Genomic DNA, 57,671 nt, shown 5'->3' with positions numbered 1-57,671 from the left:
TTCAATAATAACATACCTACCGATGGTCTTATCTTCTTTACTCCTGTCAAAGGATCTGTCAAAAAATCATACAATCCGTCCGAAGGGCATTTCGGAATAGACATACAGGCAGCAAAAAACGCACCTGTATCGGCAATTCTCGACGGCACTGTCATATTTGCGGCATTTACTGCCGAATGCGGGTACGTTATTGAAGTTCAGCACAGCAATAATTTTATATCCATGTATTTATATAATGCCGGATTGCTGAAAAAAGTAGGAGACAGGGTAAATGGAGGAGAAAAAATAGCCTTGGCAGGTTATACTCCATATCCCCAGGCAAATCCTGACGATGTAGAGATACAACTCTGGCATTTGGGAAAATCATTAGATCCGAAAGATTACATTTCCTTCTGAAGCAAGGGGACAAAACACCCGTAAATACGAGGTATAAACGTTTTATTTTGTAACTTTACAGCGTTTTACAAAAAAGAAAACAGAAGCGAATCACATAATGAAGAAACAACTTGCTATACTTGGTTCTACCGGATCGATAGGGACTCAAACCCTTGAGGTCGTGGCCGAACATCCCGATCTATTTGATATATATGCTCTTACGGCTAATAATAATATAGACTTACTAATTTCTCAGGCGAGACAATTCCTTCCGGAAGCAGTCGTCATTGCCAACGAAACACATTATGAACGGTTAAAAGACGCGTTGGCCGATCTGCCCATTAAAGTATATACCGGAAAAGATGCTATTAATCAAATTGTAGAATCGTCCATTATAGATATAGTAATTACCGCCATGGTAGGTTATTCGGGGCTACAACCTACAATACGTGCCATAAAAGCACATAAAACTATAGCTTTAGCCAACAAAGAAACACTGGTCGTGGCTGGCGACCTGATAAGACAAATGGCGATAGAAAACAAAGCCCCCATTATACCCGTAGATTCGGAGCATTCGGCTATATTCCAATGTCTGGTGGGAGAATTTAACAATCCTATCGACAAAATCATTCTTACCGCATCCGGAGGTCCTTTCAGAACATTTACTCCTGAACAACTGGCGCACGTAACCAAACAAGACGCATTGAAACATCCGAAATGGAACATGGGGCATAAGATCACGATAGATTCAGCCACGCTCATGAACAAGGGCTTTGAAATGATAGAGGCCAAATGGTTGTTTGACGTCCCCCCCGAACAAATACAAATAGCCGTCCACCCTCAGTCTATTATTCACTCTATGGTACAATTTAAGGACGGTACCATAAAAGCCCAACTGGGAACTCAAAGCATGAAACTCCCCATACAGTATGCACTGTCATTTCCCGAAAGGCTCCCAAACACCTGCCAGAAACTTAAACTGGAAGACTATTGCAATCTTACATTCGAACATCCCGATACGGAACGGTTCCCCCTACTTCGGCATGCATTCGAAGCCGCCAATACAGGAGGGAATATGCCCTGCATACTCAACGCAGCTAACGAAATAGCTGTCGCCGCATTTCTGCAGGACAGAATTAAATATTTACAGATCAATAAAATAGTAGAAAAGTGTCTGGAACATATCGCTTTTGTTCAGAAACCGACTTATGAAGATTATGTGCAAACAAACGAGGAAACACGTTGTTATGCCAATGAACTTATTACAAATTTATAACACGATTATAACAATTACAACATGGAGACTTTTTTAATTAAGGCATTACAGCTCATTCTTAGTTTATCGATTTTGGTAATAGTACATGAGTTCGGCCACTTTATATTTGCCCGGATATTCAAAGTTAGAGTTGAAAAATTCTATCTTTTTTTCGATCCCTGGTTTTCCCTATTCAAATTCAAACCTAAAAACAGTGATACCGAATACGGAATTGGGTGGTTGCCTGTAGGAGGTTATGTAAAAATATCCGGTATGATAGACGAATCTATGGATAAAGAACAGTTAAAGCAACCCGCAAAACCATGGGAATTTCGTTCTAAACCAGCCTGGCAACGTCTTCTTATCATGACGGCAGGCGTAATATTCAACTTCATACTGGCTATTATCATTTACGCCATGATTGCTTATACCTGGGGAACGACTTACCTGCCCTTCAGTGAAGCAAAAGCAGGAATGGAATATTGCGAAGCTGCCAAAGAAATAGGATTTGAGAACGGTGATATCCCGTTGTATGCTGATGATATGAAACTGGAATATATGTCGGGAGATGCGGTTCAAGCCATGATAGAAGCCAAAAAAGTAAAAGTGCTGAGAAACGGAACAGACACCGTTATCATAAATATTCCGGATAAATTCATGCTCAAAGTCATTGATGAAGAAGCAAAATTTGCAACCTACCGGCAGCCCAATGTCATAGATTCTGTCATTCCTACCATGGGGGCGGGAATAGCAGGACTGATAAAAGGAGATAGTATTATCGCAGTGAACGGAATATCAGCTCCTTCATATTCTGAATTTTCCAATATTATTCTTAAGAATCCAAACAAGAGCATGGATATTGTTTTTTTAAGAAACGGCAAAACTGATACTCTGGCTATAAAAACAGATAACGAGGGACGTATCGGTGTTTATTTCACCCCCATAACTCAAATATACAGTTTAACGACAGAACATTATAACTTTCTGGAATCTATTCCCAAGGGAATAGAAATAGGTGTCACCAAGCTAAAAAATTATATCAGCAGTATGAAATATGTGTTCACGAAAGAAGGAGCCCAGCAACTAGGTGGCTTCGGCACAATAGGAAGCATATTTCCCGCTACCTGGGACTGGGAATCATTCTGGAGCATGACAGCATTCCTTTCTGTTATTCTGGCTTTCATGAATATACTGCCTATACCGGCTCTTGACGGAGGACATGTATTGTTCCTGCTATATGAGGTCATAACCCGCAGACAACCCAATGAGAAAGTAATGGAATATGCCCAGATCGGAGGAATGATATTTCTTTTCGCTCTTCTAATATTCGCCAACGGCAACGATATATTCCGGTTTTTCTTTAAATAAAACGCTAATCCATTAACAATGAAATATATCAAAATAACCCTTAAACCGGGAAAAGAAGAATCGTTCAAAAGATTTCATCCCTGGGTATTTTCAGGAGCTATTGACCGTTTTGAACGCCAGCCCGAGGAAGGCGATGTTGTCGAGATCATAGACTGGAAAGGAAATTTTGTAGGAACAGGCCACTACCAGATAGGAAGTATTGCTGTCCGTATCCTTTCATTCATGAAAGAAAATATAGACCTGGAATTCTACAAAAAGAGACTGAATGTTGCTTACCGGATGCGCCGGAGCATAGGACTTATAAACGGTGATTATAACAATACATATCGTCTCGTACATGGCGAAGGAGATAATCTTTCCGGACTAATAATCGACATATACGATAAAACAGCCGTCGTTCAGGCACATTCCCCCGGAATGCATTATGCACGCCACACTTTGGCACAGGCCTTAAAAGAAGTCATGGGTGACGCATTGCAAAGTATTTATTATAAATCGGAAACAACGTTGCCTTACAAAGCAGAGTTAGATCCCGAAAACGAATATCTTTTCGGAGAGAATGCCGGCAACATCGCAACTGAATACGGACTCAAATTTCATGTGGACTGGTTACGCGGACAAAAAACAGGTTTCTTTGTCGATCAACGGGAAAACCGCTCCTTACTGGAAAAATATTCAAAAGACCGCTCTGTCCTGAACATGTTCTGTTACACGGGAGGTTTCTCCTTTTATGCCATGAGAGGAGGTGCAAAGCTGGTACACTCTGTAGATAGTTCCGCTAAAGCAATAGATCTCACTTGTGAGAATGTCGAGTTAAATTTCCCGGGGGATAACCGCCACCAGGCATTTGCCGAAGATGCGTTCAAATACCTGGATACGATGGGAGACCAGTATGATTTGATCATACTTGACCCGCCCGCGTTCGCAAAACATAAAAAAGTACTGAATAATGCACTCCAGGGATACAGGAAACTCAATGCAAAGGCTTTCGAAAAAATTAAACCGGGAGGAATTTTGTTTACATTTTCCTGTTCCCAGGTAGTCAGCAAAGAGAATTTCAGGCTGGCTGTGTTCAGTGCCGCTGCACAATCGGGACGAAGCGTCCGCATCTTACATCAGCTTACTCAACCGGCAGACCATCCGGTAAATATATACCATCCCGAAGGTGAATACCTGAAAGGACTGGTATTATATGTCGAATAAAAAGAACTTAAACACAAAAACAACGTTATATGAAAAAAATCGCATGTACAATGATGGCTATAGCTACATTACTTTCGTGCTCTACTCAAAAAGCCGAAACGGACAAAGACGATTTCAATTATTCAGTTGAAAGATTCGCCGATCTGGAAGTACTCCGTTATAAAGTACCCGGATTCGAAGACCTGTCCCTTAAACAAAAAGAACTTGTCTATTATCTCACGGAAGCAGCTCTAAACGGACGTGATATTCTTTTCGACCAGCAAGGTAAACTGAATCTCGCTATCCGACGTACCTTAGAATCGGTATATCAGAATTACACCGGAGATAAAAACGACCCGGAATTTAAAGCTTTGGAAGTTTATTTAAAACAAGTATGGTTCTCCAACGGTATACACCACCACTATTCTACCGATAAATTTACTCCCGGTTTTTCTGAAAGTTTCTTTACCGAAGCTGTAAAATCGGTAGACCCGTCAACCTTGCCTGTAAAAGAAGGACAAAGTGTTGATAATTTATTATCGGATATCGTTCCCGTCATATTCAATCCGGAACTGCTGAAAAAACGGGTAAATCAGACAGAAGGCGAAGACCTTATACTTACTTCGGCCGGTAACTATTACGACGGAGTAACCCAAGTCGAAGTAGAAAATTTCTATAACAAAATGAAAGATCCGAACGATACGATGCCTATATCTTACGGACTTAACAGCCGTCTGGTTAAAAAAGACGGCAAAATTATAGAAGAAACTTACAAAATAGGCGGACTTTATACACAAGCTCTTGAAAAAATAGTTTACTGGCTGGAAAAAGCAGCCACGGTTGCAGAGAACGACCAGCAAAAAGCCGTTATTGAAAAACTGATAGAATATTATAAAAGCGGAAACCTAAGGCAATTTGACGAATATGCAATCTTGTGGGTTAAGGACCTGAACTCGGATATCGACTTTGTAAACGGATTTACCGAAAGCTACGGCGATCCCCTCGGAATGAAAGCCAGTTGGGAGTCCATCGTTAATTTCAAAAACAAAGAAGCATCGGAACGTACCCATGTCATCAGCCAGAATGCTCAATGGTTTGAAGATCATTCCCCTGTAGATAAACGGTTCAAAAAAGAGGAAGTAAAAGGTGTTTCGGCAAAAGTAATAACAGCTGCAATACTAGCCGGGGACTGTTATCCGGCAACCCCTATAGGCATCAACCTTCCTAATTCCAATTGGATTCGTCACATGCACGGTTCAAAATCGGTCACTATTGAAAATATAACAGAAGCTTACGACATGGCTGCTCACGGGAACGGATTCGCCGAAGAATTTGTATATGACGATGCTACAAGAGAACTGATGGATAAATACGGTTTTCAGGCCGACAATCTGCATACAGACTTACATGAATGCCTGGGACATGGTTCCGGAAAACTTCTCCCCGGAGTAGATCCTGACGCACTTAAAGCTTACGGATCCACATTAGAAGAAACACGCGCCGACCTCTTTGCCCTTTATTATATGGCCGATCCTAAAATAACCGAACTAGGATTGCTTCCTACTCCGGATGCTTACAAAGCAGAATATTATAAGTATATGATGAACGGCCTTATGACACAGCTCACCCGCATTATTCCTGGCAATAATATCGAAGAATCTCATATGCGTAACCGCCAGCTTATCGCCCGTTGGGTATATGAAAAAGGTCTTGACGATAACGTAATCGAATTTGTAAAACGAGACGGAAAGACTTTTGTCGTTATTAACGATTATGAAAAAATGCGTAATCTGCTGGGAGAATTGCTGGCCGAAGTACAACGAATCAAATCGGAAGGAGATTTGGAAGCAGGTCGGAAACTGGTAGAAAATTACGGAGTTAAAGTAGACCCGGCCCTTCATAAAGAAATTTTGGAGCGCTACGCAAAATTGAATATAGCCCCTTACAAAGGATTTGTAAATCCGGTATATACTCCTGTATATGACAAAAACGGAGATATTACCGATGTCACTGTTTCTTATGACGAAGGTTATGCTGAACAAATGCTTCGCTATTCCAAAGATTATTCTCCCCTGCCTACATATAATGAATAAACGGCCATCTTTAAAATTAATACAGAACCGCCCTGTCACCGACAAGGCGGTTTCTTTTTGTCATAATTGGAATTTATTATTACTTTGCATACGGCTTACTTAAACGACATGATCATGGACAATGAGATAAAAGAGATAAAACGGCGTTTCAGGCTTTCGATGAACGGTATAGTATCTGCTAGCATGCGGGAAAAGGGAATGAACTATAAAATAAATTTCGGCCTTACACAACCTCTCATCAAAGAAATAGCATCATCATACTCGCCAAATGAAGAACTGGCTGAAAAATTATGGGAAGATAAAGCAGTAAGAGAATCCATGATGCTGGCACCCTATCTTTATCCGGCAGAAAAATTTGATAAAGAGCATGCCTACAGGTGGATAAACGATATTCCTTATACCGAAATAGCAGACAGCTGTTGCAAAAATCTTTTCCAAAATCTGCCATTCGCAAAAGAGCTGGCACTCGAATGTATCCAGAATAAAGGCAATATGGCTATTTATACAGGCTATCGGTTAATTATATCTTTAATGATAAAAACAAATCATTTTTCTTCTACAGAAAACGAAGTGATAATAGCAAAAGGGCTTAAACAATGTATTTCCGGGAACCACATGACAGCCTTTATCTCATTGTCTTGTCTCAAACGGGGAATGAAAATAAAAAACTTCGCAGACAAACTGATTCCTGTCATATCAGAATGGGACAAAAATGGTAATACGAAACAAAAAAAGATTGCTGAAGACCTGTACTTAGAATATGAAATATGCAAAGAATATTTTCCGGAATAGATCATATCTTTTAATTATAAACAATTCAGAACCGTCACCACCATATAAATACGGTTATTATTATCATCAATATTATAATACTTTCAATAATATTGTTGAGTGACTTATTTTTTCTTCATAGAATGCAGACCTATCAAGATATATATTTAACAACAACACGTTTTTTACCAGAAATCCAATCTTCGTTTAAAATAAAAAGGATATTGCTTTCTTTTTTATGTTGTTCTTACCATAAAAAATACATAACTTTGTCGTCATACGATTACAGCTATGCCGGAAGACAAAACAAAAGAGTTGGTTAAACAAAAATTTACCCAATACCTGGAAGTCAAGAAGCTTCGGAAAACACCGGAACGTTTTGCCGTGTTGGAAAAAATTTACTCTATGAATGTACACTTTGATGTCTGTTCTTTGTACGAAATCATGACACAATGTGAATACAGAGTGAGCAAAGCCACCATCTACAATACTATAGGCCTGTTGGTAGACGCAGGGTTAGTCAGACAGCATCAGTTCGGTAATAATCCGTTACAGTACGAAAAAGCGTTCAACACAGCTAATCACCACCATCTTATATGCACTCAATGCGGTAGAATCAGAGAAGTAAAAGATCTGGATTTACTGAGTATCCTTAATAATAAAAAATTCAATAATTTCGTCACCTCATATTATTCCCTGTATGTCTATGGAATATGCAGCCGGTGTATGAAAGCCGAAAAGAAAAAGAATATACATAATCAAAAATAATATTTACAATCAAATAAGAATTCATTAAAAACAATTATGAAAGTTGACGTTCTTTTAGGATTACAATGGGGCGACGAAGGAAAAGGAAAAGTCGTAGATGTATTGACCCCCGGTTATGACGTTATAACACGTTTTCAGGGAGGTCCCAATGCCGGTCACACACTGGAATTCAACGGTGAGAAGTATGTATTACGGTCTATCCCGTCGGGCATATTCCAAGGTGGTAAAATCAATGTGATCGGTAACGGAGTCGTTCTGGACCCCATTTTATTCAAAGAAGAGGCTGAAAGTCTTGCTGCCAGCGGACATGATTTAACCAAGCACCTGTACATTTCCAAAAAGGCGCACTTAATACTCCCTACCCATCGTATACTGGACGCTGCATATGAAGCAGCCAAAGGCGACGCAAAAATAGGTACGACAGGTAAAGGTATCGGTCCTACTTATACCGATAAAGTGAGTCGTAACGGTGTAAGAATCGGAGATATATTTCTTGATTTCCAGGCAATATATAATAAAGCGAAAGAAAAGCATGAGAACATATTACATTCGCTTAACTACTCTTATGACCTGTCTGAACTTGAAACAAAATGGTTTGAAGCCATTGAATATCTGAAACGTTTTAACATCATAGACAGCGAACATGTCATCAATCGTTATTTGAAAGAAGGTAAAAGCATTTTGGCAGAAGGCGCACAAGGAACGATGCTGGATGTAGATTTTGGCTCCTATCCTTTCGTAACCTCTTCCAATACCGTTTGTGCCGGAGCTTGTACCGGATTGGGAATTGCCCCGAATAAAATAGGAGACGTATACGGAATTTTTAAAGCTTATTGTACACGAGTGGGCAGCGGACCTTTTCCCACCGAATTACATGACGAAACCGGAAAAAAGATACGGGCAATCGGGCATGAATACGGTGCTGTTACCGGACGCGAACGCCGCTGTGGATGGATAGATCTCGTTGCATTAAAATATGCCATTATGGTAGACGGAGTAACCCAGCTCATCATGATGAAAAGTGATGTTCTGGATGACTTCGAAACCATTAAGGCATGTGTCGCTTATAACATTAAAGGACAAGAAGTAACGGAATTCCCCTATTCTATCGAAGACAATAAAATAGAGCCTGTTTATGTGGAATTACCCGGCTGGAAAACAGATATGACAAAAATGAAAAGTGAAGATGAATTCCCCGAAGAATTCAATGCATATCTGTCTTTTCTGGAAAACGAACTTGAAGTTCCCATCAAAATCGTATCGGTAGGTCCTGACCGGGAACAAACGATCATCAGATATACCAAAGAATAACATAATCTCACATATCTATTCTATATGGCAAGGATCAAACCTTTTAAAGGGCTAAGACCCCCTAAAAACCTGGTAGAACAAGTAGCATCCAGACCTTATGACGTACTTAATTCCGAAGAAGCCCGGAAAGAGGCAGAAGGAAACGAAAAATCTTTGTATCACATCATTAAACCCGAAATAGATTTCGAAGCGGGAACCGACGAACATGATGAAAGGGTATATACGAAAGCCGTTGAGAACTTCAACAAATTCCAAAAGAACGGATGGCTGGTTCAGGATTCCGAAGAAAGATACTATATATATGCTCAGACTATGAACGGACATACCCAATACGGATTGGTGGTATGTACACACATGGAAGATTATCTGAACGGCATTATAAAAAAGCATGAACTCACCCGAAGAGACAAAGAAGAAGACCGGATGAAACATGTACGCATAAATAATGCCAATATAGAACCTGTATTTTTTGCTTATCCCGACCAGCCGGAATTAAATGAAATCATCAGCCGCATTACAACCCGGAAAGCTGAATATGACTTTATATCCCCCGACGGTTTTGGACACCATTTCTGGATTATTGAAGATAAAGAAACCATCGACCGGATAACTTCCATATTTGAAACTATCCCGGCACTATATATTGCAGATGGACACCATCGTACAGCAGCAGCTGCACTCGTAGGTGCTGAAAAATCCAAACAAAATCCGGATCATCGCGGAGACGAAGAATATAATTATTTCCTCGCAGTCTGTTTCCCCGAATCTCAACTGAATATTATCGATTATAACCGTGTCGTAAAAGACCTGAACGGGTTAACTCCGGATGATTTTATAAAAAAACTATCGTCTCATTTTATTGTTGAAAAAAAAGGAAACAATATTTACAGACCGGACCGGTTGCATAATTTTGCTTTATATATAGATGGAAACTGGTATTCCCTGACCGCTAAACCGGATACATACGATGACAATGACCCGATAGATATTCTGGATGTAACCATATCTTCCAATTTTATTTTAAGGGACATATTAGGTATAAAAGACCTTAGAAGCGATAAACGTATAGATTTTGTGGGTGGAATACGAGGTTTGGAAGAATTACAAAAAAGAGTGGACAGCGGAGAAATGAAAATGGCTCTCGCCCTTTACCCTGTATCCATGAAACAATTAATGGATATTGCAGACACAGGAAATATCATGCCACCCAAAACCACATGGTTCGAACCTAAACTAAGATCAGGGCTTGTTATACATAAACTAATATAACAATCACATCATAAAATATATAGAAAATCTAATGTTATTATAACAAACCGGCAGTTTCTCATTAAAATATATAAGAGAAACTGCTTAAATATTTTTACTCACCCATGCAGCATTTGCACTTTCTGTCGCATCTTATATATAACTGCGGGTTGAGGGAGTTGAAGAGAGAATGACCGAAAAAGAACTGATAAAAGCCTGCAAGAACAATGATGCCAAAGCACAAAGGATTCTGTATGAAACCTATGCGCGCAAAATGATGGGTATCTGTCTGCGCTATGCCAATAACAAAGAAATGGCTCAGGATATGGTACAAGACGGCTTCATAAAGGTTTTTACGGCAATAGGTTCTTTTAATCATGAAGGTTCTTTTGAAGGATGGATGAAACGTATCTTTATAAATACAGCTCTGGAAGAACTTAGAAAAAATGATATTCTGAAAGAATGTATCGATATCGACACTCCGGATTTACTGAAAGAACCCGACTATTCGGCTATCGAACAAATATCCGCGGAAGAACTGTTGGAAATAATTGCAGAACTTCCTCCCGGCTTCCGAACCGTATTTAACATGTTTGCGATTGAAGGCTATTCACATAAAGAGATCGCAGATGCTTTGGGTATTAACGAAAGTACGTCACGATCTCAATATACACGGGCAAAAAAACTGATACAAAAAAAATTAAATGAACTGTAAGAAAAGAACGACTCCCGATGGACGATAAAAGATTTGAACATCTTATTCAATCGAAATTAGCAGATTATGAGGCTAATGTTCCTGTAAATTTATGGGAATCTATCGAGAATGAATTACCACGTAAAAAGGTAGTTCCATTTCGTCGTATCTTATGGACATCGGCAGCCGCCATTATAGCAGGAATCGTAGGTATTAGTATTTTTACATGGGCTCCGGATTCGGTACCTCCACAAACAATAAAGCCGGTAGTATCTCTCTCTTCACCACAAGATAAGCCAACCCAGTTGGAAATACCGGAAAAAACAAGTCCCTCAAAAGTTTCGGGAACAGGACCTATATATAAAACAATCGCTTTACAAACAAAAGAAATTGTTCAAACCGAAAAAGTCAGTGATGCAAAAAAAAGTACTATATCGGTCAAAGAAAATTCTGTTGCTATAATAAAAACGGAGAATAAAGAAACCACTACAGAAGAAAAAATAAACCATAACGACAAACATACTTCCATAACGGACAAAGAATATGAACAGAAACTACAGGATTTTGAGAATGCCGGAAAAGTTTTGCCTGAAATAGAAACACAGAATAAAAAATCTTCATCAGGATTTACACTGAACCTGCTCGCTTCCAATACTATACCGGGAAATTCTGTCAATCACAACAATGGAAATTTTAAAAATATTCCTACATTAAGCAGTGCTCCTGTTTTAAAGTATACTCACAGAATGCCTATATCAGCAGGAATCACAGTTGAAAAAACCTTTGCTAAAAACTGGGGAATAGAAACAGGATTAGTATACAGTTACCTTCATTCCGATTATAAAACGGAAGACATGAGTTTGAAAGGAAAGCAGGAATTACATTATTTGGGTATTCCTGTCAACATCAACTACCGCTTTGCTCGCGTCGGTATTGTAACTTTTTACGCTTCGGCCGGAGGAAAAGCAGACTTTAATATAAGAGGTTCGCATAAAGATCTGAGTAGAAGTGAACAGTTCGAAGGAGAAGACTTCGAAAAATTCACAGATAATAAAACACAACTCTCCGTTCACTTTAAGTTGGGAGCATCTCTCACTTTTTACAAGATGTTCGCCGTTTATGCGGAACCCACAATGGGATATTATTTTGACAACGGTAGCGAGATCAAAAATATCTGGAAAGAAAAACCGCTTAATTTCGGAATTAATGTAGGTCTGAGAAGTAGTTTCTAATAATAGCGATGGCTCCTCTCCCTCCTACTAAAAACACCAAAACCAAATAATAGAATCAATATAGATGAAAGTAAAAAAGATGAAGAAAGTAATTTTATTATGCAGTATTATTATCTCCTCCGTTCTATTAACCGGCTGTATTGACGGCGGAAATAGTATGGCAGGATTAAGTTTAGGCAGTGTACAACGTACCGCAAACGGCATCCCCTATATACAATTGGATAATATGGATATAAAAATAAGCAGTAATGCATTTCAGCAATCCAATTTAAGTGGAGTAGATCGCGTAATTACCAGTTTTTCTGTCGATTATGACAAACAACCCAGCGGAAATAACTCTTATTTAGAAGCAACACTCGACTATGCTGCATTTGATAAATCCTACGTAAGGGATTTTTTCATGACAGAATATACCAGTGATACTATTCCGAACGCTGCATTAGTACAGCCATATATAACATACAGAAAAGATGATAATTTATTAAATCTATCATATGCCAAATATGAGGTAGAAAACGGAATAAAAGGTTCTGTTCAACTTTTCCGGAGCGGTAATTACGATACCGAACTTAATTCCGATACATTAGTACTGGTTTATGATAAAGGAGATGTTACTCCGGAAACAGAAAAAAAAGGGACAACAGTATCGGAATACATTTCATTCATATTACCGGAATATCCGACGAACAAAGAAGTCAATATAACATTGATTTTCAAAGCCAAATCTTTTAACGGATCAACGTCAACAAGCATAAGTAAAATTGATTTTCTCGGTAAACAAGAAACTTATATAAAGATTCCGTATTACAGACCCGAAAGTAATTAAAAAACTTATAACAATATTTCCGGCTTTTATTTTTTGATGTATATATTCGAGGGTTGTATCGTTTCTGCCGGTACAACCCTTTCTTTTTTTAATATGTTTTTTTTATAAACTACTTTGTATTTACACAAATTTAACTATGTAATAGTTCTTTTTTGCATATATTTGTGAGCGAAACAAGAGGGGTGCCAAATTTGAATATGGCTGAGATTATACCCTATGAACCTGAGACGGATAATACCGGCGTAGGAACATTGTTCATAGAATCTGTCAATTATTAAGCTATATTCAGCCTTCTGCTCCCTTCTATATAACCGATAGAAGAAATGAATACATATTTCAAATGCCTGACTATAGCTGGTTCTGACAGTGGAGGCGGAGCCGGAATTCAAGCCGATATAAAAACGATATCAGCTATTGGTATCTTTGCAACATCGGCGATAACAGCGATAACAGCTCAAAATACATTGGGAGTGACCGGTATACAACCGATTGCTTCTCATATCGTAAAAAAACAGATCGAAGCTGTTCTGGATGATATAGGAACCGATTCCATAAAAATAGGTATGTTGTATTCAGGAGAAATAGCCAGAACCGTTTGGGAAACTCTTTCTCGATACAAAATAAGACATATCGTTCTGGACCCGGTCATGATCTCAACATCGGGACATAAGTTAGTAGAAGACGAAGCTATAGAGATTATCAAGTCTGTATTAATGAAAGATGCGTCTCTTCTCACACCGAATCTGGACGAAGCAAGTTTATTAAGCGAAATTGACATAAACAATATTTCCGATCTATATCGCGCTGGAGAAATATTATTAAAAAAGGGTTGCAGGAATGTACTAATGAAAGGCGGCCATTTAAAAGGAACTGTAGTCACGGATATATTATTCTCTGTAGACCAACCTCCTATTGAATTGTCGGCCCATAAAGTGGAAACAAGCAACACGCATGGAACGGGTTGCACTCTTTCTTCCGCTATCGCATCATATTTGGCTTTAGGAAAAGCGATGCCGGAAGCTGTAACTTGCGCAAAGGATTTCATTAATCAGGCGATCATATCGGGAGCCGATGTAAAAATCGGTGCTGGTCACGGACCCTTAAATCATTTTTATGCACCTAATAAATTAAAAAAATATATTACCTAAAACTTGAAATTAATTTCTCATCATGAAAGTATTTTTGAATCATCAAGAAATCTGCGTCGGAAGCAGAGTAACATTAAGAGATCTCCTATTAGGGCAAAGCATATCATCCGAAGGTACAGCGGTAGCCGTCAATAACAGGGTCATACCGAAAGACGAATGGATGGATACATTCTTGAAAGACGGAGACAAAGTAACCGTCATTCAGGCAACCTGCGGAGGTTGATGCTATATAATAATCAATGAAAATTATAGGAATTACCACTGAATATATTTTCAACAACGAACAAAAGCTCATCACAGCTCTTTTAGAGGAAGGGCTGGATGTGCTCCATTTACGTAAACCTCATCATACAGAAGAAGAAACCGAAAAACTTCTGTTACGGATTCCGGATAAATGGTATGGGAATATTGTTATTCACGACCATTTCTCTTTGGCATCCAAATACTCCCTGAAAGGAATTCACCTCAATACACGACATAAAATCCCCCCTGCAGGTTTTTCTGGTAGTATAAGCCAATCCTGTCATACTTTAACCGAATTAAACCTATTTTCCAAAAGGGATTATCTGTTTCTTAGTCCCATTTACAATAGCATATCCAAACAAGGATATATATCTGCTTTTTCACCTTCTGTACTTAAACAAGCGTCTGCCGAAGGCATAATCGATCATCGCATCTATGCTTTGGGCGGAATAACTCCCGAACATATCCCCGAATTAAAAAGCTATGGTTTCGGAGGTGCCGCCTTTTTAGGCTATCTGTGGAACTTTAAAACGGTAGAAGGTGTTAAAATACAATTAAAACATATTCAAGAACAATTAAAATAAAAATATCATGTTACAGTTCATTACCCATCAAAACAACCAATATAGTACCATCGAAGGAGCAAAAGAAGCTCTGGAAGGAGGATGTAAATGGATACAGCTACGCATGAAAGACTCAACTATCGATGAGGTGAAAGCAACAGCTCTGGAATTAAAAGAGATATGCAAGAAATATGAAGCGCTTCTTATATTAGACGATCACGTCGAACTGACTGCAGAGCTGGAAATAGACGGAGTACATCTGGGTAAATACGACATGCCGCCTGCAGATGCCAGAAAAAAAATAGGCGAACAATACATTATAGGAGGAACCGCCAACACATTTGAAGATATTCAGCAACTGGTAGCACAAGATGTAGATTACATAGGGCTGGGGCCCTTCCGGTTTACCGAAACTAAAAAGAAACTAAGTCCTGTTTTAGGGCTGGAAGGCTACAAAAAAATCATGGAAGAATGTCGCAAACATGACATTAAAGTACCGGTAGTGGCTATAGGAGGAATTACAACGGAAGATATTTCCGATATCATGCAAACAGGTGTTTCCGGTATAGCCTTATCCGGTGCTATACTCAACTCCTCCTCACCCAAAACCGAAACAAGTAAAATTATTAATTTATTAAATAAAAACAGAAAATGAAAAAACTGATCATCGGCGGAAGAGAATTCTCCTCCAGACTTTTTATCGGAACCGGTAAGTTCAGTTCCAACCATACGATGGCCGAAGCTATAAAAGCATCCGGAACCGAAATGGTTACCGTAGCTATGAAACGTATCGACATGGACAATGCGAATGACGATATGTTGGTACACATCGACCGCAATACGATACAGTTGCTGCCAAACACATCTGGTGTACGGAACGCTAAAGAAGCGGTACTGGCAGCACAGCTTTCCAGGGAAGCTTTCGGTACAAATTTTATTAAACTGGAAATCCACCCCGACCCTAAATATCTTCTGCCCGATCCCATAGAAACTCTTAAAGCAACAGAAGAATTATCTAAAATGGGATTCATTGTACTCCCTTATATTCAGGCCGATCCCGTCTTATGTAAACGTCTGGAAGAAGCCGGAGCTTCAACTGTAATGCCTTTGGGTGCACCTATCGGTACAAATAAAGGACTTCGTACCAGAGACCTGTTGGAAATCATTATAGAGCAAAGCACGGTTCCCGTTGTGGTAGACGCAGGAATAGGGGCTCCATCCCACGCCTCGGAAGCAATGGAGCTCGGAGCCGATGCGGTACTTGTGAATACCGCTATTGCAGTAGCCGGGAATCCGGTAGCAATGGCCGAAGCTTTTAAATTAGCGACAATAGCCGGAAGAACAGCATACGAAGCCGGATTGGGCCGACAGGCTAAACATGCAGAAGCAAGCAGCCCTCTAACTTCTTTTTTGGACTAAATAATCAATAACACACATGAAAGTTAATAAAATAATCAAAGACTCTTATCCCGGCTCAGAAAAAATATATATCAAAGGAAAGCTGTTCCCTATAAAAGTAGGTATGAGAAAAATAAACCTTACCGACACAGTAAATATAGAGAACGGAGAACGAATTTTTATCCCGAATGCTCCGGTTTACGTATATGACACAAGCGGACCTTTTACCGATCCCGATATAGATGTAGATATTAATGAAGGATTACCACGCTTGCGTGAACCGTGGATCAAAGAACGGAATGATGTGGAACAATTAAACGATATCACTTCGGAGTATGGGAAAAACCGCAAAAAAGATCCGAAACTCTCCTCCATCCGTTTCAAAAATACGCATCTTCCATACAGAGCCAAAGCAGGTAAGGAAATCACACAAATGTATTACGCACGCCAGGGAATAATCACTCCGGAAATGGAATATATAGCCATCCGGGAAAATCTTCAGAATGAAGAATTAGGAATAAAAACCCATATAACCCCCGAATTCGTACGTCAGGAAGTAGCTGAAGGACGGGCCATTATTCCGGCAAATATCAATCATCCGGAAGCAGAACCTATGATCATAGGCCGCAATTTTCTGGTGAAATTAAATACGAATATCGGTAACTCTGCCCTTTCGTCAGGTATAGAAGAAGAAGTCGATAAAGCCGTATGGAGCTGCCACTGGGGGGGAGATACACTTATGGATCTGTCCACCGGAGACAATATACACGAAACAAGAGAGTGGATTATACGCAATTGCCCTGTACCTATGGGAACAGTTCCTATCTACCAGGCCCTGGAAAAAGTAAAAGGACGTGTAGAAGATCTTACCTGGGAAATATATAAAGATACACTCATCGAACAATGCGAGCAGGGAGTAGATTATTTCACCATACACGCCGGTGTACTCAAGGCTCATGCAGAACTCGTAAAAGAACGCCTTACCGGTATTGTTTCCCGGGGAGGTTCCATCATGACGAAATGGTGTATCATCCATAATGAAGAGAGTTTTCTATACACCCATTTTGATGACATTTGTGAAATATTAAAACAATATGATGTAGCCATATCTCTGGGAGACGGGATGCGCCCCGGCTCCATATATGACGCAAATGACCGGGCTCAATTTCTGGAACTGGACGTACTGGGAGAACTTACGCTCAAAGCCTGGAAACATAACGTACAAGTCATTATAGAAGGTCCGGGACATATTCCTATGCAAAAAATCAAAGAAAACATGGACAGGCAATTATCCAGTTGCCACGAAGCACCGTTCTATACACTCGGTCCTCTCACCACCGATATTGCACCGGGATATGACCATATCACTTCGGCTATCGGTGCTGCACAAATTGCATGGTACGGCACAGCTATGATATGTTATGTCACGCCTAAAGAACACTTGGGACTTCCTAACAGGGAAGACGTACGAAACGGCGTTATCGCGTATAAAATAGCAGCTCATGCGGCCGACTTGGCCAAAGGTCATCCGGGAGCTGAAATCCGAGACAATGCCATGGGAAAAGCGCGCTATGAATTCCGCTGGAAAGACCAATTCAATCTCTCTCTCGATCCCGAAAGAGCATTAGAATATTACAAAGAAGGTTCCGAAGCAGATGGTAATTATTGTACAATGTGCGGCCCTAACTTTTGTGCCATGCGACTCTCTCAAGACGTCACTAAATGTATCAAATAATTTAATGAGAACAAGATGAATTTTTCGGAAGAATTAGAAAAATATTCCTGGGAAGATACTACCCGGGAAATCCAAAGAAAGACCAGGGCCGATGTAGAAACGGCTCTGGGAAAAGAATACCTCCAAATAGACGACTTCATGGCGCTTATCTCACCGGCTGCGGCTCCTTATCTGGAAGAGATGGCACAACTTAGCAGAAAATATACACAAGAAAGATTTGGAAAGACCATACAAATGTATGTCCCTCTGTATATCACGAATTCTTGTATGAACCATTGCATTTATTGCGGATTCCAGCATAATAACCCCATTGCCCGGGTAATACTTAACGATGAGGAAATAATAAACGAATGCAAGGCTATACGGGCTCTGGGGCCATTCGAAAACCTGCTTATCGTCACCGGAGAAAATCCTCGCGACGCAGGTGTCGATTACATTGAAAATGCACTTAAATTAGCTCGTCCTTATTTTGCGAATCTCACCATAGAAGTCATGCCTCTTAAAAGTGAAGATTATTTCCGGCTTACCCAATCGGGTCTTAACGGAGTTGTATGTTTCCAGGAAACATACAACAAAGCAAAATATAAAACCTATCATCCTAAAGGTATGAAATCCATATTCGACTGGCGTGTGAACGGATTTGACCGGATGGGGCAAGCCGGAGTACACAAAATAGGAATGGGAGTACTCATCGGACTGGAAGACTGGCGGACCGATGTCACCATGATGGCATTACACCTACAATACTTACGTAAGCACTACTGGAAAACCAAATACAGTGTAAATTTCCCACGCATGCGACCGTCCGAAGGACACTTCCAGCCGAATGTGATCATGAGCGACCGGGAACTGGCACAACTTACATTTGCATTCCGTATATTCGACCATGACGTTGACATTTCGTTCTCCACCCGGGAAAACGCAAGGTTCCGCAATAACATTGCCACATTGGGTGCAACATCCATGAGCGCCGGATCTAAAACAGAGCCGGGAGGATATTACACATATCCCCAGGCATTGGAACAATTCAGCGTGAACGACGACCGTACTCCGGCACAGGTTGAAAAAGATATTCACGATATCGGTTATGAAGTAGTATGGAAAGACTGGGATCGTATCTTTGACTAAATTTCATATGATGGAACGTTATAGTAGGCAAACCATGTTACCGGAAATAGGCGTTGAGGGACAGAAAAAACTCCTCAATGCTTCCGTTCTCATCGTAGGAGTTGGCGGACTAGGCTCTGCTATTTCCCTTTATCTTACAGCAGCAGGAATAGGAAGAATCGGCCTTATCGATGCCGATGTAGTTTCCGAAACCAATCTGCAACGCCAGGTATTATATACCGAAAACGAAATAGGTTTATCCAAAGTAGAACAAGCTTGCAAACGTTTAAAAGCTCTTTCAGGACAAACACATTTCGATTGTTATCCCGAATTCCTGACAAATAACAATGCAGAAGATATATTATCCCGGTATGATGTCATTGTGGACGGTTGTGATAATTTTTTCACGCGCTACCTCATAAATGATACCTGTATAAAGCTAAGCAAACCGTATGTATACGGTACTATTGGCGAATTTTTCGGCCAGGTTTCCGTTTTCAATTATGAAGGTGGAAAAAATTACCGGGACTTATTCCCGGACGAAAAAGAATTGGTATCCCGTCCCCGGAAAACGGCTGGAGTAATGGGGGTAGTGCCTGGTTTTATAGGATGCCTGGAAGCTTCGGAGACTATCAAAATCATTACAGGATGCGGAAATGTGCTCCGGAACAAATTGTTTTCCATAAATATGCTAACGATGAACACCGACCTGTTGGAGTTCTAAAAAAATAACTGACAATAAATAATATACATTCTTCCAAAAACCGGACATAGCAGCACTTCGTTACAGATATGATTTTTGAAGGCCAGGATGAAAGAAAATATCGCAAAAGAAGTATTCCGGTAAAATAAACTCCACAAAAACAAATCAGGAAAAAAATCTTTTCCTGATTTGTTTTCAATATCCACATTTTATATAAATACTTGCACTACAAATCGAGTAAACCTTCCGGAATTCTCATATTTAATATCTTTTTCTCTTCGTCTATTCCTGTTACAAATTCATCTATGGCAGGTATCAGCAACTCTTTTCCTTCACGCTCCAGAACAAAAAGCACGTTTGCCGTATCGTCATTAACCCATATGATCTTTCCCAACATTCCATACATTTCATCCACAACCGTAAAACCGATAAAATAATCACCAGGAGCTTCATCTGTATCACTATCTATATAATAAGATTTAGGAAAATAAACATCGGTATTCGTAAAAGGACGTGCGTCTTCTTCCGTATCTATATCCTCCAATTTCATTAAAGCTGAATTTTCTCCCCGAAAACGGTATTCTTCTATAAAAAAAGGTACAAATATGCCGTCAATCTCACATATCACATAAGGGCAACCAGAACGGTCGAACACATCATCGGTAAAAGAAAATGAAAGCTCACCCTGTATACCATGAGGTTTATTGAATTTTCCTATCTTTATAATATCTTCTCTCTTAATCATAAAATAAAATCCAGGTTTACAAACGTGTAATTCGTGCTCCTATCGCATTTAAGCGTTTATCTATATCCTGATATCCCCGGTCGATCTGATCTATATTATGAATACGGCTGGTCCCGTCGGCCGACATAGCAGCAATAAGCATGGCAATACCCGCACGAATATCGGGCGATACCATATTGGCAGCCCGTAACGTATGAGCCTTCCCCTGCCCTATAACGGCTGCCCGGTGCGGATCACATAAGATAATCTGAGCTCCCATATCTATAAGTTTATCTACAAAGAACAAACGGCTCTCAAACATTTTCTGATGTATAAGTACACTCCCCTTCGCCTGTGTAGCAACTACCAGAAATACACTTAACAAATCAGGGGTCAAACCAGGCCATGGGGCATCGGAAAAAGTCATAATCGAGCCGTCAATAAACGTTTCGATCTCATAAGTATCGTGACAGGGAATATGAATATCATCGTTCACTTGTTCCACAGTAATTCCTAAACGCCGGAAACTATCGGGAATAATTCCCAAGTCATCATAAGAAACATTCTTGAGCATAATGTCGGAACCTGTCATAGCTGCCATCCCGATAAAACTCCCGACCTCGATCATATCCGGCAATACCGTATGTTTGCAGCCGTTCAGCGTATTCACTCCTTCTATAGTCAGCAGATTGGAACCGATTCCTGAAATTTTGGCTCCCATCTTGTTCAGCATTTTACAAAGTTGTTGTAAATAAGGTTCGCAGGCCGCATTATATATTGTAGTCACTCCTTCGGCCAATACAGCAGCCATTACAATATTCGCTGTCCCAGTCACCGATGCCTCATCCAGCAGCATGTATGCTCCCGTTAATTTATCGGCTTTTATCTCATACAATTCCTGCTTAGGACAATAAGAAAAATCCGCTCCTAACTTTTGGATCCCCAGAAAATGAGTGTCTAGCCTGCGACGTCCGATCTTATCTCCTCCCGGTTTCGGCAATATGGCATAGCCATACCGGGCAACCAAAGGTCCTATTATCATGACCGAACCTCTCAATGACATGCTTTTCCTTAGGAATTCCTCACTTTTAAGATAATCGATATTTACCTGTGAGGCTTTAAAACTATAGGAATTCATACCCAGTTTTTTCACGATAACTCCCATATCTCGCAAAAGCTGAATCAAATTGTTCACATCAAGAATATCGGGAACATTATGTACTTTTACCTCTTCATCGGTAAGCAGTGTAGCGCAGAGAATTTGCAGTGCCTCGTTTTTCGCACCTTGCGGAGTCAGTTCACCATGGAGACGGTGTCCACCTTCAATGATAAATGATGCCATAGCGTTTGTATTTGGTTAATGTGATGGAAAGGTACGAAAAAAGCGGTTACTTAACCGCTTTTTTCGTATTATTTTTTTTCTTGACCTGCATAACCTCTTTCACTTCGCGCAGCTTATAAGTTTCAGGATTCAGATTGATTTTCCCACGCGTATATTCTCGCAGGTCCTTTAATATTTTCTCATCCTCCACTCCTTCCTTGTTCCAGGCGAGATACAACTTTTTCATATGATTAGCCAGCAAAGATATGAGATAATCCCTCTCAGGACCTTCCGGCATATCCTCTGCGACTTTTATCATCGATTCGATTGTTTTCCCATAGTGGCGGTAATGTATGGGAGTCAAAGCATATTCTACCTTATCGGGTAAAGTATGCAGATTCTCTTTTCGGATTATTTCATAAGGATAATCAATATCCAGTTTGAAATCCGCCATAATGGCCAAATGATCCCAAAGTTTATGTTTAAAATCATCCACATCGCGCAAATGCGGAAACAAATTTCCCATTATATTTATAATCGTATTGGCACAGCGTGTGCGTTCTTTACGGTCTTCAATAGTAAGGCAATGGTCAACCATCTGTTGCACATTGCGGCCATATTCCGGAAGAACCAGTTTCTTTTGCTGTGAATTATACTCTATCATTTTATTATTCGTTTGAAATTAAAAAACTTTATTTTTAGGTTTTGTTGCTACAAAATCTTTTAAATAGAAAGGCTCGAAATAAGCAACATCCGCAAAATCTCCTTCCTTATATGCTTTATCGGCCAAAGCCTGCATATCCATCGCCAGAGGATGCACATGTGCCAGAAAACGCGCATTTGGGTGCTGTATCAAACTTTTACATTTTTCTGCACCGTTACCAAAAAACAAGACCTGATGGCTCTCCAACAGATCATCAAAAGTATTTTCTTCCACCACCTGGGCGGTTATAGGTCGTATTTCATTAAAAGCAGTATCATAAACAGCCGTATATACTTCCATACGCCGCGCATCTATCATAGGACAATATAACACGTCTTCATCATAAAAGTTTCTGAATAAGACTCCACAAGCCATTATTTTTAAAGTATCTAAAGCTATCAGCGGAATATCCAGTCCGAAGCAAAGTCCTTTCGCCTCAGAGACTCCTATGCGCAATCCGGTATACGAACCTGGTCCCGCGCTAACAGCAACCGCATCTAATTTCATTCCTTTTTCACGGACAAAATCTACAGCTTTCTGTACAAAAAACCCCAAGACAGAAGCATGAGAAGGTCCTTCGTAATTTTCAAAATGACACTTCATTTCTGTATCACCGCTAAGTGCGACAGAACACACTGAGGTGGAAGTTTCTATATGTAATATATTGGGCATACCGATAAAAATATAAGGAAATACAATATTACAGGCTAATTGTGAGACAAAAGTAGCTGTTTTTTTTCAATAATCTTACCGAAAACAAAGGAATTAAGATTAAATTTGCAAAAACATTCGTACAATGATACAATCAATGACCGGCTTTGGTAAAGCGGTAGCCGAATTGCCAAACAAAAAAATCACCATAGAGATAAAGTCGTTAAACAGTAAACAGCTGGATTTATCTACACGTATTCCTTCTTTATATCGTGAAAAGGAGATGGAAATACGTTCCGAAATAGCCAAAAGACTGGAAAGGGGAAAAGTCGATTTTTCCATCTACATAGAAAATATAGGCAAGGATATGAGTACCCAGCTCAATATACCAGTGATAGAATCTTATTATGAACAAATCAACGATGCTTGCCTGAAATTGAATACGGCTCCTCCTGCGGATTGGTTCTCAATACTTTTAAAACTTCCCGACTCCATGAAAACTGTCAGTCAGGAATTAGACGAAACCGAAACAAAAGCGTTAATGGAAGCGGTTAATAAAGCCATATCCCAGCTCGAAGAATTCAGAACACAGGAAGGATGTATGCTGCAAAAAATATTCGAACAAAAAATAGGCAACATCTCAAAACTTTTAAAAGATATCGAACTTTACGAAAAAGACAGAGTTGAAAAAATTAAAAACCGTATCGCCGAAGCCTTGACAAAAATCGAAAATTTCGATTATGATAAAAACCGGTTTGAACAGGAAATGATCTTCTATATTGAAAAACTCGATATAAACGAAGAAAAACACCGTTTGGACAACCATTTGAGATATTTCATCGAAACTCTCGAAAAAGGACAAGGACAAGGCAAAAAATTAGGTTTTATCAGTCAGGAAATGGGAAGGGAGATCAATACAATGGGGTCGAAATCGAACCATGCAGAAATGCAGAAAATTGTAGTACGTATGAAAGACGAACTGGAACAAATAAAAGAACAGGTTCTTAACGTTATGTGATATATTTATGGGAAAGAGGGGCAAACTTATTATTTTTTCAGCACCGTCCGGTTCAGGAAAATCCACTATCGTCAATCATCTCCTGTCCAAAGAGTTGAATCTGGAATTTTCCATTTCCGCCACATCACGTCCGCCACGCGGCAAAGAAAAAAATGGCGTGGAATACTATTTTATTACACCCGACGAATTCAGGGAAAAAATAAATAAAGATGAATTTTTAGAGTATGAAGAAGTATACGAAGGCAGATATTACGGAACTTTGAAAAGTGAAGTAGAACGTATCTTAAACAAAGGACATAACGTCATCTTTGACGTAGATGTAGTAGGAGGAATAAATATAAAGAAATATTACGGAGATAAAGCAAAATCTATCTTTATACAACCGCCCAGTATAGAATGTTTAAGAGACAGGCTCATACAAAGAGGGACCGACTCTTCGGAAGTAATAGATTGTCGGGTGGCAAAAGCCGAATATGAATTGTCCTTTGCACCCCAATTTGATGAGATTATCATCAATGACAATCTCATGGAGGCAAAAGAAAAAGTATATAACAGCGTTGTCCGTTTTATTGAAGAAAACTAAAAAATGAAAACAGGCATATTTTCAGGTTCATTTAATCCTATCCATACAGGACACTTGATACTGGCCAGTTATCTGTACCAGTATGAAGGATATGAGGAAATATGGCTTACTGTCTCTCCGCACAATCCCTTACGGGAACGATTTTCCCGGGAAAAAGATATTCACCGGATAAATATGGTAAAATTAGCAATTGAAGGAATTCCGGGCTTACAGTGCTGTGATATCGAATTTTCATTACCGCAACCGTCTTATTCTATACATACACTGGATACGCTCAAAGCTCTTTATCCCGATCGGGAGTTTACACTGATAATAGGAGCAGATAACTGGCTTATCTTTGACAAATGGAAAGAGTATAAGAGAATTATTAATGAAAACAAGATTTGTATTTATCCCCGGAGAGGTTGTAACATCGATGAAACGGCCCTTCCTTCGAATGTTTACCTGTCAAAAGCACCAATAATAGAAATATCTTCTACTTTCATCCGGGACGGGATATCAAAAGGTCTAAATATGAACTTTTTCCTGACTCAACCGGTATATGATTATATAAGATCACACCAGTTATATACCGAACTAAAATAAAATGATTATGGACCAGAAAGTATTTTCAAAAAATAATATAGAATTCGTTACCGTAGGAGTTGAATACTGCTCTTTTATAGAACGGGTTACAGAATTAAACAAAAGAGAATTTACTGATACGATCATAAAAATACTGCCTTTACTATATTTAAAGGCGACCCTACTCGACGCTGAAGAACCGGAAATAGATATACATCCCGAACAATTCGTAACCGAAGAAGTGTATGAATATGTACGAAATAACATAGAAGGCCTGCTTGGAAACGATGATACTTATCTCGAAGTTTTTCAGGCAGACATGCAATATAGTGAAACACCAATAGTCGCCAGTATATCGGAAGGACTTGCCGATATCTACCAAGATATAAAGGACTGCATTTCAGTATATCGGTTAGGAAATGAAATGACCATGCAGGAAGCTATATTCCGTTGCAGGGAAAATTTTGCAACCTACTGGGGACAGCAATTAACCAATGTATTACGTGCTCTTCACGCAATAAAATATATGCTCCCGGAAGAAGAAGAGCATTTTTGCGAATGTGACCATGAGCATAAACATGGAGAACAATGCGAATGCGGCCATTCTCATCAACCAGAGATTTTTACACAGAGGCAAGAGAAATGGGAAGATGAACTCAATGGAGATGAATAAGAAATAAGTGAAATGAATAATAAGACTGTTATAACAATAAAAAAGGAAGAAATAACACCACTACCTAAAGAATTATTTGAGGGAAAAATCGTCATCGTCCAAAATGATACCGATGCCCAGAATGCGATCAGAATCCTGGAACAAAATAAAATTGTAGGATTCGATACCGAAACGAAGCCATCTTTCAAGAAAGGTAAATCCAATCAGGTGTCATTGATACAATTAGCAACAGATGATATTTGCTTTTTGTTCAGGATCAATATAATGGGATTCACAGATACGATCAAAAATTTCCTGAATAATTCATCGGTAATAAAAGTAGGCTTATCCATCCATGACGATTTCAGTATGTTACATAAAGTCGGGAATTTTGAACCCGATCAATTCGTCGATTTGCAGAAATATGTAAAACGATTCAACATACAGGATATAAGTCTGCAAAAAGTTTATGCGATCCTTTTCGGAAAAAAGATATCCAAATCCCAGCGTCTTTCTAATTGGGAAGCAGAAACACTTTCCGAAAGACAATTAAAATATGCGGCTACAGATGCCTGGGCCTGTATACGCATATATAAAGCTCTTTCATCAGGGAATTACCGTTTTACTGTGGAACCGCGTATCATAGAAAATTAAAGAAACAATAAATAACGAACTAAAACATAAAGGAATGAAAAAGTCAACGATTCTGACCGTTATCCTGCTTATCTACCTGGCAGTAATGGCATATCTGGGCCTTCCTATGTTCTATGAGGGCAAATACCTGGAATATTTCGGAATTATCATTATAACTCTTATCATTATTTTCGCTTTAAGATGGGTTCTCCGCAAAAAGGAAGCCATGCGCGTAGACCGGCGTAAACGCCAGGATGCCTCGGACCGGAGAAATTTCAGAGATGACCAGATTCTATAACCTCAAATAATAAATCATTATGAAAAAGTTTTTTACCCTGGCTATATGCTTTTTTTGCGGCATCCTTCTCTCTCAGGCACAAATTAGTCGAGGAACCACATACATCAACCCTCAAATCAGCGGATTCAACATTAGCGGTACAGATAACAATAAATCTAAGAAAGATAAATTCAATTTTGCACTGGATATTAAAGGCGGTAATTTTATATCGGATAATTTGGCCGTAATCGTAGGTTTGGGAATGGATCTCGAATCTCAGGAAAAATACAGGAACAGTAAAATAGATGTCTCCGCCGGTTTCCGTTATTACACTCTTACCACTCTTTTTATCGGGGCAGAGACGGGATATGAACACGGTTGGCAAAGGGAATTTGATTCGTCAAAAACACATCACAACAATTATTGGTATATCAGTGCCGAATTAGGATATGCATTTTTTCTCAAAAAAAATATATCCCTGGACCCTGCTCTCTACTGGAAATATAGCTTTACCGACCGCTTTAATCAATATGGTCTCAAAATAGGTCTGTCTCTCTATTTCTAAAACTGGAAATAGATAAAAGGCTGTACATCTTCACTCCTAAATTGTATGACAAGTTGTACGACTATTATAAACATGCACAATTTAAACAACCAGGAGGAATGGGAAAAACGGGCCGAAAGGGTTTCATACACATGAGAAGGAATAAAATGTACCGCAAAAACAAGCGTCATCATAATACACCATACACTGCGAACCTGAATAAATGGTATAATATGCACCGGGTTGAAATCGGTAAAGACATGAGTTATCAATTTCCATGAATCTTCGAAAGACGCTGCTCTGAAAAAGACCCAAAGAAACGATACGTACGAAAAGGTAAGAAACCACGAAATGAAAGTAATAAACTTGGTATCGGGCAACTTATCCAACCAGGGTTTTGCTGCCTTATGAATCATTAATCCAACCCCATGCATTCCTCCCCAGAATACAAATTTCCAGGCAGCACCGTGCCAGAGACCACCGATAAGCATTGTCAGGAAATTATTCAGGTATGTACGGAAAGTTCCTTTTCGATTCCCGCCCAAGGGTATATACACATAATCCCGTAACCAGGATGAAAGAGAAATATGCCAGCGTCTCCAGAAATCAGTAAGGTTGCGGGACTGATATGGATAATTAAAATTCTTCCCCAGATCGAACCCCATCATAATCGTAATGCCTATAGCCATATCGGAATATCCTGAAAAATCACAATATATCTGCATCGTATATCCCCATATTCCCATTAAATTTTCAAAACCCGAATAAGCCGTAGGAGAATTGAATATAAGATCGTTATATTGGGCAATATAATCGGCAACAACGGCTTTCTTTATAATACCTAAAAGTACCAGCCACAATCCCGTGTATATAGCAGAAGACGATACTCTATGTTCCCGTCCGATCTGGGGAAGAAAATAATCGGCCCGCACAATGGGACCAGCTACCAGTTGCGGGAAAAAAGAAAGATAGAACAAATATTCCAGCCAAGTGCGCGTAGGAGCCACACGGCCTTTATATACATCAATTATATAACTGACCGACTGAAACGTATAAAAAGAAATACCTACCGGAAGAACGATATCCAAAGGCTGGAAATTTTGCTGGACAATAGCGTTCCAGTTTATCAAAAAAAAATTGGCATATTTAAAATATCCCAGAATTCCGAGACTCAAACACAAGGACAGAAAAACCCATATCTTTTTCACTCTCTTTTTTTCTGTCCGTGTAATACGTTTGGAAATAAGCCAATCGGCGAAAGACGTTGCCGCCAGCATCAAAAAAAATAACCCGCTCGATTTATAGTAAAAAAACAAACTGAATACGATGACAAAAACAATCATCTGCCACTTCCGCTTATACAAAAGAGAATATAATAACAAAAATACGATGAAGAACAACCAGAATGTCCCACTGGTGAATATCATAGGTTCATCAGGACGAAACTGAAACAAGGTACTCAGGTTATATAATATATCGTGGAATATCTCTCGCATAGATTCTAAAGAGGAGGAGCCAGTACATCGGTAGATGCTTTGAAAAACTGGGTCTTAACAGGTTTATTCATTAAAATAGGATACCGGGCATGTCTCATAGTCCAAGAAGCCACACTATCGAGCCATAATGCAGCCGACCGGCGCGTAGGATGAGCCCCGTCTGCCGCTCTGTCAAATGTCATATCTTGTGAAAGAAAAAAAGCACCGGGTTTTGTCATATTACCGACCATCTCATTGATTCCCGTATCGGGCTTCCAGTTAGGAGGGCCTATCCACACATAAGGAAGTTCACCTATCTGAGCAAGAATATGAGAGACATACTTCTTTCTTCTCTCTTTTATATTCCTGACAAACAACTCATTTGCACCTAAACATATATATACATAAGTAGGCTTATACTTACGAATATAGAAAGAAAGCGTATCGCACTCACCCCATGTTTTTGTTGAAGAACTATACCACAAGACATTATGCAAGGAGTGACCGTTCTCACGTGCATAAGCACCCATTCTGGGAGCTAAGCCTTCCAGCATGGAATCTCCTATAAATAATATACGTTGTGAAGCTGTATCTATCGCATGTTTCGGAAATTTATTCTCATTCTCGATTATATCCTTAATCGTATCTCTACGAGGAAATTGTGTAATAGCCTCTTTTTTTTTCAATAAAAAATCGCTTATTGCAGATTTTCGTATCGTAACACCTCCCCAAATAACCTCTTCCTCCTTCAAAGAAAGCAAAGTGAATGAACAGAGAGACACGGCTAAAAGCAATATAAGGCCTATATACGGATTTTTTCTCATGAATTAAATTTAAGACTGCCGGCAAAGTTAAAAAAAATTATTATATTTCTTTCATACCAAAGTCGGTGAACATTCGCTTTTATATAAAACTTAATGAGGACATATATGTTTTTATACGTCCTCATTTTACACTATTATAAATTCTGTCATTTGCTGATATTGGGTTTTTCCAGATTATATCCGTACCTACGGTTCGCTACTTTAAGCAAATAGGCTACGATTAACGAAAGAACCGCAAAGCCAGTAAAAACAACCATAGGTAAGGTATAATCATATATATTGGCATTACCACTGGTACCTACCACACAATATTTATCCAAGATCAAGCCGATAAGATTAGGAACACCCCACAAACCTATATTCTGAATAAAAAAGATAAGAGCATAAGCCGTACCTAACTGGCGCGCAGGAAATATCTTGGCGACACTAGGCCACATAGCCGAAGGAACCAGAGAAAATGCAATACCCAAAACGATCATCAGAGTGATAGCGATTAACCAATTATTTAAGAAAGGTATAGCATATATTAAATGAACCAAAATGAGCATGAAAGACCCCAGCATCATAATAGAAGCTGCTTTCCCTCTACGGTCTACAACACTACCGAATAAAGGGGTAAGCACCAATGCACCTAATGCAGGCAAACCCACTATGGTTCCGGCAATATCATCACTTATACCGTATTTATTAACCATAAGTTCCGACGCGAATTTCTGAAATGGAAATACACAAGAATAAAACAATACGCACAACAGTGCTATCAGCCAGAAACCAGGATTAATCAAAATATCTTTTACATCCCTAAAAGAAAATTTGCTTTCCTCTTCCTCCTCGATAAATTTATCTTGTTTATCCAGTTTCTTGTCCATTACCGAATAAGCAAAGAAAGCAAACATTCCTATGACAAGCAATATAAATCCTACTATCACAGGCATAGAAAGAGAGGTATTCTTGGCTATGGGTATTGCGACTGAGTAGGCAGCCTGAGAACCGATACGGGCCAAAGCTACCTGGATTCCCATTGCAGTCCCCATTTCTTTTCCCCTGAACCATTTAGCAATGATTTTCGTCACAGTTATACCTGCCACCTCTGCTCCGACGCCAAAGATAGAATAACCGGCCGAAGCAAAAAACACGCCGGCTTTATGGCCCATTATCATAGTGGTATCGGCAGCCTTTACGGTAATACCATAATATTCCAAAGCGACACCTACGACCATAAGTATGGTCGCCAGTTTTCCGGTAAGCCTTATTCCGAAACGGTCGAGCATCAAGCCGCCCCAGATAAGCATTAATAAAAATACATTCAGAAAACTATAGGCTCCGGTAAAATATCCAAAATCACTACTGTTCCATGACAGATTCGATTCCAGCATCGTTTTTAAAGGAGCCATAATATCATTAACGAAATAGGCGGCCATCATAGTAAATGCCACGATCCCTAAAGCAGACCAACGCATAACCGCCGAATCTCTCAAATTTACTTCTTGTTTTGTCATATCTGTTTTTTTAATATATTAATTCTACATATTTCCGCAAATAGGCTTATTATACAAAAAGCCATCTAATACTTATCATTAAGATAAAAATTGCCACAAAAATAAACATTTATATAATACTTTGTAAAGCATAAAGCTTTAAAAATGAAAACCAGCCCTTATATTTGCATAAAATAATAAAGACGTCTGATTCATTTTATGAACAGACGTCTTCCATTACTATACATTTTCAATCCTTTCTTTCCAATAACACGACATTCTCCACATGCTGGGTATGAGGGAACATATCTACAGGCTGTACCCGGACAACTCTATACTTTTCATCCAATAAGGATAAATCTCGTGCCTGGGTCGCCGGATTACAACTAACATATACGATACGTTCGGGACAAGCAAATAAAATAGACTTAACAACATCATCATGCATTCCGGCCCTGGGAGGATCGGTTATAATTACATCGGGACGTCCGTGCTCTTCTATAAAATCCAGCGTGAGAATATCCTTCATATCCCCTGCATAAAAAAGAGTATTACTTATGTGATTCAGATCGGAATTCACTTTAGCATCTTCAATAGCTTCAGGCACATATTCAATGCCTATTACCCGGCGACAACAGGATGCTACGAAATTAGCGATAGTACCTGTTCCGGTATATAAGTCGTATACCAGCTCATTTCCCGTGAGACGAGCAAAATCACGAACTATCTTATACAATTCATATGCCTGTTCCGAGTTGGTCTGATAAAAAGATTTAGGTCCGACTTTGAACCGTAAACCTTCCATCTCTTCTATAATATGATCCCGTCCTTTGAAAACAAATACCTCCTGATCGGTTATCGTATCATTTGCTTTCCGGTTCACTATATATAACAACGAAGTGATCTCTGGAAATTTACCCGCAATATGCTGCATCAATGCTTTTATCTTTTCAGTATCATTCTCATAAAACACGACAATAAGCATTATCTCGCCCGTGGATGCAGTACGTATGATAATATTACGCATAAGCCCCGATTGCTCCCGAAGATCAAAAAACGGGTAATTATGTTCCAATGCAAATTCCCGGATAGAAAGCCGAATACGATTAGAAATATCGTCTTGTAACCAGCATTTTTTTATATCCAGTACTTTATCAAACATATTCGGTATATGAAATCCCAAGGCATTGCGGTTGTCAAATGTTTCTCCCGACTGCATTTCTTCAAAAGTAAGCCAGGATTTATTCGAGAAAGTAAATTCCAGCTTATTCCGGTAAAATTGTTGTTTTGCAGAACCCTTTATCGGTGATATTTCCGGTAGTTCCACTTTTCCTATACGGCTAAGGTTGTCTATCACCTGTTGTTGCTTGAACTGTAACTGGTTTTCATAAGGCAAATGTTGCCACTTGCAACCGCCACATATACCAAAATGACGGCAAAACGGTTCGGTACGTTGTGGCGAATATGAGTGGAACTTTACCACCCGTCCCTCGGCATACTTATGTTTTTTACGATACAATTGTATATCTACAATATCACCGGGAGCAACGAAGGGAACAAATACTACCAGATCGTTTACACGGGCAATAGCTTTTCCTTCTGCAGCCACACCGACAATTTCAACCTGCTCCAAGACAGGAAGCTCTTTCTTCTTTCTTGCCAAAATAGTAATTTTAAAACAAAAACAAAATCGTTCAAAGTTACGAATATTTTCTGATAGTATTTATAAGAAACAAACAAAAAGTAACAAAAGGAAAATTTTAGTGAAAATAAATTTTGACATTTACATATAACTTATATTTTTGCACGAAGTTTGGGTGATTACCTTAACAATAATACTATGCGAATTACAATAATAGATTAATGTATCACCCTTTCGAACAAATAAAATATCACTAATTAATTATTTATATGAAAAGAGTTTATACATTTGGCAATGGCCAGGCTGAAGGCCGTGCTGACATGAAGAACCTTCTAGGAGGTAAAGGAGCCAATCTGGCTGAAATGAACTTGATTGGAGTTCCCGTTCCTCCAGGGTTTACTATCACAACGGAAGTTTGTACCGAATATAATAAAGAAGGAAAAGACGCCGTAGTAAAATTACTGGAAGAAGATGTAAAAAAAGCTATTCAACATATCGAGAACCTTATGGGTACCAAATTCGGTGATGCAAGTAATCCGCTGTTGGTATCGGTTCGTTCCGGCGCACGTGTTTCTATGCCCGGTATGATGGATACGGTACTTAACCTGGGACTTACCGATGCCGCTGTAGAAGGTATAGCTAAAAAATCAGGTAACCCGCGTTTCGCATGGGACTCTTACCGCCGTTTCGTACAAATGTACGGTGATGTGGTTTTAGGAATGAAACCTCACAGCAAAGAAGATATCGATCCGTTCGAGGAAGTAATGGAGAAAGTAAAAGAAGAAAAAGGTGTAAAACTCGATACGGAGCTTGAAGTAGAAGACTTAAAGAAACTGGTTTCTCTATTCAAGGCTGCAGTAAAAGAACGTACAGGAAAAGATTTCCCCGAATCCCCCTGGGAACAACTCTGGGGTGCCGTTTGTGCTGTATTTGACAGCTGGATGAACGAGCGTGCCATACTTTACCGCCGCATGAACCAGATACCCGAAGAATGGGGAACTGCTGTGAACGTACAGGCAATGGTATTCGGAAATATGGGCGAAACATCAGCTACCGGAGTAGCATTTACCAGAGACGCCGCTACGGGAGAAGATATCTTCAACGGAGAATATCTTATTAACGCACAAGGCGAAGACGTTGTAGCCGGTATTCGTACTCCCCAGCAAATCACAATCGAAGGTTCACGCCGGTGGGCTGCATTACAAGGTATCAGTGAAGAACAACGTGCTTCTAAATATCCTTCACTGGAAGAGGCCATGCCGGTATGTGCAAAAGACCTTATCGAAACCCAGCAAAAACTGGAAGATTATTTTAAAGATATGCAAGACCTTGAATTTACTATCCAGGATGGTAAATTATGGTTACTGCAAACCCGTAATGGAAAACGCACCGGTGCCGCTATGGTAAAAATCGCCATGGATATGCTGCGCGAAGGTATTATTGACGAGAAAACAGCCTTAAAAAGAATGGAGCCTCAGAAACTGGACGAACTGCTTCACCCGGTATTTGATAAAACTGCATTAAAAAGAGCTAAAGTCGTTGCCAAAGGTTTACCTGCTTCTCCGGGAGCCGCCACAGGACAAATTGTTTTCTTTGCCGATGACGCAGAAGAATGGGCAGAAAAACGCAAGAAAGTAATCATGGTGCGTATCGAAACTTCTCCCGAAGACCTGAGAGGTATGAGCGTTGCACAAGGTATCCTTACAGCTCGCGGAGGTATGACCTCTCACGCTGCCGTTGTTGCCCGTGGGATGGGTAAATGTTGTGTTTCCGGTGCCGGAGAAATTAAAGTAAATTATAAAGACCGCACCGTTGAAATGGGCGGAACTTTATATAAAGAAGGAGACTGGATTTCATTGAACGGTTCTACGGGCGACGTATATGATGGACAAGTGCCGACGGTAGATGCCGACATGAGCGGAGATTTTGCGGCCATTATGAACCTGTCTGAAAAATTCACCAAAGTAGACGTACGTACCAATGCCGATACTCCCCGTGATGCTACTGTTGCCCGCAAATTCGGTGCTAAAGGTATCGGACTTTGCCGTACAGAACATATGTTCTTCGAAGGTGACCGTATCAAAGCTATGCGTGAAATGATCCTTTCAAAAGATGAAGACGGACGTCGTCAGGCTCTTGCCAAATTGTTACCGATGCAACGCGGAGACTTCGAAGGCATTTTTGAAGCCATGGACGGTTTCGGTGTCACAATTCGTTTGCTCGATCCTCCTTTGCATGAATTCGTACCTCATCAGTTAGCTACTCAAAAAGAACTGGCTGAAGAGATGGGAATGACAATCGAAGAAGTAAAACTGGCATGCGACGCTCTGGAAGAATTTAACCCCATGCTGGGTCACCGTGGTTGCCGCTTAGGTTGTACTTATCCTGAAATAACCGAAATGCAGGCACGTGCTATCATTGAAGCAGCTTTGAATATGAAAGCAAAAGGCATCAATGTTTATCCCGAAATCATGGTTCCATTGGTAGGTGTCGTAGAAGAATTGAAGATGCAGGCTGAGATTATCAATAAAACAGCCGCTGAAGTATTCGCAGAAAGAGGAGACAGTATTGCCTACAAAATAGGTACTATGATAGAAGTACCCCGGGCCGCTGTAACGGCCGACCAAATTGCAGAAGTTGCGGATTTCTTCTCATTCGGAACAAACGACCTTACACAAATGACATTCGGATATTCTCGTGACGATGCCGGAAAATTCTTAAAAATATACAAAGAAAAAGGTATCCTCAAAACCGATCCGTTCGAAGTTCTCGATCAGCAAGGTGTAGGCCAGCTGGTACGCATGGGCGTTGAAAAAGGGCGTTCTACCAAACCGGAACTTAAAGTGGGTATCTGCGGAGAGCATGGAGGCGAACCTTCTTCGGTTAAATTCTGTGCGTCTCTTGGAATGAACTATGTTTCATGCAGTCCTTATCGTGTGCCCATTGCACGTGTAGCGGCGGCACAAGCTGCAGTTGAGGAATAAGCATAAACAACTTATAATAATTACTTAGGCGATAAGTCCTCTATTACAGAGGATTATCGCCTAAACTATTTTAAGAAGGCACGTCTATTCTGCACAAAAATCGGGCATAACAAACACAAATGTTGTACAAATGTTAGGCAGTAAAAAAATAGATGTTATACACGTAAAACAACAGAGCTACAGAAAAGGAAAAAAATATTATATAAACAATAAAAATTTAGTTCTGTATGGCAGCACTTAAAGGATGTATGCGAAAACCGCGTAAGGACGGATTCTACCAAATATATATCCGGGTAACGCATAACACGAAGCCTGGTTATATCAAGACAAAAAAGGTTGTGACGGGGAAAATGTGCGACAAAAACGGCGACATCACCGATCCCTATGTGAATAAGTATTGTACCAGATGAACTCTCCACTACACGCAGATAATTAACCAATTGGAGTGCGCCAAGTGGACTGTCAAGCCAATTATCGAGTATACTACCACTGAGAAAAATGATGGTTGCTTCAGCGACTACGCACGGTTGCACATCGACCGCATGATTGATTAACGGGTTATATATTTCTCGTACACGCTTATCCGGTCTTTCGGATCCAGTGCTTTCATATCTTCTTCCCACGGCTTACTAATGTAATATCCGGGCACATTTATTCATCAGATAAAAAACTATTTTTATTATAAAGCTTTTTCGATTTTGGCTATCTTTGCACCATAATCAGCCGACCGGGATCTCTATCTGCAGGTCTGATCACAAGCTTAGAAAAAAGCCAGGTAAAAAAGAATTGTTAATTTTAGAATATACTTTATAGATGGATACTCATTCCGAGTTAAAGGCCTTATCTAAATTTTTAGGTGAATATGCTACTTGTCTGATGGCAGCGGGGGTACATACGTCACGCATTGCCCGTAATACATCACGTATTGCAGAATCATTCAACTTCGATGCGCACATGACTTTATTCCAAAAAACGGTCATTATGACATTGCGCGACAAAAATAACTCGCATGTATATAGTACAGTAAATAAAATAAGTCACGGAGCAATTAATTTCGAGTTTAATTCGGAATTGAGCGCATTAAGCTGGGACGCTTACGATAATCATTTATCCATAGAAGAACTCTGGAAACGCTATCACTCCATTACAAGCCGGCCACGAATGAACCAATGGATCGTTCTCATACTGGTGGCTTTTGCCAACATGTCGTTTTGCCGCTTATTTACGGGAGATATACAGGCCATGATATGCGTATTCATCGCCACACTGATTGGTTTCCGGGTAAGGCAGGTTATGATGAAAAAAGGAATAAACCATTATTTCGTATTTATTGTTTCTTCTTTTGTCGCTTCAACCACCGCCTCATTTACCCTTCTGTTTAATTGGGGGAATACTCCCGAAATAGCTATCGGAACCAGTGTATTGTACCTCATACCCGGAGTTCCGCTTATCAACGGTATTATTGATATTATCGAAGGCCATGTACTGGTAGGCACATCCCGGTTGATCAACGCGTTCTTGCTTATAGTTTCTATCGCAATAGGCCTTTCTATAACTCTAACGATATTAGGGAGGAACATATTATGATAAACATGGAATTCTTAGAATCCATCCTCTTCGACGTTTTTTTTGCAGCTATCGCGGCTATCGGTTTCTCAGTAATCAGTAATCCGCCCCGCAGAGCGATACTTTATGCAGCATTGCTCGCCGCCATAGGACACAGCATACGTTTTACATTAATGCATTTTTCTATCGACCTGACCACCGCATCTTTCATCTCGTCATTTTGCATCGGACTCCTCAGCATTTTCATGGGTAAACATATACATTGTCCGGCGACCGTATTATATATACCCGCCCTATTACCCATGATACCGGGTATGTACGCTTACCGCACCATTCTGTCTCTCATCCAGTTCCTGCAAAGCACAGACGATGGCATGACTATAAAATATCTGTTGGGAATATTCAAAAACGGACTTACTACACTGACCGTACTGTTCGTACTGGCCGTAGGTGCAACAATGCCTCTATTTATTTTTTATAAACGCGCATTCGAAATGACCCGAAATGCATCTCCGGCAAATCAAAAGAAAAAAAACAGATAAGGCAAAACTTAATACTCATCTTCTATATTCAGAGAATCCCAAATGGAGTCCTCACGTTCGACATATTCCTGAAAATAATCGCTGAATCCCTTCCGTTCGGTATATCCTTTGATATCGCACCACTCTTTATATTCTTCACGTAAATCTTTATCTTCTTCCAACAAATGCCTGAATGAAGCCTCTGCCAAATCCAAAGAGCGATTTTGTCTTATTATACTTTCAATCAATTCCGTAATATTATCACTCATACTCAACTTTAATTAAATAATATGACAATAACGTATTTATAACGTTCTCAAATATAACAATTTCTTTGTAGAATAAGTTAGTGTTCTAAAATTATTTTTAATAAACAATTCATTATCTAAAAACTACTACGTCAGACACTGTTTTTTAATTTTCATTATACCAAACAAAAGAGATTATAATATTGTTTTAGATACATAATTACAAAGGCACAAAAAATTATCAAACTTTAAAAACAGTGTATGTATATGAAAAAGATTTTCTATTCACTCTGCCTGCTTATATTGACTAGTTGTAGTCCTTACACGCTAATCAACAGCGAGGTATATAATAATGCCGACCTAGCAGCTTATAAAACATTCCGTATCGTTAAACCGGACGAAGGGAAGTTACCTCCAATGATGACAATTATCGACTACTACAATATAGCCTACGCCATCCGCGGACAAATGCTGATACGCGGTTATAAAGAATCTCCGGAATCGGATTTGCTTATTAATATAGGTCTTACAGTTCAGACAAAAATAGATACAGAACCTGCACTCCCTCCCGGTTTTTATCCATATAACGGATATTACCCATATTACATTTATCCTCGTTCCCTATACTGGCAAAGTTATTATTCCAATGCGAAACTTATTACCGGTATCTATAAAGAAGGTGTATTATCGATGGATTTCGTCAATATAAAAGAAAAAATATTTTTATATTCCGCGTCGGTATCGACGATTCTTGACAGCGGTCAGGGAGCATTAAGAAACGTATCGGAGATAAATCAGGCAGTACAGACGTTATTCTCCGGTTTTCCGGTAAAACCATTGAAAAACAATAGTGGAAACTAACTCTAAATCACTATATATTTCTCTCAAAAAAGGGTGTAAAACTTGGTTTTACACCCTTTTTTAGTCAACCGTTATACTCTTTTCCCTTCAACCAGATTCTCTACATCATCCTTCATCTCCTCAACGGTAAGAACCCCATATATAATTTCAGGAGGATTCTCCAAAGGTATGAACATAACCGCCGGAAATTTACGAATATTATATACCTGTGCAATCCTGGGGTCGTCATCAATCCTCATTAAATAAAAATCTACCTGATTAAATTTTTCGGCTAACGGCGCATATTCGAAACCCAAAGCCTCACCGTCAGTCACCGTAGAGTCATAAAAAAGTATTACGGCCGGACGTATGCCCCGATACAACCAATCACCTCCATGTCGGTAATCAGCTATATCATGTATAAATTTTTTTGTTGACAAATGTTGTATCATACCTCATTTTTTTATGGTTATACAACAACAACAAAACCTTCCGGCTTTCGGACGACATATTAATTATATTTATGAACCTCTGGATAGCCATATAAGACAACATAAGAAGATTTTATTATCTTTGTATGCATTAAACCCATACGATTAAAGATGTTCTTGAACGAAAGAGAAACTAGACATAACTATGTCATAGAAGCTGCTAAACAAATAATGACCGCAGCGCGTACCGCTCCCAAAGGAAAAGGAGTGGATATACTGGAAATCATAACCGTTACCGAAAAAGAAATCAAGCTTTTATCGGAAGAATTGATAAAAACATCAGAAGAAACCGGCATGAAATTTTTTTTACGGGATGCTGAAAACATTTTACAGTCCGAAGCGATCGTACTCATAGGAACACACCAGCAAACACAAGGCTTGAATTGTGCCTATTGCGGATACGCAACCTGTGCAGAAAAACCAGTTTCTGTTCCATGTGCAATCAACTCCATAGATATAGGAATAGCGATCGGATCAGCCTGTGCCGCAGCAACGGATTTACGCATTGACACGCGAGTCATGTTTTCAGCCGGATTTGCTGCAGGCAGATTGGGATTCCTGGAAAACTGCAAACAAATTATAGCGTTACCCCTAAGTGTATCTGCAAAAAATCCGTTTTTCGACCGTAAACCTAAAGAAAAACATTAATGACCCAAGAACATATCATATTACCGGCAGAATGGCATCCGCAGTCGGGCGTACAACTTACATGGCCTCACGAACACACCGACTGGGCTTACATGCTGGATGAAGTAGAGGACTGCTTTATTAATATAGCCCGGGAAATCGTACGCTACGAACCTTTGTTGATCGTTACTCCTTATCCCGAGAAAGTAAAGCAACTATTGATTGATAAAATGGATGTATCGCGGATTACATTTTTTTGTTGCCTCACGAACGATACCTGGGCCCGGGATCATGGTGCCATCACGGTATTAAAAAACGGAGAAGCTTATATCTACGATTTTGCCTTTAACGGATGGGGATTAAAATTTCCGGCTCATTTCGACAATCTGATCACATCCCGGGCACATGAAAGCAGTCTGTTCAACGCCCGGTATGAGAACCGTCTTAATTTTATTCTGGAAGGAGGTTCTATCGAATCGGACGGAGAAGGAACCTTGCTCACTACGAGCGAATGTCTATTATCCCCTAATAGGAACGGCGAATGGAACAGAAAACAAATAGAAGAATATCTGATGAAAGCATTCGGATTAAAACAAATCTTGTGGTTGGATTACGGTTATCTGGCAGGCGACGATACGGACAGCCATATAGATACCTTGGCCCGGCTGGCGCCCGGCAATACCATCCTATATGTACGTTGTACCGATATAAAAGACGAGCATTATGACGCGCTGTTAGCTATGGAAAAACAGCTGAAAAATTTCCGGACTCTTGAAGACAAACCATATCGGCTACTCCCCCTCCCTATGCCTAAGGCCATATGTGAAGATAACGAACGTTTACCGGCTACATACGCCAACTTTCTCGTCCTGAACGGCGCGGTATTATACCCTACTTACGGACAACCGGACAATGACAGGGCCGCAGGTAAAATACTGGAAACAGCGTTTCCGGGATATGATATAACAGGCATACCCTGTACGGCCCTTATCAAGCAACACGGTTCCTTACATTGCGTAACTATGCAATATCCACAGCACGTATTAAAAAATGATTACAATGAACAAAACTATACTTGTGGGACTTGTACAACAGTCCAATGAAGAAAATATTGAAAATAATAAACTCAAATTAAAAAAGAATATTGAGTATTGTGCTGAACACGGCGCACGACTTATAGTACTCCAGGAGCTTCATAACAGTCTGTATTTTTGTCAGACAGAAAACACAGATCTTTTCGATCTGGCTGAAACCATACCTGGCCCGTCGACGGACTTTTACAGCAAAATAGCCGGCGATAACAAGGTCGTGCTGGTCACTTCATTATTCGAAAAACGAGCTCCCGGACTCTATCATAATACGGCTGTAGTATTTGATACCGACGGAAGTATTGCCGGTAAATACAGAAAGATGCATATACCTGACGATCCGGCCTATTACGAAAAATTTTATTTCACTCCGGGAGATCTGGGTTTCGAACCCATACAAACATCACTGGGCAAATTAGGCGTGTTGGTATGCTGGGACCAATGGTATCCTGAAGCGGCCAGACTTATGGCACTAAAAGGAGCGGAGATGCTTATCTACCCTACCGCTATCGGCTGGGAAAGCAGCGATACGCGGGAAGAACAGGAAAGGCAAAAAAACGCATGGATCATATCACAGCGCGGGCATGCCGTAGCTAACGGTCTACCGGTCATATCGGTCAATCGGACAGGTATAGAACCGGACCCTTCCGGACAGACCAACGGAATACATTTCTGGGGTAACAGTTTTGTATGCGGTCCACAAGGAGAATTCATAGCCTGCGCAACCGATAACGAAGAATGTAACCTGATAGCTGAAATCGATCTTTCACGTTCGGAAAATGTTCGCCGCTGGTGGCCGTTCCTTAGGGACAGGCGTATAGACGAATATGAAAATATAACGAAAAGGTTCATCGATTGAATAAAAAACCGAATGAAAGGTAATCATACCTGGATATCACTCATAATTATTCTTATCCTAGTAATAGGTACCGGTATATATCTGTATCAAAGATTCAAGCCTAAAGGAATAAATATTGATAAAGATATTTATCCGGTAACAGGAATAGACATATCCAACCATACACATATAACCGATTGGAAATTAATAAAGAAAGCAGGTATAGACTTTGTATATATCAAGGTATCGGAAGGAGGTGATTACAAAGATCCTTCATACCAGAAGCACGCCCGAAACGCACTGGCAGCAAAAATACCCTATGGGGAATATCATTTCTTTCGTTTCAATCGTTCGGGAGAAATACAAGCACACAATTTTCTGAATACACTGTTGGCTGAGTATCAGCTACCGCCTGTAATAGATGTTGAAGAATGGGGTAACACACGGCCAGAAAGCGACTATAAAGAAACACTGGAAATAAAAAAATTTATCCGGGAAGTAGAGACCGAACTTTCTCAGAAAGTCATTATTTATTGTAATAAAAATTCATACGAAAGATTTATCGAAGGGAACTTTCCCGAAAACCCGGTCTGGATATGCACTTTTTCCCGGAAACCTCCGGTCCCGTCCTGGTTATTCTGGCAACATTCTCATATAGGCCGAATTCCCGAGATACAGTCAGATGTAGATATCAATACATTCAACGGTAACCGGGAAGAATGGAATAAATATTTTATTTCCATCCTGCAATAATGATCAGAATGTAAAATGTAAAGCCAGTCGCAGACCGCTTTTGCTCACTCCAGGAGTATCGCGGTAAGTCAATCTCCAAACATAATCGAGACGTAAGATTGTAAAGATATTGTCCAATCCTACTCCAACTTCCATATAAGGCATATCGTCCATAACATTGCTTCCGTTAGGAAAACGAAATAACGAATCATCATTCATCGGATTATTTTTCTTGCTAAGACTGCCATATAAACCACGAAAAGAAACTACCTCCCGCAACTTCATATATTTAATAAGGGGAATACGGTTGAATAATGCTCCATTCGCATTATAAGTCAAATCCCAGGAAACATACTGGTCGTTAATGAACTCCATAGCGTTCATCAAGGGATACGATTCGGGTTGTATTGTATATGATAAGTTGGCATTAGGGATTATCAATAACGGATATGGAACCTTATTCCACTCTTTCCCTGCTTTCAAGATAGCGTCGAAATACCCGAATGCAGAAAACCAAAACCTCTTTTGCACTCCGAACTCCGTATGATTCAAGTTATAATCACTACCTAAAACACCCTTGAACCCGAACTTATGAGAAAGCGTGAAAATGGGTGCGTCTATATTGATAGGAAAACGGTTGCTCTTTGTCTGATAAAATTTTTCATTCGGTGCATAACGCAATGTAACCTCTGCAAATGCCTGCTGGAAATCTTTATGATACGTCCCGTTACCGGTCTCGAATTTTACCCATTTGGTTGCCTGTTCGATCTCATGCGAAAGATTAATTCCATAAGAAAAACCCCCGTTAAATTCACTTAAGTATGCTAATTGAGTTTTTCGCTGATATGTAATCTTGTTATCGGCCTTTCTTTTCAATGAGAGGAATACATTATCTTTATTGGTATATAAATAATGCTGACCCAGTTGGTTTATATCATACGTATGAGACAATTTAATAGAATGTATAGGAAATTCTCTGGAATGATACTTCTTCTTATTGAACGAATATTCCACTTCGCCCGAATATTTGAATTTTCCGTCTTTTGTTCCATACGCCGCATATCCTCTCATAAATAAGTGAGGATTGAAATTGGCCGTGGTAAGTCCCCCAACCCTGAATCGAGCACCTTCAGCTTCATTAGCACTGATCGTCGTATTCATAGGCCCAAAGTCGAACTTGCTGTCTTTTCCGGTTTCGATATATCCGGATATCAATATCCCCAAAACTTTCTCGGTATAATAGAAAGCAGGAACCTCACGTAACCTGGACAATAAACGATTCACCGAATTCTCTTTTTGTTTTACAGGTACATGACGATTATCCACCCAAAAAGCCTCGGGTTTTACTAACGCATCATCGGTAGTACGCTCCCTCCCGTCAAAATTAAACACAGTGAGATCTTCCGGAGCATTAAAGTCAAATCCTTTATAGGTAGTCAAACGACGAACATACAATCCCTGTGTAGCAGGCATTATCTTAAATTCTACAATCATATCGTCTTTAGTCTTAAGACGGGAACCATTCCTGTCACGGATAAAATCCTGCTCTATAGTCATATTCTCCACATAGTTCAGATTAATATCTTTCGGAACATTCAATTTCACCTTTTTGATAAAATAATCTGTTGTGTCGGCAACCGGAACATATATATGCCCGGTAAATCCGAACGATTCGGAATTGAACGGTACAAATCCCAAATCCACACAAAGCTCCCCGTTCACAGGTATAGTATCTAATAAATAATATTTATAGAAAGCCGTACCTATATTGGATAACGGACTGACAAAACGGTTAGACAGCAGCGTCACGTCGTTACCGAAGATATCGACTTCCCGAAATACATCATTACAGAATTGCTGTATGCTTTCCTGACTGAATATTTCGTCAATACCAGCCCTTTTCACACCTGTAACAACAGACTTCTCCGTTTCGGGATGCTTCCGGTAATAATCATCGACAATACGCTCCTTAATAGATACGGTAAGAATAGGTTTTCCCGACACCTCGGAAGTATCTACATAATCAAAAATAAACTGGAACTTCTTGAACAACCATTTTTTCTTTTGCTCTTCTGAGAAATCATTCAGGGCAAAAGTCATTTTTTCATATTTCTCGTAACTGTAATAATCGTGATTTTTAGGATCAAACTGTTTTTTCCGGTCGATAAGCTTATTTACAAAAGCCACAGCCGGATTATTTTTCTTGGAATACTTTTCTTTCTTAGGTCTGATAACCACTTCTTTAATCCGGTAATCCGAAGGAACCATATCAACAATCAATTCATTATCCGAACCTTTTTTCACAAAAACATTCTTATCCTTATATCCCAGAGAAGAAAAAACAGCATTCAGAAAATTGACTTTGACTGTCAAATCGAATTTTCCGTTTTCATCGGCCATAACACCCATCTGTGAACCTTTCAGGAACATAGAGACGTAAGGAATGGGTTCCTGTGTAACAGAATCTCTTACAACACCCCTGATAGTAGTTTGTTGCTGGGCTGAAACCTTCACAGGCAATATTAGTCCCAATACGAAAAATAAAGAGATAATATATATATTTTTAATCATAATTAATATGCGAAGTTACTGTTTACCAAAACGATAATCCTGTTTTGCACGTAGAAAAACAACTCTCTAGTTATGAGCTGCAAATGTACAAAAAAAATAGCTTCTTTGATGTTCCGTTTTAAAGGCGTTAATCGTTTTAACAATGTTTAATCACTCCTTTTATTCCGTTTAGGGATATATACCAAATATATGTTTTAATTTAGCGTTATACAAAAAAATACTTAAAAATGGGAATAGAAATCGAACGCAAATTTCTTACGGTCTCGGATGGTTACCGGAAAAATTACCAGAAAAAAACATATTATAAGCAAGGCTACATTACAGCAGAAAAAACAAAAACGGTACGTATACGTATTGCCGGAGAACACGCCTTTATAACCATTAAAGGAGCGACCAACCATTGCAGCCGGATAGAATATGAATACCCTATCCCGGTAAAAGACGCGGATGAAATGCTGGAAAAACTTTGTGATAAACCTCTCATCGAAAAATACCGCTATGAATACGTGTATAACGGCCTAAAATGGGAAATAGATGAATTTTTGGGTGAGAATGAAGGACTGATACTGGCCGAAATAGAACTGGAAACAGAAGATCAACCTTTCGACAAGCCCGACTTCATAGGAAAAGAAGTCACAGGAGACATAAGATATTATAATGCGCATCTCACCCACTATCCTTATTCCGAATGGAGAAAATAGTATAAGCCTCTCATATCAGGCAGTATACAGACATCTAATTTTTTTCTCTTTATAATTTAGTTTTTTTTACAATTTAAAACCATACCGTACTGTACTTTTATATACTTTTGCAAAACGTAAAACGAACGCTATTAAGGAAAGATGCCGGAGTGGTCGATCGGGACGGTCTCGAAAACCGTTGTACCCGTACGGGTACCGAGGGTTCGAATCCCTCTCTCTCCGCTGAACGTGCTGGACAGAAATGGTCAGCAAACGGACAAAAAGCTACAAATCAATGATTTGTGGCTTTTTTTATTGCCCGAAAGTCCTGCTTCCAAGACTTCAAAAGTACGGTAAAAGACAAAGTTTCGTTACTAAATCGTTACCTATTCCCTGCCGGACAAAAACGGTAACGATTTGTCCATAAATGACCTGATAATGACTATATTAGTCCATAGTCTGCATAACTCGAAAACGAGAGGTAAAAACTAATTTTGCAACTAAAAATTTTGAGTTATGAAATCGACATTCAAGGTTCTTTTTTATTTGAAGAAAGGTTCTGAAAAGAAAAACGGCGAGGTTATGATTATGGCACGCATCACCATAGACGGCAAACTTTGCCAGTTCAGTACGAAACAGAGCATCCAGCCCGACAACTGGAGCATTGCTGCGGGCAAAGCCAAAGGCAGGGATGCCGGGAGGATAAACGCCCTTTTGGACGACATACGTTCTTCCCTGAATACCATTTACCACGAAATGCAGCGGCGTGACAACTACGTGACCGCCGAGAAAGTGAAAAACGAGTTCTTGGGACACAGTGAGAGCCACGAAACAATCCTTTCATTGTTCCAAAAGCACAATGACGATGTGAAGCAGCTTGTGGGCATATCCAAGACGATAGCGACCTACCGCAAGTATGAAGTGACCCGCCGCCACCTCGCTGAATTTATCCAAAGCAAGTACAATGTATCGGACATATCCATAAAGGAGATAAGCCCGATGTTCATTACCGATTTTGAGTTGTATTTGCGTACCGCCTGTAAGTGCGGCTACAACACCACCGCCAAGTTCATGCAGTTCTTCAAGCGTATCATCATCATTGCCCGTAACAACGGCATACTGGTGGGCGACCCGTTCGCCAGCTATAAAATCCGGCTGGAAAAAGTGGACAGGGGTTATCTGACAGAGGACGAGATAAAACTCATCCTTAAAAAGAAAATGGTTTCCGAGCGGCTGGAACACGTCAGGGACTTGTTCGTCTTTTCCTGTTTCTGCGGTTTGGCTTACAGCGATGTCGCCAACTTGCGGCAGGAGAATATCCAAAAGTCCTTTGACGGCAACCTTTGGATAATCACCAAGCGGCAAAAGACGAATACGGACGTGAATGTTCCCCTGCTGGATATTCCCAAGATGATTTTGAAGAAGTACAAGGGCAAGTTGCCGGACGGGAAGATACTTCCCGTAATCAGCAATCAGAAGCTAAACGCCTACCTGAAAGAGATTGCCGATATATGCGGTATTAAAAAGAACCTGACATTCCACCTTGCCCGGCACACGTTCGCCACGACCACCACGCTGTCAAAGGGCGTACCCATTGAAACGGTGTCCAAGATGCTGGGACACACAAACATAGAAACGACACAAATCTACGCCCGCATCACCAACAGCAAGATAGGCAGCGATATGCAGGGGCTTGACAAGAAGTTTGTCGGCATCGAGAAAATTTACAAGGAAGTCGCCATGTAATCTTGATTATTGGGAACTGGTCACAAATTGTGACCAGTCCTTGCTATTATTCCAACATTGCTAAATCTCCTAAAATATACGATTATGGATTTGCAGATTATCCAAAACAAGATTTTTGAGGTCAGAGGTTGCCGGGTGATGCTCGATTATCATTTGGCAGAACTCTACCAAGTGGAAACACGAGCCTTGAAGCAGGCGGTCAAGCGCAATATCGAGCGTTTTCCGGGTGATTTTATGTTTGTACTCACCCAAGAGGAAGCTAACTTGCTGTTATCCATAGGGGTATCACAAAATGTGATACCCCCTGATTACAACTTCGGCGTTGCTATGCCTATGGCTTTCACCGAGCAGGGCGTAGCCATGCTTTCTTCGGTTCTCCGCTCCAAGGTAGCCATAGAAGTAAACATTTCAATCATGCGGGCTTTCGTCCTCATGCGCCAAATGGCAATCGGTTACGAGGAACTGTCAAGGCGCATCGAGGAACTGGAGGTAAGCACCGATGCGCAGTTCAACGAACTGTACCAAGCCCTTACCCAGCTTTTGAGCCAGTCGAAACAACAGAAAGAACGCCGTCCGGTAGGTTTCGTTACCTATAACCGTGACAAAAACGAATAGGTAACGATTTCGGTAACGAAATTCCGCCTAACAAACTATATCCCAATGAAGTACATTCTTCCACCTTGCGGGCAGTCCACCGACTACCCGCATTTTTTATATCCTTTTCCAACTGGCACATTCCCCGAAACGCCAGCCGTGCGTGGCATGGCTGACTGTATTCCGTGAAAAGAGCCGTTGGAAACCCGCACAAGCGTATTGCAAGCAAGCTCACAACACCCTTGCCTTTCCCGCCCGCATGGAGTGTTCCCTAAAAGATGAAAGAGAACAGGCACTTTTCCCCTGTTTCCCTATCTGTAAATCTTCCTCTTACGCAGTCCCCCAGCCGGGACAGTCGTTTTAATCATTTCAATAGGCAAAGGTAGTTACGTGTTCTTCACGATTTTGCAAGGTCGAGCCGTTTCGGTTTGGCGAAAAAATCTTCCCTGCCTTGCGAGGTATTTTTTGCCCAAAACCTTGCAAACTCTAAACACTACCCTTTTACGCCTATGTGAAACGAAAACGACCGACCCGACCGGAAGACGCATAAAAAAAAAGTCGGATTTACGGGAAACAGGAAAAAAGTTCAGTGAAACTTCAACTCCCTCACCTCTCAAATCCGCATAAAATTAAAAACTTAAAAAATTGCAGCAATATGGAAGCAAAGGTATTATCGGAAGCAAAAGTTTATGTAGGCACTTATGCCAAGTACAACAACGGTTCATTGTCCGGCGCATGGCTCGACCTTTCGGACTATTCGGACAAGGAAGAATTTTATGAAGCCTGCCGGGAACTTCACAAGGACGAGGAAGATGCGGAATACATGTTTCAGGACTGGGAGAACGTGCCGGAGGGCTTAATCGACGAAAGCTGGATTTCTGAAAACTTCTTCGCCCTGCGTGATGCGGTGGAGGATTTGAGCGACACCGAGCAGGAAGCCTTTTTCGTGTGGTGCAACTATAAAAGCCATGATTTGGGCGAGGAAGATGCGGACGACCTTGTACGTGATTTCCGGGATGAATATCAAGGGGAATATGACGATGAAGAAGATTTCGCCTATGAAATTGTAGAGGAATGTTACGACCTGCCGGAGTTCGCAAAGACCTATTTCGATTACAAACAGTTTGCCCGTGACCTGTTCATGTGCGATTACTGGTTTGATGACGGCTTTGTGTTCCGTGCGGCATAACAACCAATCCGGGCGGGGTGTCAAAGCCCTGCCCGCTTAAAACAACCAAGTTTATAACCATAAAAAATAAGACATCATGCAGTCACTTAACAAAAACGGGGTAAGCATCACCCAGACACCGGGAGAAGAAAAGTTCGTGAAATGCCGTTTAGGGGCTTTCAGGGGACAAATTTATTATCAATATGACTACCGCCACACGGACGGCGAACTTTTCAGCACGGTAGCCAAAACGCTGGACGAGTGCCGCCGCAGGCGTGACGAATGGGTAGCGAAGAAGAACGGAGTAATAAACAAGTAAATTTCAGGGACATGAAAACGACAGAAGTAAACAAGGAGCTTATCGGCAGGCGTTGCGAGTGTATTTTTACGGGCTTAATGGTAACGGGCGTTATCGAGGACACAGAAGAAAACGAACACACCATAGAGGTAAAAGTCCGTTTCGACCACCCGCACCAGTGGGGCGATGATTTGTATAATGATGTGTGGGCGTGGGGGCGCAAAATTGACGAGTTCGGCACGCTGCACCATTTGCAACTGTTGGAGGACAAACCGGACTTTCAGATAATGACGGTAGTTTTCGGCGAGCCAATCAGCCGGATAGACCGCAGTGTTTTTGAAGATGTAGACACGTGGGGCGTCTGTTCCCTGCAAGGCTGGGTAAACAGCTATGAAAGTGTCCGGTTTGTAGCCATAGACGACCATACGGCAACCATCACGGGCGAATATAACATGGAGCAGGTAAAGGTGTGGTTAGAGAAATACACGTCCATAAAGAGCCTTAAAACCAGTTGATAGAGGACGGCGGCTGCTTGCCGCCGTTACTTTCTTCCGTGAGCCTGCCAGCGGGTGAAGAAAGTAACAAAGAAGCCTTTCGTTTTCCCTATCATGGAAACAGCCCGCCGATGCTTCCCGGCGGGCTGTCTGCCCGATATTTACGCTTTGCGTATCATTCCATACCCGGTTTCCCAAGAGGATGATAAAAACGGATGTCGCAACTATAAATCCTCATAGTGAATAAATTTTACACCAAGTATGCACACGGTTTCTTCTTCCTCGATGTCATATTTCCATGTCCGTTTATTGACAAGCATTTCCGTTTCGCAATCGAACCATACCATTACGGGCGCATCATCTTCTTCGTCCGCCCATTTGAAAACCTGATTGGACGGCGTTTTCCATAATTCAGCACTGTCACGTTCGGAAATACAGTCCTTGTCCACAATGATGATGTCACCTACTGCCGGAACTGTATCTGTTTCCAACGTGGTTTCTATGTACCACGAGATGCCTTCTATATCCAATTCTATTTTTACCATGTCGTTTTGTTATTAGGGGGTTATTGTTTCCGTTCCTTCTTCGCTGTTGTCATTATTGAATGATAGTGTAAGTTGCTGCATCTGCCCGAAGCTGTCGATGATATAAATGTCAATCGTCTGCTGGTCGGTCGATGCCGAGGTGTAGTAGAGCCTGAACGTTTCTTTCTCCAGCGGGTAAAGGTCGTTGGGCAGGAACACCGTGCCGTTATCCATTTCCAGCTTTCCTTTGCCGTCCGGCTGGAAATACCGTATCTGATAGGTAGTCGGCTGGTAATAGCCGCCACGCACCAGTCGGCAGCGTATTTCGGCGGTTTCCCCGACTTTCAGCCTTTTGGGTACTGGCAGTGTTTCGATGCTGAACGGGTACGCCTGCTGAATATCCAAGTTGTCATTACAGGCGGTGACAAGCACGAGGGCGGCCACGATGTAGCAGCCCATGATGATTTTATACATTACATTCTTCATATACATTATTATATAGCGGTCAGTTGATAATGAATTTCAGTCCCAAAGATACCTGCGTGTGGAACTTGCCTATGTCCGAGCCGAACAACGCCCGTTCCCTTGCGTTCAACAGCAGAGCCACCCGGTCGGTCAGGTAGGTTTCCAGTTCCAGCGTCAGCGCACCGCCGTAAATGAAGCAGTCCTTATCCAGCAAGGTAGAGCCGTCCGGCAGCAGCTTTTCGCTTCGGTTGCTTGTTTCGTACCCGGCGAGAGCCGACAAGCCCAATGAAAGGAAAAAGGTCTTTCGTCTGTCCGATAGGAATTTCAGGTAATAGCCGCCCTCTGCGGTGAACTGTTCTACGGGTATCTGCATATCCTTGTAGTCATACTTCTTGTGCAGGTATTCGCCGCCAATCACCCAGCGGTTGGCGTTCTTGGTGTAAACGCTGTACGCCGCCCCGATGTGGTAGGCGAAATCACTGCCAGCGTTCCAATGCACCCCGTCCGTCATGCCCGCCGTGACCTGCAAGCCTTTCATGCCCGGCAGGTATCTTTGTGCGTGTGCCTGAAACGAGGTCAGGCACAGCGCAAAGAGCATCATTATAAAGATGTGTCTTTTCATTCCCTATTTGATTTTTAGTTCGTCAATCACTTCTGCGTTCACGATGTCGGCGTTTTCCACCCGTATGGTCTGATGCCGCCCGCCGTTCTTCTCGTAGAGTTCCACGACCAGCAGCTTGTCGTCAGGAATGGTAAACTTCGGCAGGGCGTACACCGTGCGCACGGTCGATTTCCCGGCAATCTCTATCACCTCGTTGTAGCTGCGTACCGCATCCAGTACCGTTTCCTGAATAGCCGTGCGTTTGGGCACTTTCTTATCGGTTATCTTAAACCTGATGAAGTCCGTGTCGAAAGGCACGTTGGAACTGTTCTTTGTCTGCGTGTGCACGTAGAGCATCCCGTTATAGGTGTAAATCCCCTTGATTAAGAACTGTATGCCGAAACGCTTGCTACCCAAGTGGCGCACTTTCCGGTCATTGTTCTTGTAGATGCTCTGCATTATCAGCTTCACTAATAGCGGGCTTTCACCCGCCAGTTCCCGGAAATGGATGTTCATCCGGGTATGTGAGAAGTCGGACGTATCTTCATTCTCCAAGAAGTCCTTCATTTCGATGTTGAGCATTTCCGGTTCACGGGCGTACTTGGCGTTGAACGAAAAGAAACTGCCGTCCTCGCAGATAACGGAGAAGTTCGTTTCTCCCGGAAAGCCCTCTGTCGTGGCTTTCACCCTGATTACGTTCTCCGCACCGTCCGCCTTGCCCGCTATGATGTGGTTGCTTCCCAAATCGACATAGCGGACGGCGGCGGGGAAGATGATATGCACCGTCTTGGCAAAGGTCACTTCCACGCCGTAGGGCGTAACCATTTGGCGGTACGGGAGTTTCCGGGTAATCCCCCGGTACAAGTCGTTGCCAGCCGCATACTTCACGGTGTCAGCGGTTTGTGCGTTTGCCGCACACACGCCCAGCAAGAGGGCGAACAATCCAAAAATCTGTTTCATTGCTAATTGAAATTTTAACGGTTGATAAAATGGTTATTGTTGTTTGGCATACAGCATGACTTTATAGCCTGCTTTCAGCTTCACTTTCACGGTTCGGAACTTCTTGGCGAGGTAGCCGGACGTTCCTTGCAGCAATCCCCTTGTCACGTCCATAGCCACCTGCTGCCCGGCACTTTGGGCAAAGGAAATGCTTGTACCCAGCCCGCTTCCGATATTCGCCATAGCTTCGTTGAACGCTTCCTGCTCCATAGAGGACGGGACGGAAAGCCCCTTTTGCCCGTCCGTGTCGAACACGGCGAGTTCCACCGGGATGATGTTGCCAGCGTACTCAATCGAGGACACCAGTATGTCGAGCCGTTCGCCCTGCACCTTTGCCGTTCCCGCCACAAGGGTATTCTTCGGCACAACGATATTTCCCGCCTGCATGGGTTCGAGCAACCGGAGTTTCACCGCCTGCCCGTCCACCAGCGTTTGGTCTTGGTGTATGCAGGCGGCTACCGTGTTCTTTCCCATAGCGTACCCCGTGCCTACCGCCGTGTTGAAGCCGTAGTTTCGTGGCTGGCTGTAAGCCCGGATGAAGTCGGCATCGCTCATGGGCTGCTGCAATCCCGAAACGGTCGTTTCCCGGATAGCCTGCACCGGAATAGCCGGAGTGCCGATACCGCCGCCGTTCTGCCCGGCTGTCGGTATTTGGGCAATCTGTCCCCTTTGTCCGTCCTGCCCGTTCATATACTTTGCCGCCAGCTCGTAGGACTTTTCCAAGAGTGCCATTTGGTCGTCAGCCGTAGGCGTGGCGTTCTGCTGCTGTTTCAGTCGGTCGGTCAGTTCCGCCACCTGCCGTTTCAATTCCTCTTTTTCCTCGTCCACAGGGGGCGTTTCGTAGAACGTGCTTAACTGGCGGTTGATGTCCCGGTAAGCCGCCCTTGAAGAAGCACCGCCGCCCCTTTGTGGCTTCGGATCTTCTTCCGGCAGCAGGTTGATTTCCTCTTGTGGTTCTTCCGTATCATCATCCAGCGTGAAACCGAAGTCCTGCAAGGATTGTATCTTGTCCTGCTGTTTGCGGCTTGTCACCGCCTGCTCGTAAGCCTTTTGCTTGTCGGCTATAATCCCGTCCTCTGCGGGCAGGGGTATGTCGGCATTGAAGCCGCCCACGCTTTCCACATTCACGTCCTCTTTGCCGGAGGGTGCGAATATCAGGTACATGCACCCTGCAAAGGCAAGGAACATCAGCGGGAAGACTATCATTTTCCTGCGCTGCTGCACCTGCTGCGGGGTAAGTTCCCGTTTGGGCTTATTTTCCTTTTTCGGCTTCCCGTCCGCCTGCTGTGCGGTCGTGCCGTTCTCATTCTTCTGTACGTCTTCCATATTGCGGTCTGTTTAACGGGTTGATACTTTTGGTTGTGTCATTGCCGTGCAACGGCAGTTGTCTGATGTGTTCTATTTGCAGCCTTTGCCCGTCCCGTTTCCCGATATTGTAGATTGATGAAACGGTGATGTAGATAGACAAGCCGCCGAAAAAGAAGAACATCAGGAGGATAACCGCCAGCCTTTTGCCCGGCGTAATCCGTCCGCACATTCGGCGCAGGCGGTCGTCTGCCCAGTCCTGCACCTTTTCGATGTAATTTCGTTTTCTTTCCATAAGGCTATCTTTTAATGGTCTGCAAATCCTTGTTCTCGGTAATGGTGAACGCTTCGATGATGAAGCCGTGCGGGTTGTTGTCGCTCCGTGTTGCGTTAAGCAACCGGCACGAGGTGACAAGGCTTCGCACCGTCAGGCTGCTTTCCCGGACAATCAACTGGCGGGCATACGTGTTCACCTTGTAGGGGTACTGGTCGAAGTCGCACTTCACGCTGTCAATCTCCACCGTCTGCGTGACGTTTCCGGAAATCACCCGGTTGTAGTAGCCCTTTTCCGCCAAGTCCTTGTAATAGTTGAAAGCGGTCTTGTCGGCGAGAAACAACGAGCGTTTGATGTTGCTTTCGATAGCCCCCTTTTCGGGTGATAAGGTGAAGAAAAGTTCGTGGAAACGCCGCACGTGCGACTTCGCTTCCACGGGTCTGTTCTGTGCCATGTCCTGCGAGAGTGCCAGCATCAGGCTTTTGCCGTTGTCGAGGACGTATATCTTCTGCCGCTGCTTCTCGGCGAAGCTGTACGAGTTCCACACGGCAAAGCCCGTCACCAGTGCGCACAGGCAGATGAATACCAGCGCAAAGAGCCGGATTTGCCGGAAACTCGTTTCGATGTTCGTTAATGACTTAAATTCCATATACTAAATATTGATGTTGGTTATTTGAGTAGTTTCCCGGTTACTTTCCCGCTTGCCGCACCGACCGCAGCCCCGGCGATTGACCCAGCCCGTGCCACGTTGCGGTTATAGGCAGACGTACCGCCAGCCGACACTATCCAGCTTGCCACCGTTGGAATGGTGAAGTAGCCCACGATGCCGATAATCATAAAGATTATATACACGGTGCTGCTCCCGTCCGGGATGAAATCCGGGTCTGAAAGCTGCTCGATGTCTTTTTGGAGCATCAGGGTTTGTATGCGTGCCAGCACGCTGCTGAACAAGTCCGACACGGGCAGCCACAGGTAAATGGAGATATAGCGTGAAATCCACCGGGTCAGCGTGCTTTGGAAACCGTCATAGACGGAAATCGCAAACGCCAGCGGACCCAGTATGCTTAACACGATTAGGAAGAACGTGCGCAGCGTGTCTATAATCAGCCCCGCCGCCTGAAAGAGCATTTCCAATAACTCCCTGAACCAGTCCCGGACGGACTTCTTTATATTATAAGCCGTCCTGTCCATGTACATGCCCGTCATGGTCACCATGTCGGAGGGCGACCAGCCCAGTTCTTCCAGTTGTCGGTCAAATTCCTCGTCCGATGCGAGGTAAGCCGTTTCGGGGCTTCGCATCAGGGCTTCATATTCCAGTCGGTCTTTCTGCGCCCGGTACTCGTTCATGTCGAAAGTCTGCGTTTCCATAAGCTGGTTGCACCCTTTCACCACTGGCGACAATACCGTGTTGATAGTCCCCAGTACGAAAGTTGGAAAAAACATGATGCACAGCCCCAGCGCAAAGGGACGCAGGAGCGGGTACACGTCTATGGGTTCGGCACGTGCGAGCGACTGCCACACTTTGGCGGCTACATAGAACAAAGCTCCCAGCCCGGCTATCCCTTTGGCTACCCCCGTCATGTTGCTGCACAAGGGCATCATTTCATCGTACAGCACCCGCAACACTTGGTGCAGGTTGTCAAAATCCACCGCTGCTAATAACATAGGCATACCGATTTATATGTTACCAGTAGCGTTCATCCGCCGAGCCGTAGAGAGCCAGCACCCGGTCGGTGTCGTTCTTCTTCTTCGCCCGCAGGTAGGACACGGATATGTTCTTTCGGGTGTAGTAGTTCACGAGGTTGCGGTAGTTGAGCAGGCTTTTATAGGCGTTGTTGATTACCGCCAGTCTTTCGGCATCCGTCAGCGACATGCCCGTCACGTTCACTACATTCTTCAAGTCCTGCAACACGTCCGCACTTTCGGAGAGCAGCTTTGCGTACCCGGCTGAAATGGCGGTGAGTTCATCCGGCGTGTAGTTCGGGTCTGCCAGCATGTTCTGATAGTTTCGCACGTAGATTTCGGATATTTCCGCCACCAACTCAATGGACTTCTTCACCTTGATGCCGCCCTTGACAACATCGTGTACCGCTTTGAGCGCATCGTAATATTTTTTACCCTGCTGGAAAATCTTCTGCGCTTCCATGAAGCCGTCCAGCGTGTTCTTGGCAGTGGTGGAAGTCTGCACTATCTGCTTGGTGGTGTTGATGATGCCCTGCGCCAAGTTGCCGGGGTCTGACACCACCCACTGTGCGGATGCCTTGCCGATGAAGCAAAGGCACACCGCCATAAGGAGAATTGTTCTTTTCATTATCTTTTGTTTTCAGGGTTTGTAACTCGTTTGTATTCGCCGCCGGGCATGAGCGTTATCCGGTCGGTCTTTTTGTCATAGGTGAACTGTATGCGGAAGCCCGTTTCGATGAACAGGCAGCCGTTCCGTTCTGTTACCGGGTAAGCCGTTTCCAGTATTCTGCCCCTGACATTCGCTTTCCGGGTGACGGTGTATCTGCCGCCCGTTTCCGAGAGTGTGAAAGCCGGGTGTCCCCTGACGTGTACCCAATAGCCCTGCATCCTTTCCAGCTCCTTGCTTCCGCTGTCCTCGCAGCCCGCCAGCAGGCAGGCGGACAATAGCGTGTATATCAGATTGTCAATCCATTTCATGTTCCTAATTTTTAAGTTGTTGATGATTGGGGATTTCTTTTGCTTTCTGCAAGCCGCTTGATAGCCAGTTCAAGGTTGCCGTCCAGCTTCTCGGCAAGAGCGAACAGTTCCATTTTTTCGCTTTCCTCAGTCGTGTACGTGTAGGCTAAGCACCCAGCGCCTTGTCATATTTCTATGGTAGGTTTCCGAGTACTCGCCTCCGAACCGGACTTACAAGTCTCCCTGTATCCGGCTCTCCACTAATTAA

Annotated in this window: 64 protein-coding genes, 1 tRNA gene and 1 riboswitch (1 of these 66 running past the window's edge); of the genes, 43 read left to right on the top strand and 22 right to left on the bottom strand. The window is 41.7% G+C overall.

All coding sequences use genetic code 11. From position 1 onward, the window contains the following. The 20 genes from OCV73_RS13400 to OCV73_RS13305 all read left to right on the top strand — a co-directional run. A protein-coding gene (locus tag OCV73_RS13400; RefSeq protein WP_147552976.1) for a murein hydrolase activator EnvC family protein crosses the window boundary here: on the top strand, positions 1-396 show its end. 468 nt of this gene lie to the left of the window's left edge; the window shows 396 of its 864 coding nt (coding positions 469-864); its start codon lies off the left edge, out of view; it ends in the stop codon at positions 394-396. A gap of 97 nt (positions 397-493) precedes the next feature. Beyond that, the gene (locus OCV73_RS13395; RefSeq protein ID WP_147552974.1) at positions 494-1,651 is read left to right on the top strand and encodes a 1-deoxy-D-xylulose-5-phosphate reductoisomerase; all 1,158 of its coding nucleotides are present in this window, start codon (positions 494-496) and stop codon (positions 1,649-1,651) included. Between the two features lie 21 nt (positions 1,652-1,672). Next, positions 1,673-2,998: an RIP metalloprotease RseP gene (gene rseP / locus OCV73_RS13390; RefSeq protein ID WP_147552972.1), complete on the top strand. Its 1,326-nt coding sequence runs from the start codon at positions 1,673-1,675 to the stop codon at positions 2,996-2,998. Between the two features lie 18 nt (positions 2,999-3,016). Beyond that, entirely contained in the window at positions 3,017-4,201 is a 1,185-nt protein-coding gene (locus OCV73_RS13385; RefSeq protein ID WP_147552970.1) for a class I SAM-dependent rRNA methyltransferase, read from the top strand. Between the two features lie 29 nt (positions 4,202-4,230). Further along, positions 4,231-6,273, top strand: coding sequence for a dipeptidyl-peptidase 3 family protein (locus tag OCV73_RS13380; protein WP_147552968.1), 2,043 nt, complete (start codon positions 4,231-4,233; stop codon positions 6,271-6,273). Positions 6,274-6,387: 114 nt separating this feature from the next. Beyond that, positions 6,388-7,065, top strand: coding sequence for a DNA alkylation repair protein (locus OCV73_RS13375; protein ID WP_147552967.1), 678 nt, complete (start codon positions 6,388-6,390; stop codon positions 7,063-7,065). Positions 7,066-7,335: 270 nt separating this feature from the next. Continuing rightward, positions 7,336-7,812 (top strand): Fur family transcriptional regulator, encoded by a 477-nt coding sequence (locus OCV73_RS13370; protein ID WP_147552965.1) that lies wholly within the window; start codon positions 7,336-7,338, stop codon positions 7,810-7,812. A 36-nt stretch (positions 7,813-7,848) separates the two neighbouring features. Then, positions 7,849-9,123, top strand: a complete 1,275-nt coding sequence (locus OCV73_RS13365) for an adenylosuccinate synthase (protein ID WP_147552964.1) — start codon at positions 7,849-7,851, stop codon at positions 9,121-9,123. 24 nt (positions 9,124-9,147) lie between these two features. Then, positions 9,148-10,392 carry a DUF1015 domain-containing protein gene (locus OCV73_RS13360; RefSeq protein WP_147552962.1) on the top strand — a complete coding sequence of 415 codons (1,245 nt, stop codon included), beginning with the start codon at positions 9,148-9,150 and terminating at the stop codon, positions 10,390-10,392. 169 nt (positions 10,393-10,561) lie between these two features. Further along, positions 10,562-11,086, top strand: a complete 525-nt coding sequence (locus OCV73_RS13355; RefSeq protein ID WP_147552960.1) for an RNA polymerase sigma factor — start codon at positions 10,562-10,564, stop codon at positions 11,084-11,086. A gap of 17 nt (positions 11,087-11,103) precedes the next feature. Continuing rightward, positions 11,104-12,297, top strand: coding sequence for a porin family protein (locus tag OCV73_RS13350; RefSeq protein WP_147552958.1), 1,194 nt, complete (start codon positions 11,104-11,106; stop codon positions 12,295-12,297). 79 nt (positions 12,298-12,376) lie between these two features. Continuing rightward, complete coding sequence (locus tag OCV73_RS13345) at positions 12,377-13,123, top strand: hypothetical protein (protein WP_147552956.1); 747 nt, start codon at positions 12,377-12,379, stop codon at positions 13,121-13,123. Between the two features lie 168 nt (positions 13,124-13,291). After that, positions 13,292-13,390, top strand: a riboswitch (TPP riboswitch). A gap of 56 nt (positions 13,391-13,446) precedes the next feature. Continuing rightward, entirely contained in the window at positions 13,447-14,271 is an 825-nt protein-coding gene (gene thiD / locus OCV73_RS13340; RefSeq protein WP_147552955.1) for a bifunctional hydroxymethylpyrimidine kinase/phosphomethylpyrimidine kinase, read from the top strand. Positions 14,272-14,293: 22 nt separating this feature from the next. After that, positions 14,294-14,494 (top strand): sulfur carrier protein ThiS, encoded by a 201-nt coding sequence (gene thiS / locus OCV73_RS13335; protein ID WP_147552953.1) that lies wholly within the window; start codon positions 14,294-14,296, stop codon positions 14,492-14,494. 16 nt (positions 14,495-14,510) lie between these two features. Next, positions 14,511-15,098, top strand: coding sequence for a thiamine phosphate synthase (locus OCV73_RS13330; protein WP_147552951.1), 588 nt, complete (start codon positions 14,511-14,513; stop codon positions 15,096-15,098). 7 nt (positions 15,099-15,105) lie between these two features. Further along, complete coding sequence (locus tag OCV73_RS13325) at positions 15,106-15,732, top strand: thiamine phosphate synthase (protein WP_147552949.1); 627 nt, start codon at positions 15,106-15,108, stop codon at positions 15,730-15,732. Beyond that, positions 15,729-16,496 carry a thiazole synthase gene (locus tag OCV73_RS13320; protein WP_147552948.1) on the top strand — a complete coding sequence of 256 codons (768 nt, stop codon included), beginning with the start codon at positions 15,729-15,731 and terminating at the stop codon, positions 16,494-16,496. Before OCV73_RS13325 ends, OCV73_RS13320 begins: the two co-directional genes overlap by 4 nt. Before the next feature lie 16 nt (positions 16,497-16,512). Then, on the top strand, positions 16,513-18,210 hold the full coding sequence (gene thiC / locus OCV73_RS13315; protein WP_147552946.1) for a phosphomethylpyrimidine synthase ThiC: 1,698 nt from the start codon (positions 16,513-16,515) through the stop codon (positions 18,208-18,210). A 15-nt stretch (positions 18,211-18,225) separates the two neighbouring features. Beyond that, the gene (thiH, locus tag OCV73_RS13310) at positions 18,226-19,338 is read left to right on the top strand and encodes a 2-iminoacetate synthase ThiH (RefSeq protein ID WP_147552944.1); all 1,113 of its coding nucleotides are present in this window, start codon (positions 18,226-18,228) and stop codon (positions 19,336-19,338) included. Between the two features lie 10 nt (positions 19,339-19,348). Further along, positions 19,349-20,041, top strand: coding sequence for a HesA/MoeB/ThiF family protein (locus OCV73_RS13305; protein WP_147552943.1), 693 nt, complete (start codon positions 19,349-19,351; stop codon positions 20,039-20,041). 205 nt (positions 20,042-20,246) lie between these two features. On the opposite strand, the gene rimM is transcribed toward OCV73_RS13305, so the two are convergent. Genes rimM through tsaB form a run of 4 tightly spaced genes read right to left on the bottom strand, consistent with a single transcriptional unit; the run spans position 20,247 to position 23,440 of the window. Beyond that, a complete protein-coding gene (gene rimM, locus OCV73_RS13300) occupies positions 20,247-20,765 on the bottom strand; it encodes a ribosome maturation factor RimM (protein WP_147552941.1) in 519 nt (172 codons plus the stop codon). A 16-nt stretch (positions 20,766-20,781) separates the two neighbouring features. Further along, the gene (gene murA / locus OCV73_RS13295) at positions 20,782-22,086 is read right to left on the bottom strand and encodes a UDP-N-acetylglucosamine 1-carboxyvinyltransferase (RefSeq protein ID WP_147552939.1); all 1,305 of its coding nucleotides are present in this window, start codon (positions 22,084-22,086) and stop codon (positions 20,782-20,784) included. Between the two features lie 46 nt (positions 22,087-22,132). Further along, complete coding sequence (locus OCV73_RS13290; RefSeq protein ID WP_147553060.1) at positions 22,133-22,726, bottom strand: DUF4290 domain-containing protein; 594 nt, start codon at positions 22,724-22,726, stop codon at positions 22,133-22,135. A 21-nt stretch (positions 22,727-22,747) separates the two neighbouring features. After that, positions 22,748-23,440, bottom strand: coding sequence for a tRNA (adenosine(37)-N6)-threonylcarbamoyltransferase complex dimerization subunit type 1 TsaB (tsaB, locus tag OCV73_RS13285; RefSeq protein WP_147552937.1), 693 nt, complete (start codon positions 23,438-23,440; stop codon positions 22,748-22,750). Positions 23,441-23,564: 124 nt separating this feature from the next. Between tsaB and OCV73_RS13280 the strand changes: the two genes are divergently transcribed. From OCV73_RS13280 to OCV73_RS13250, 7 genes are read left to right on the top strand one after another with little or no spacing between them, the layout of a single operon-like run. Then, the gene (locus OCV73_RS13280) at positions 23,565-24,437 is read left to right on the top strand and encodes a YicC/YloC family endoribonuclease (protein ID WP_147552935.1); all 873 of its coding nucleotides are present in this window, start codon (positions 23,565-23,567) and stop codon (positions 24,435-24,437) included. A 7-nt stretch (positions 24,438-24,444) separates the two neighbouring features. Further along, positions 24,445-25,020 (top strand): guanylate kinase, encoded by a 576-nt coding sequence (gmk, locus tag OCV73_RS13275; protein WP_147552934.1) that lies wholly within the window; start codon positions 24,445-24,447, stop codon positions 25,018-25,020. 3 nt (positions 25,021-25,023) lie between these two features. Next, positions 25,024-25,605: a nicotinate (nicotinamide) nucleotide adenylyltransferase gene (gene nadD / locus OCV73_RS13270; protein WP_147552932.1), complete on the top strand. Its 582-nt coding sequence runs from the start codon at positions 25,024-25,026 to the stop codon at positions 25,603-25,605. 7 nt (positions 25,606-25,612) lie between these two features. Continuing rightward, entirely contained in the window at positions 25,613-26,257 is a 645-nt protein-coding gene (locus OCV73_RS13265) for a DUF5063 domain-containing protein (RefSeq protein WP_147552930.1), read from the top strand. A gap of 12 nt (positions 26,258-26,269) precedes the next feature. Further along, positions 26,270-26,890 carry a 3'-5' exonuclease gene (locus tag OCV73_RS13260; RefSeq protein WP_147552928.1) on the top strand — a complete coding sequence of 207 codons (621 nt, stop codon included), beginning with the start codon at positions 26,270-26,272 and terminating at the stop codon, positions 26,888-26,890. 34 nt (positions 26,891-26,924) lie between these two features. Continuing rightward, positions 26,925-27,167 carry a hypothetical protein gene (locus OCV73_RS13255; RefSeq protein WP_147552926.1) on the top strand — a complete coding sequence of 81 codons (243 nt, stop codon included), beginning with the start codon at positions 26,925-26,927 and terminating at the stop codon, positions 27,165-27,167. Between the two features lie 19 nt (positions 27,168-27,186). After that, on the top strand, positions 27,187-27,711 hold the full coding sequence (locus OCV73_RS13250; protein WP_147552924.1) for a hypothetical protein: 525 nt from the start codon (positions 27,187-27,189) through the stop codon (positions 27,709-27,711). On the opposite strand, the gene OCV73_RS13245 is transcribed toward OCV73_RS13250, so the two are convergent. The 4 genes from OCV73_RS13245 to rlmD all read right to left on the bottom strand — a co-directional run bounded on the left by OCV73_RS13245 (position 27,708) and on the right by rlmD (position 33,130). Then, positions 27,708-29,186: an MBOAT family O-acyltransferase gene (locus tag OCV73_RS13245; RefSeq protein ID WP_147552922.1), complete on the bottom strand. Its 1,479-nt coding sequence runs from the start codon at positions 29,184-29,186 to the stop codon at positions 27,708-27,710. The genes OCV73_RS13250 and OCV73_RS13245 overlap by 4 nt on opposite strands. Positions 29,187-29,191: 5 nt before the next feature. After that, complete coding sequence (locus tag OCV73_RS13240; protein WP_147552920.1) at positions 29,192-29,989, bottom strand: SGNH/GDSL hydrolase family protein; 798 nt, start codon at positions 29,987-29,989, stop codon at positions 29,192-29,194. A gap of 146 nt (positions 29,990-30,135) precedes the next feature. Continuing rightward, positions 30,136-31,488 carry an MFS transporter gene (locus OCV73_RS13235; protein ID WP_147552918.1) on the bottom strand — a complete coding sequence of 451 codons (1,353 nt, stop codon included), beginning with the start codon at positions 31,486-31,488 and terminating at the stop codon, positions 30,136-30,138. A gap of 229 nt (positions 31,489-31,717) precedes the next feature. After that, the gene (rlmD, locus tag OCV73_RS13230; RefSeq protein WP_147552916.1) at positions 31,718-33,130 is read right to left on the bottom strand and encodes a 23S rRNA (uracil(1939)-C(5))-methyltransferase RlmD; all 1,413 of its coding nucleotides are present in this window, start codon (positions 33,128-33,130) and stop codon (positions 31,718-31,720) included. A 242-nt stretch (positions 33,131-33,372) separates the two neighbouring features. On the opposite strand from rlmD, the gene ppdK reads away from it, so the two are divergent. The 4 genes from ppdK (at position 33,373) to OCV73_RS13210 (ending at position 38,201) form a co-directional block, all read left to right on the top strand. After that, positions 33,373-36,093, top strand: a complete 2,721-nt coding sequence (gene ppdK, locus OCV73_RS13225) for a pyruvate, phosphate dikinase (protein ID WP_147552915.1) — start codon at positions 33,373-33,375, stop codon at positions 36,091-36,093. Positions 36,094-36,320: 227 nt separating this feature from the next. Beyond that, a complete protein-coding gene (locus OCV73_RS13220; protein ID WP_147552913.1) occupies positions 36,321-36,503 on the top strand; it encodes a hypothetical protein in 183 nt (60 codons plus the stop codon). A 403-nt stretch (positions 36,504-36,906) separates the two neighbouring features. After that, a complete protein-coding gene (locus OCV73_RS13215; protein WP_147552912.1) occupies positions 36,907-37,680 on the top strand; it encodes a threonine/serine exporter family protein in 774 nt (257 codons plus the stop codon). Then, entirely contained in the window at positions 37,677-38,201 is a 525-nt protein-coding gene (locus OCV73_RS13210; protein ID WP_147552910.1) for a threonine/serine exporter family protein, read from the top strand. The genes OCV73_RS13215 and OCV73_RS13210 overlap by 4 nt, the downstream gene beginning before the upstream one ends. 8 nt (positions 38,202-38,209) lie before the next feature. Here the strand turns inward: OCV73_RS13210 and OCV73_RS13205 are convergent, their stop codons facing one another. Further along, positions 38,210-38,449, bottom strand: coding sequence for a hypothetical protein (locus OCV73_RS13205; RefSeq protein ID WP_147552908.1), 240 nt, complete (start codon positions 38,447-38,449; stop codon positions 38,210-38,212). A 246-nt stretch (positions 38,450-38,695) separates the two neighbouring features. Here OCV73_RS13205 and OCV73_RS13200 point away from each other — a divergent pair, with 246 nt between their 5' ends. Beyond that, on the top strand, positions 38,696-39,289 hold the full coding sequence (locus OCV73_RS13200; protein ID WP_167551272.1) for a DUF4136 domain-containing protein: 594 nt from the start codon (positions 38,696-38,698) through the stop codon (positions 39,287-39,289). A 71-nt stretch (positions 39,290-39,360) separates the two neighbouring features. Here the strand turns inward: OCV73_RS13200 and OCV73_RS13195 are convergent, their stop codons facing one another. Further along, complete coding sequence (locus OCV73_RS13195) at positions 39,361-39,720, bottom strand: thioredoxin domain-containing protein (protein ID WP_147552905.1); 360 nt, start codon at positions 39,718-39,720, stop codon at positions 39,361-39,363. A 150-nt stretch (positions 39,721-39,870) separates the two neighbouring features. Here OCV73_RS13195 and OCV73_RS13190 point away from each other — a divergent pair, with 150 nt between their 5' ends. From OCV73_RS13190 to OCV73_RS13175, 4 genes are read left to right on the top strand one after another with little or no spacing between them, the layout of a single operon-like run. Further along, on the top strand, positions 39,871-40,407 hold the full coding sequence (locus tag OCV73_RS13190; RefSeq protein ID WP_147552904.1) for a ferredoxin domain-containing protein: 537 nt from the start codon (positions 39,871-39,873) through the stop codon (positions 40,405-40,407). After that, entirely contained in the window at positions 40,407-41,489 is a 1,083-nt protein-coding gene (locus OCV73_RS13185; protein WP_147552902.1) for an agmatine deiminase family protein, read from the top strand. Before OCV73_RS13190 ends, OCV73_RS13185 begins: the two co-directional genes overlap by 1 nt. Beyond that, positions 41,446-42,333 (top strand): carbon-nitrogen hydrolase, encoded by an 888-nt coding sequence (locus OCV73_RS13180; protein WP_147552900.1) that lies wholly within the window; start codon positions 41,446-41,448, stop codon positions 42,331-42,333. Before OCV73_RS13185 ends, OCV73_RS13180 begins: the two co-directional genes overlap by 44 nt. Positions 42,334-42,345: 12 nt before the next feature. Continuing rightward, positions 42,346-43,065 carry a glycoside hydrolase family 25 protein gene (locus tag OCV73_RS13175; protein WP_147552899.1) on the top strand — a complete coding sequence of 240 codons (720 nt, stop codon included), beginning with the start codon at positions 42,346-42,348 and terminating at the stop codon, positions 43,063-43,065. Between the two features lie 3 nt (positions 43,066-43,068). On the opposite strand, the gene OCV73_RS13170 is transcribed toward OCV73_RS13175, so the two are convergent. Next, entirely contained in the window at positions 43,069-45,615 is a 2,547-nt protein-coding gene (locus tag OCV73_RS13170; protein ID WP_147552897.1) for a DUF5686 family protein, read from the bottom strand. A 227-nt stretch (positions 45,616-45,842) separates the two neighbouring features. Here OCV73_RS13170 and OCV73_RS13165 point away from each other — a divergent pair, with 227 nt between their 5' ends. From OCV73_RS13165 to OCV73_RS13150, 4 genes are all read left to right on the top strand, one after another. Continuing rightward, complete coding sequence (locus tag OCV73_RS13165) at positions 45,843-46,316, top strand: CYTH domain-containing protein (protein WP_147552895.1); 474 nt, start codon at positions 45,843-45,845, stop codon at positions 46,314-46,316. Positions 46,317-46,451: 135 nt separating this feature from the next. Then, a tRNA-Ser gene (locus tag OCV73_RS13160) sits at positions 46,452-46,538 on the top strand. 273 nt (positions 46,539-46,811) lie between these two features. Next, a complete protein-coding gene (locus OCV73_RS13155) occupies positions 46,812-48,041 on the top strand; it encodes a site-specific integrase (protein WP_007845754.1) in 1,230 nt (409 codons plus the stop codon). A gap of 84 nt (positions 48,042-48,125) precedes the next feature. Further along, a complete protein-coding gene (locus OCV73_RS13150) occupies positions 48,126-48,656 on the top strand; it encodes an ORF6N domain-containing protein (protein WP_005924231.1) in 531 nt (176 codons plus the stop codon). On the opposite strand, the gene OCV73_RS13145 is transcribed toward OCV73_RS13150, so the two are convergent. Further along, positions 48,628-48,870, bottom strand: a complete 243-nt coding sequence (locus tag OCV73_RS13145; RefSeq protein ID WP_167551271.1) for a hypothetical protein — start codon at positions 48,868-48,870, stop codon at positions 48,628-48,630. The two genes, OCV73_RS13150 and OCV73_RS13145, sit on opposite strands and share 29 nt — an antisense overlap. Before the next feature lie 420 nt (positions 48,871-49,290). On the opposite strand from OCV73_RS13145, the gene OCV73_RS13140 reads away from it, so the two are divergent. The 3 genes from OCV73_RS13140 to OCV73_RS13130 all read left to right on the top strand — a co-directional run bounded on the left by OCV73_RS13140 (position 49,291) and on the right by OCV73_RS13130 (position 50,616). Beyond that, positions 49,291-49,824, top strand: coding sequence for an antirestriction protein ArdA (locus tag OCV73_RS13140; protein ID WP_004329650.1), 534 nt, complete (start codon positions 49,291-49,293; stop codon positions 49,822-49,824). 76 nt (positions 49,825-49,900) lie between these two features. Beyond that, complete coding sequence (locus OCV73_RS13135) at positions 49,901-50,122, top strand: DUF3873 domain-containing protein (protein ID WP_005924228.1); 222 nt, start codon at positions 49,901-49,903, stop codon at positions 50,120-50,122. A gap of 11 nt (positions 50,123-50,133) precedes the next feature. Beyond that, a complete protein-coding gene (locus OCV73_RS13130) occupies positions 50,134-50,616 on the top strand; it encodes a DUF7258 domain-containing protein (protein WP_070782463.1) in 483 nt (160 codons plus the stop codon). Between the two features lie 203 nt (positions 50,617-50,819). Here the strand turns inward: OCV73_RS13130 and OCV73_RS13125 are convergent, their stop codons facing one another. The 10 genes from OCV73_RS13125 to OCV73_RS13080 are packed head-to-tail and all read right to left on the bottom strand — an operon-like array spanning position 50,820 to position 57,424. Next, positions 50,820-51,140: a hypothetical protein gene (locus tag OCV73_RS13125; protein WP_004308767.1), complete on the bottom strand. Its 321-nt coding sequence runs from the start codon at positions 51,138-51,140 to the stop codon at positions 50,820-50,822. A gap of 12 nt (positions 51,141-51,152) precedes the next feature. After that, on the bottom strand, positions 51,153-51,611 hold the full coding sequence (locus OCV73_RS13120) for a DUF3872 domain-containing protein (protein WP_004329653.1): 459 nt from the start codon (positions 51,609-51,611) through the stop codon (positions 51,153-51,155). A gap of 13 nt (positions 51,612-51,624) precedes the next feature. Beyond that, a complete protein-coding gene (locus tag OCV73_RS13115; RefSeq protein WP_007845747.1) occupies positions 51,625-52,206 on the bottom strand; it encodes a conjugal transfer protein TraO in 582 nt (193 codons plus the stop codon). Between the two features lie 3 nt (positions 52,207-52,209). Beyond that, positions 52,210-53,145, bottom strand: coding sequence for a conjugative transposon protein TraN (gene traN, locus OCV73_RS13110; RefSeq protein ID WP_007845745.1), 936 nt, complete (start codon positions 53,143-53,145; stop codon positions 52,210-52,212). A gap of 33 nt (positions 53,146-53,178) precedes the next feature. Next, positions 53,179-54,510 (bottom strand): conjugative transposon protein TraM, encoded by a 1,332-nt coding sequence (traM, locus tag OCV73_RS13105; protein WP_055295785.1) that lies wholly within the window; start codon positions 54,508-54,510, stop codon positions 53,179-53,181. After that, positions 54,488-54,784, bottom strand: coding sequence for a TraL conjugative transposon family protein (locus OCV73_RS13100; RefSeq protein ID WP_055295787.1), 297 nt, complete (start codon positions 54,782-54,784; stop codon positions 54,488-54,490). Before OCV73_RS13100 ends, traM begins: the two co-directional genes overlap by 23 nt. A gap of 4 nt (positions 54,785-54,788) precedes the next feature. Next, positions 54,789-55,412, bottom strand: coding sequence for a conjugative transposon protein TraK (traK, locus tag OCV73_RS13095; protein WP_004308760.1), 624 nt, complete (start codon positions 55,410-55,412; stop codon positions 54,789-54,791). 20 nt (positions 55,413-55,432) lie between these two features. Next, positions 55,433-56,428, bottom strand: a complete 996-nt coding sequence (gene traJ, locus OCV73_RS13090) for a conjugative transposon protein TraJ (RefSeq protein ID WP_007845741.1) — start codon at positions 56,426-56,428, stop codon at positions 55,433-55,435. Positions 56,429-56,447: 19 nt separating this feature from the next. Continuing rightward, the gene (locus OCV73_RS13085) at positions 56,448-57,074 is read right to left on the bottom strand and encodes a DUF4141 domain-containing protein (RefSeq protein ID WP_008648479.1); all 627 of its coding nucleotides are present in this window, start codon (positions 57,072-57,074) and stop codon (positions 56,448-56,450) included. After that, entirely contained in the window at positions 57,074-57,424 is a 351-nt protein-coding gene (locus OCV73_RS13080) for a DUF3876 domain-containing protein (protein WP_004326111.1), read from the bottom strand. Before OCV73_RS13080 ends, OCV73_RS13085 begins: the two co-directional genes overlap by 1 nt. Positions 57,425-57,671: the final 247 nt, after the last annotated feature.

This window comes from Barnesiella propionica (assembly GCF_025567045.1).
In the GTDB taxonomy this organism is placed as follows: domain Bacteria; phylum Bacteroidota; class Bacteroidia; order Bacteroidales; family Barnesiellaceae; genus Barnesiella_B; species Barnesiella_B propionica.
The sequence above is the reverse complement of the archived record's forward strand: the minus strand, read 5'-3'. Positions and strand labels throughout refer to the sequence as shown.

Coding starts and splice junctions, on each gene's coding strand:
- OCV73_RS13395 (WP_147552974.1), top strand. CDS start 494: ATGAAGAAACAACTTGCTATACTTGGTTCTACCGGATCGATAGGGACT.
- rseP (WP_147552972.1), top strand. CDS start 1,673: ATGGAGACTTTTTTAATTAAGGCATTACAGCTCATTCTTAGTTTATCG.
- OCV73_RS13385 (WP_147552970.1), top strand. CDS start 3,017: ATGAAATATATCAAAATAACCCTTAAACCGGGAAAAGAAGAATCGTTC.
- OCV73_RS13380 (WP_147552968.1), top strand. CDS start 4,231: ATGAAAAAAATCGCATGTACAATGATGGCTATAGCTACATTACTTTCG.
- OCV73_RS13375 (WP_147552967.1), top strand. CDS start 6,388: ATGGACAATGAGATAAAAGAGATAAAACGGCGTTTCAGGCTTTCGATG.
- OCV73_RS13370 (WP_147552965.1), top strand. CDS start 7,336: ATGCCGGAAGACAAAACAAAAGAGTTGGTTAAACAAAAATTTACCCAA.
- OCV73_RS13365 (WP_147552964.1), top strand. CDS start 7,849: ATGAAAGTTGACGTTCTTTTAGGATTACAATGGGGCGACGAAGGAAAA.
- OCV73_RS13360 (WP_147552962.1), top strand. CDS start 9,148: ATGGCAAGGATCAAACCTTTTAAAGGGCTAAGACCCCCTAAAAACCTG.
- OCV73_RS13355 (WP_147552960.1), top strand. CDS start 10,562: ATGACCGAAAAAGAACTGATAAAAGCCTGCAAGAACAATGATGCCAAA.
- OCV73_RS13350 (WP_147552958.1), top strand. CDS start 11,104: ATGGACGATAAAAGATTTGAACATCTTATTCAATCGAAATTAGCAGAT.
- OCV73_RS13345 (WP_147552956.1), top strand. CDS start 12,377: ATGAAGAAAGTAATTTTATTATGCAGTATTATTATCTCCTCCGTTCTA.
- thiD (WP_147552955.1), top strand. CDS start 13,447: ATGAATACATATTTCAAATGCCTGACTATAGCTGGTTCTGACAGTGGA.
- thiS (WP_147552953.1), top strand. CDS start 14,294: ATGAAAGTATTTTTGAATCATCAAGAAATCTGCGTCGGAAGCAGAGTA.
- OCV73_RS13330 (WP_147552951.1), top strand. CDS start 14,511: ATGAAAATTATAGGAATTACCACTGAATATATTTTCAACAACGAACAA.
- OCV73_RS13325 (WP_147552949.1), top strand. CDS start 15,106: ATGTTACAGTTCATTACCCATCAAAACAACCAATATAGTACCATCGAA.
- OCV73_RS13320 (WP_147552948.1), top strand. CDS start 15,729: ATGAAAAAACTGATCATCGGCGGAAGAGAATTCTCCTCCAGACTTTTT.
- thiC (WP_147552946.1), top strand. CDS start 16,513: ATGAAAGTTAATAAAATAATCAAAGACTCTTATCCCGGCTCAGAAAAA.
- thiH (WP_147552944.1), top strand. CDS start 18,226: ATGAATTTTTCGGAAGAATTAGAAAAATATTCCTGGGAAGATACTACC.
- OCV73_RS13305 (WP_147552943.1), top strand. CDS start 19,349: ATGGAACGTTATAGTAGGCAAACCATGTTACCGGAAATAGGCGTTGAG.
- rimM (WP_147552941.1), bottom strand. CDS start 20,765: ATGATTAAGAGAGAAGATATTATAAAGATAGGAAAATTCAATAAACCT.
- murA (WP_147552939.1), bottom strand. CDS start 22,086: ATGGCATCATTTATCATTGAAGGTGGACACCGTCTCCATGGTGAACTG.
- tsaB (WP_147552937.1), bottom strand. CDS start 23,440: ATGCCCAATATATTACATATAGAAACTTCCACCTCAGTGTGTTCTGTC.
- OCV73_RS13280 (WP_147552935.1), top strand. CDS start 23,565: ATGATACAATCAATGACCGGCTTTGGTAAAGCGGTAGCCGAATTGCCA.
- gmk (WP_147552934.1), top strand. CDS start 24,445: ATGGGAAAGAGGGGCAAACTTATTATTTTTTCAGCACCGTCCGGTTCA.
- nadD (WP_147552932.1), top strand. CDS start 25,024: ATGAAAACAGGCATATTTTCAGGTTCATTTAATCCTATCCATACAGGA.
- OCV73_RS13265 (WP_147552930.1), top strand. CDS start 25,613: ATGGACCAGAAAGTATTTTCAAAAAATAATATAGAATTCGTTACCGTA.
- OCV73_RS13260 (WP_147552928.1), top strand. CDS start 26,270: ATGAATAATAAGACTGTTATAACAATAAAAAAGGAAGAAATAACACCA.
- OCV73_RS13255 (WP_147552926.1), top strand. CDS start 26,925: ATGAAAAAGTCAACGATTCTGACCGTTATCCTGCTTATCTACCTGGCA.
- OCV73_RS13250 (WP_147552924.1), top strand. CDS start 27,187: ATGAAAAAGTTTTTTACCCTGGCTATATGCTTTTTTTGCGGCATCCTT.
- OCV73_RS13245 (WP_147552922.1), bottom strand. CDS start 29,186: ATGCGAGAGATATTCCACGATATATTATATAACCTGAGTACCTTGTTT.
- OCV73_RS13240 (WP_147552920.1), bottom strand. CDS start 29,989: ATGAGAAAAAATCCGTATATAGGCCTTATATTGCTTTTAGCCGTGTCT.
- OCV73_RS13235 (WP_147552918.1), bottom strand. CDS start 31,488: ATGACAAAACAAGAAGTAAATTTGAGAGATTCGGCGGTTATGCGTTGG.
- OCV73_RS13220 (WP_147552913.1), top strand. CDS start 36,321: ATGGCAGCACTTAAAGGATGTATGCGAAAACCGCGTAAGGACGGATTC.
- OCV73_RS13215 (WP_147552912.1), top strand. CDS start 36,907: ATGGATACTCATTCCGAGTTAAAGGCCTTATCTAAATTTTTAGGTGAA.
- OCV73_RS13210 (WP_147552910.1), top strand. CDS start 37,677: ATGATAAACATGGAATTCTTAGAATCCATCCTCTTCGACGTTTTTTTT.
- OCV73_RS13205 (WP_147552908.1), bottom strand. CDS start 38,449: ATGAGTGATAATATTACGGAATTGATTGAAAGTATAATAAGACAAAAT.
- OCV73_RS13200 (WP_167551272.1), top strand. CDS start 38,696: ATGAAAAAGATTTTCTATTCACTCTGCCTGCTTATATTGACTAGTTGT.
- OCV73_RS13195 (WP_147552905.1), bottom strand. CDS start 39,720: ATGATACAACATTTGTCAACAAAAAAATTTATACATGATATAGCTGAT.
- OCV73_RS13190 (WP_147552904.1), top strand. CDS start 39,871: ATGTTCTTGAACGAAAGAGAAACTAGACATAACTATGTCATAGAAGCT.
- OCV73_RS13185 (WP_147552902.1), top strand. CDS start 40,407: ATGACCCAAGAACATATCATATTACCGGCAGAATGGCATCCGCAGTCG.
- OCV73_RS13180 (WP_147552900.1), top strand. CDS start 41,446: ATGAACAAAACTATACTTGTGGGACTTGTACAACAGTCCAATGAAGAA.
- OCV73_RS13175 (WP_147552899.1), top strand. CDS start 42,346: ATGAAAGGTAATCATACCTGGATATCACTCATAATTATTCTTATCCTA.
- OCV73_RS13170 (WP_147552897.1), bottom strand. CDS start 45,615: ATGATTAAAAATATATATATTATCTCTTTATTTTTCGTATTGGGACTA.
- OCV73_RS13165 (WP_147552895.1), top strand. CDS start 45,843: ATGGGAATAGAAATCGAACGCAAATTTCTTACGGTCTCGGATGGTTAC.
- OCV73_RS13155 (WP_007845754.1), top strand. CDS start 46,812: ATGAAATCGACATTCAAGGTTCTTTTTTATTTGAAGAAAGGTTCTGAA.
- OCV73_RS13150 (WP_005924231.1), top strand. CDS start 48,126: ATGGATTTGCAGATTATCCAAAACAAGATTTTTGAGGTCAGAGGTTGC.
- OCV73_RS13140 (WP_004329650.1), top strand. CDS start 49,291: ATGGAAGCAAAGGTATTATCGGAAGCAAAAGTTTATGTAGGCACTTAT.
- OCV73_RS13135 (WP_005924228.1), top strand. CDS start 49,901: ATGCAGTCACTTAACAAAAACGGGGTAAGCATCACCCAGACACCGGGA.
- OCV73_RS13130 (WP_070782463.1), top strand. CDS start 50,134: ATGAAAACGACAGAAGTAAACAAGGAGCTTATCGGCAGGCGTTGCGAG.
- OCV73_RS13125 (WP_004308767.1), bottom strand. CDS start 51,140: ATGGTAAAAATAGAATTGGATATAGAAGGCATCTCGTGGTACATAGAA.
- OCV73_RS13120 (WP_004329653.1), bottom strand. CDS start 51,611: ATGTATATGAAGAATGTAATGTATAAAATCATCATGGGCTGCTACATC.
- OCV73_RS13115 (WP_007845747.1), bottom strand. CDS start 52,206: ATGAAAAGACACATCTTTATAATGATGCTCTTTGCGCTGTGCCTGACC.
- traN (WP_007845745.1), bottom strand. CDS start 53,145: ATGAAACAGATTTTTGGATTGTTCGCCCTCTTGCTGGGCGTGTGTGCG.
- traM (WP_055295785.1), bottom strand. CDS start 54,510: ATGGAAGACGTACAGAAGAATGAGAACGGCACGACCGCACAGCAGGCG.
- OCV73_RS13100 (WP_055295787.1), bottom strand. CDS start 54,784: ATGGAAAGAAAACGAAATTACATCGAAAAGGTGCAGGACTGGGCAGAC.
- traK (WP_004308760.1), bottom strand. CDS start 55,412: ATGGAATTTAAGTCATTAACGAACATCGAAACGAGTTTCCGGCAAATC.
- traJ (WP_007845741.1), bottom strand. CDS start 56,428: ATGTTATTAGCAGCGGTGGATTTTGACAACCTGCACCAAGTGTTGCGG.
- OCV73_RS13085 (WP_008648479.1), bottom strand. CDS start 57,074: ATGAAAAGAACAATTCTCCTTATGGCGGTGTGCCTTTGCTTCATCGGC.
- OCV73_RS13080 (WP_004326111.1), bottom strand. CDS start 57,424: ATGAAATGGATTGACAATCTGATATACACGCTATTGTCCGCCTGCCTG.